Source organism: Bradyrhizobium sp. Kon37 (assembly GCF_055807535.1).
In genome coordinates, this window is the sequence record NZ_JBVVOY010000020.1 from 56,639 (window position 1) to 109,959 (window position 53,321).

A 53,321-nucleotide genomic window follows, 5' to 3' on the forward strand; every position below is an offset into this window, starting at 1 on the left:
GATTGCCGCCCAACAACCTCCCTCGGAGCCGGAGCTTGCCCCGGCGATCTCGCGGCACATTCCGGCGGAGAGGGGCCGAGGACAACTCGCGGCGCGCCGTCGCCGACGCAATGCCCGCAAGCAGGCTCGGGCGTCCTAGCGAGGAACGAGCGTCGCTCCCGAAGCTTGAGCAAGCGCCTTGTAATGGAAGACGCTCATGCAAAGTTCCGATTCCACGTTGTCGACGGCCCGTTTGTCGCGAGCGACGGACGATATCTGGGTCGTGGACGACGCGCCGATCAGCGCCGCCGGCCTGAAACTCCCGGTGCGTATGACCGTCATTCGGCTCTCGAACGGCGATCTCGTGCTGCATTCGCCGGTGAGATATTCGCCGGCTCTCCGCGGTGAGTTGGAGCGGCTAGGCGCGATAAGGTACTTGCTCGCGCCGAATATCGCGCACTGGATGTTCCTGTCCGACTGGCAGAGGGAGCTGCCGCAGGTGACGATTTTCGCGGCGCGGGGCCTTGCGGCGCGCAGGCAAGTTCGAGCAGCACGCATCCGCATCGACCGCGAGCTTGGAGAGGCGACGCCCGAGGAATGGAGGGCCGACCTCGAAGCCGTCTCGGTGAACGCTCCGATGTTCTCCGAGATCGAGCTGTTCGACAAGCGCAGCCGTACACTGATCCTGACGGATCTCGTGCAAAACCTCGATCCCAACGATCTCAGCGCGCCAAACGAGGCCGCGGCAAACCTCCTCGGCATTTCCAAGCCAAACGGCATGGCGCCGGTCTATCTGCGGCTTCTGCTGCGCCTCGGCGGCCGTTCCGTGCGATCCGCAGCCGAGCGGCTTATACGGCTGTCTCCGGAGCGGGTGATTTTCGCGCATGGCGACTGGTTTGAAGCGGAGGGAACTGAGCGCCTCCGGCGATCCCTGCACTGGCTGCTTCCGGCGGCCCGCTCCGGATCTGAGCCGCGGCAAATGACCGGCACGCGCGTCGTCATCACCGGTGCCTCGAGCGGAATCGGGCGTGCTGCGGCGCTGGCCTTCGCCGGCAAGGGCGCAAGCGTGGTTCTGGCGGCGCGCCGTGCTGAAGTCCTGACGAGCCTCGCCGCGGAATGCGAGGCGCTCGGAGGCCGCGCATTGGCGATCCCGACCGATGTCACCGATTCCGAGGCGGTGCAGCGGCTGGCCCGAGAGGCCGACGACGCGTTCGGTGGCATCGATGTCTGGATCAACAACGCCGGTACCGGCGTTTTCGGGGCCTATCAGGACGCGGATATCGCGCTTCATCGCCGAACGATCGAGGTCAATCTCCTGGGCACGATGTATGGCGCTTTCGCGGTGCTTCCGATCTTCCTGCGCCAGAACCGCGGTATCCTGATCAACAACATCTCGCTCGGCGGCTGGGCGCCGACGCCCTTTGCTGCGGCCTATACGGCCAGCAAGTTCGGCCTGCGCGGCTTCACCGCGAGCCTGCGTCAGGAGCTCAGGGCTCACCGCAACATTCATGTCTGCGGCGTCTTCCCGGCCATGGTCGACACGCCAGGCTTCGTCCACGGCGCCAACATGTCCGGCCGAACGCTCGATCCTGGTCCGCTGCTGTATCAGGCGGAGGATGTTGCCGAGACGTTCGTGAGCCTCGTTCGTGCACCCCGAGACGAGGTCGCCGTGGGCTGGCCGGCTCGTGCCGGCCAATTTGCCTACGCGATGGCTCCGCAGATCACCGAGAACATCCTGGGGACCGCCTTCCGCTTCCTGCTGTCGCGCGCGCGCCCGGCGAAGAGCAGCGAGGGCACCATGATCGAAGCTGGTCCGCAGGGCACGTCGATCGATGGCGGTTGGCTGTCACGCAAGCAACTTCCACCTGCCGGAGTGATCAGTCAGGGGCTCGCGGTGCTCGGACTAGCTGCGGGCGTGGCTATCCTGGCTTCAGCAGTTGCGCGTCGCGTCGGCAGATCGGGCCAAGGCGTCGCCAAGCACAAGCAAGTCGTGCCGACGCAGATCACGGCAGCGCGTAGGCCCGCACGTAATCGCCGAGCTTAGTTCCGAATGACCCGTGGCCGCCGTCGACCGTGACGACATATTGCTTGCCGCCGGCCTCATAGGTCATGGGCGTCGACTGGCCGCCGGCAGGAAGGCGGTCCTGCCAAAGCTGTCTGCCATCGCGAACGTCGAACGCGCGGATGTAGTCATCCATCGTTCCCGTGATGAAGATGACGCCGCCCGCGGTGACGATCGGACCGCCCAGCATGGGAACGCCGAGCTTGAATGGCAGCGGCAGCGGGGCCTGATCGCGGATCGTGCCGATGCGATGCTGCCAGACCACCTTGTGCGTCCTAAGATCGATTGCGGCGATGTTGCCCCATGGCGGGGCAAGGCAGGGGATGCCGAGCGGTGAGAGGAAAATGCCTAGGTCGACGCCATAGGGGGCGCCGTACATCGGCTGCACGCCCAGCTCGGTTCCTGGTGGATGCGCCGCATTCGGCGCGGCCGGATTGTCCGTCCCGCGCGGCACCAGGCGCGAGACGAAGGGAATCGATTGAGGGTTCGCGATCGCGATCTGGCGCTGCGGATCGACGGCAATGCCGCCCCATTCGAACATGCCGAAGTCTCCGGGAAACACCAGCGTACCTTGTTCAGACGGCGGCGTGAACGGCCCCTCGTAGCGCAGGCGCTTGAACTTGATCCGGCAGGCGAGCTGGTCGAACATCGTGCTGCCCCACATCTGCGCGTCCGTCAGTTTGCCGGAGGGGCGGAAGCTCAATTCCGAAAATGGCTGCGTTGGCGACAGCCGGTCTCCATTCGCGGCGCCCTGCGGCACCGGCTTCTCCGGTGCGGGTACCAACTGACGGCCATCGCGGCGGTCGAGCACGAAGATGTCGCCGGTCTTTGCCGGGATGTAGATCGCAGGCGTCACGCCGCCGTTAAAGCGCAAATCGACCAGACTTGGCTGCGACGGCATATCCATGTCCCAGAGATCGTGGTGCACGTTCTGGAACGACCAACGCAGTTTTCCGGTCAAGACATCGAGCGCAATCAATGCCGAATCGTAGCGCTCGTTTTCGGGCGAACGGCCGCCGCCCCAGATATCCGGAGAACTCGAGCCGAGTGGCACGTAGACGAGTCCGAGCTTCTCGTCGACCGCCGAAATGCTCCACGAATTGGGTGAGCCGGCTGTAAAATGATGCGAGGCCGAAGGCATCTCGTTCGGATCGGAATTGCCGGCATCGAATGCCCAGAGCAACCGTCCCGAATAGATATCGAAGCCGCGGATCACGCCCGACGGGACGCGATCGGAATAGTTGTCGATCACCGCTCCGCCGACGATCAGAACCTTGTTCGTGACGACGGGCGGCGAGGTGCCCTCGTAGAAGCCGAGTGTCTGGATCTCGCTGCCCTGCTTGAGATTGATCTGCCCATGCTGGCCGAAACTCTCGCAGGGCTTGCCGCTCTGCGCATCCAGCGCGAACATCCGTCCGTCATTCGTCGGTATAAAAATGCGGCCCGCACAATCGCTCGGGGCGGGCGTGCCGTCGGCAGTCACGGCGCCGGGTGCGGTCGCGTGATAGGACACGCCGCGGCAGGTCATGTGCTGGAACGCCTTGTTGTGCTGGACCTGCGGATCGAATTTCCAGCGCAGTTGTCCGGTCGCAGCTTCCAGCGCGAACACGATCTGGTGCGGGGAGCAGGTGTAGAGGAGATCACCCACCTTGAGCGGCGTTGCCTGGTTGGTGATCTCGTCGGGGTCATCAGGGCCCTTGTAGTCGCCGGTGCGGAATTCCCAGGCGAGCTTGAGGTCCTTGACGTTGTCCTTGGTGATCTGGCTCAGCGACGAGAAGCGCGTACCGAAGCCGCTGCCGCCGTAGGCCGTCCAGTTCTGGCCGGCCGTGGGCTGGTCCGGTTTGGGAGCCGCAATGGCCCCGGTTGTTTCGCCCTCAGGTATCGTGCCGGCAAGATCGTGGCGATCGCTCGTCAGGGACATGCCGACGACGATGGCTGCGGCGACCAACACAAGGCCAAGCGCCCATCGCGCTGCGCGCAAGCGGGGCGCCAGGCGGGAGGCAATGAAGGGCAGCATCAGCCACAGGCCAAGCGGCACGAGCACGTCGCCGCGCGGCGCCAGCGACCAGAAATCGAAACCGGCTTCCCAGATCGCCCACGCCATCGTTCCCGCCAGCAGCGCGGCATAAATCCAGAGCGCCTCGGCGCGACGGCGCGCGAGCAGCCAGCTCGTGACCAGTAGCATGATGCCCGCGATCAGATAATAGACCGAGCCACCGAGGGCCGCGAGCCAGGCACCGCCCGCGAGGAGGCCCAGTCCCATGATGGCGACGACCACAATGGTGATGGCCAGCAATGGCGCGTCACGGAACCAATTCGTCGAACGATGCATGGGAGGCATGATGGTCACTTCAGCGTATAGAGAAACGCCGCGATATCCCGCGCGTCCTTCTGCGGGATGCCCATTCGCGGCATGGCATTGCCCGGCAACGCCCTCTGTGGATCTTCGATCCAGTCAGCCATGTTGTCCGGCGAATTGTGGATGTAGCCGGCGATGTAGGTCCGCGTGCCGATCCGATGCAAGGGTGGGCCGACATTGCCTTCGGCGCCGGCAATACCAGGAATATCGTGACAGCCACCGCACCGGTACTGCTTGACGAGGTCGGCGCCACGACGCGCGTCTCCGGTGAAGTTGTCCGGGCCCGCAGCCTCGCAGGCGGCGGTAGCCGTAGCCAGCAGTGCAGTGACGAGCAATTTCGCGATCGGATTTACCATCGATGCTCCGCCGGGCTCATCACGGCTTCTGGCCGAAATTGAAATTCTTGGTCGCGGACCACGGATCGGTCGTGGAGACCTGCTCGCTCGGGACCTGCTCGACCTCGGGCGACGGCAGAGTCGCCGAAAAGGTGCGGCCCCATTGGTGGCTCGGCTCGTTGCTGATCTTGCCGATATAAGTGACGAGATCCCAGATCACGCTGTCAGGCAGCACGCCGCCCCAGGCCGGCATTCCGTTCGGCCGCCCCTGGTAGATCGACAGAAAGATGTTCTCGGGCTGCGAGCCGTAAGTAAAATTGTTGTTGCTGAGCGCCGGTCCCATGCCGCCACCGCCATTGGGCGCGTGGCAGCCGACGCAGTTGAAGTTGACATAGTAGGTCATCCCACGCTGCTGCGCGTTGGGATCACCTTGCACGGGATTCTTGATTTGGGGCGGGTCCGGCTGCGCGCCGGGATGGAGGTGACTGACCGGGACCTGCATGAAGACGCCGGGGCTTCCATTGCCGACGCTGCCACCGAAATTCGGGCGCGGAGACAGCGTCGGCATCTGCGCCTCCTGCGACTGTGGCAAGGTCTGCTGGGCCAGCCCCGCACCGTGCGGCAAGACCGCCAGCAGCAACGACAGGGCGCTCGCGCGCAGTACTGGAGCTGACATCACTCGTGTCCTCCCGATACCGTAACGGGCTGGTCCACCAGCGGAACGCCATAACTGCGTAGCAGCGAGGCGATCTCAGTCCCGTGCTGGTCGATGAATGCATTCAGCCGGTCGCGCAAGGCGTCGTCGCCTTTGCGCACGCCCATCGCGATGGCGAACTGGAACTGCTGAGGTGCAAAGCGTTCGTAATCCCGGATCGGCGTGACCGTCAGCGGGACGGGAGAGCGCTGGGCGAAATATCCGCCGAGCGGACCCCAGGCTGCGGCGACATCGATCTTGCCGCTTTCGACCGCTTCGATCAGGCGCGCCGGCGGATCGGGTTGGCGATAGTCGCCGTAGATGGAGTAGCCGCGGACGTTGTCGACGATGCCTTGGTCGCCGAGCGCCTGCGCGGGCGGTGGATTGTTGCCGTCGTCACCGATCAGATGCACGCCGATCACGAGATGATGCAAGCGCGGGTCGAGCAGGGACGAAAGGTCAAGGTGCTGGTCCTGCCGCGTGACGAAGACGTAGCTCGATCGATAATAGGGCTTGGTCGTCTCGACGAGCTCATAGCCGGACGGCACGCCCATGACGACGTCGCATCTGCCGGCTTTCAGTGTGTTGCGGATGAAGCCGCGGCGCTGCGCCCACCAGGTGTAGGAGACCTGCTGGCCGAAATTCTCGGCCACCATGGCCGCCAGCCTGTTCTCGAATCCTGCTTCGGCGCTGTTCGAGAACGGCAGATTGTTGGGATCGGCACAGACGCGAAGTCCGCGATCCGACGCTGCCGCCGCCGTGGTTGCAAGCCCGACCAGAAAACCAAGGGCGATGCTCGGACAACTATTTCGAAGGCGCATGGCTGGTGTCCTCACCATTTGCGCCGCCGAGCTTGAAGACCAGCAGCTCGCTCCCGCCCGCGGTGTAGAACGGCAAATCCTGGGTCGCACCGACAAAGCCGAGCGCGCCGTTGCGCACCCGCGGATCGACCTCGGCATTAGCCACCACACCCGGCCAGCCGCCGACGCCCGACAGGATCGCGACGTATTGCTGCCCGTCGGAGCCGCGATAGGAGATCGGCTGGCCGATGAAGCCCGAGCCGGCACGGAATTGCCAGAGCACGTGCCCATCCTTGGCGTCGACCACTTTGAAAAGGCGATCCATGGTGCCGTAGAATGCGACGTCGCCCGCCGTCACCAGCGCGCCGCTCCAGACCGGCAGCTTCTCGTGAATCTCCCAGACCTTCTTGCGCGCGATGGGGTCCCACGCCATGAACTCGCCGCGATAGCCGCCGGGGCCGGCATACATGTCGACGTCTGCGCCGACATAGGGGGTCCCGGCGATGTAGCCGACTTGAGAAGCCTTGAAGTTCATGCAGAGATGCTGATGGGGCACATAGAGGAGTTTTGTGCGCGGCGACCACGCGCTCGGTTGCCAATCCTTGGCACCCGGCGCTGTCGGGCAGATATTCTCGACCGTCTTGCCGACGAGTGGAGTTTTCTCCTCGTTCGGGATGATCTTGCCGGTCTTGAGGTCGACGCCATTGTAGGCGTTCACGAACTCGTAGGCGTCCGCCGAGATGACTTCACCGGTGGCGCGATCCATCACGTACATATAGCCGTTGCGGCCGGGATGGATGAGAACCTTGCGCGGTTGTCCATTCAGTTCGAGGTCGACGAGCACATTCTCATTGATCTCGTCGTGGTCGAAGAGGTCGTGCGGGTTGACCTGGTAGGCCCATTTCGCCTGGCCCGTGTCTGGGTTTCGCGCGAAGATCGATGCGCTCCAGAGATTATCACCGCTGCGCTGGTTCGCATTCCAGGGGCTTGGGTTGGCCGTGCCGTAATAGATCAGGTTCAGATCAGGATCGTAGGAGATCCAGCCCCAGACCGTGCCGCCACCGACCTGCCAGCGGTCGGCGGGCCAGGTCTTCACGCCGAGATCCTGGCCTTTGAGATTGTCGTAGAACGGCTTGAAATCGTCTCCGATCAGCACGTCCTTGTCGGGGCCCGTCGAATAGGCGCGCCAGGCGATGGCGCCGGTGGTCTCGTCGAGCGCGGTCACCCAACCGCGCACGCCCAGTTCGCCGCCACTGTTGCCGACGAGAATCTTGCCCTTGACCACCACGGGAGCCATCGTGATGGTTTCGCCCTTGTTGATCTCGCCAAGTTTCGTGTGCCAAAGTTCTTTGCCGGACTTGGCGTCTATCGCGACGGTGTGGTTATCGAGCGTATTGAGGAAGACCTTGCCATTGTCGAAGGCCAGCCCGCGGTTGACCACGTCGCAGCAGGCAACGCCCGCGGCCGCAGGCTCCGGCTTCGGCGCATAGGACCATTTCAACTCGCCAGTCGTGGCATCGAGCGCGAACACGCGGTTGGGATAGGGTCCCGCATAGGGACCGACCACATACATGGTGCCGTCCACCACGAGCGGCGCCGCTTCCTGGCCCCGGTCGGCGCCCACCGAGAAGGTCCAGGCGAGCTGGAGGCGCGAAGCATTGGACGCGTTGATCTGGTCGAGCTCGCTGTAGCGGGTGTTGGCGTAGTCGCGCGCCGCCATCGGCCACTGGCCGGGATCTTTCATGCGGCTGGCGAGATCGCTCTGTGCTGACGCGGATGACAGCATCGCGCAGCAGGCGCAAAGGATGGCCGGAATCCGGTTGAGCAGACGCGTGAGACCACGCACTAACATATGTAAAGATCTCCACGGCAGGGACGAGGCCGTGCTGCGTTGCAGGCCGGTTTGCGAACGTACAAACGTTCCGACTTCCCTTGGTTCCAAAAAGCGGCGATTGAAGCAGCGCTATCTCACCACGTTGCCGGATACGCCGGCGCCTAGGTCGACTGCGATCTGATCTTCCTTGCCGTTACACTTGGGGTGGCCAAATCCAGACGGACTTTTGCCGTCGGGGCCGATGTCGTAGATGATCGCGTCCTTCATGTTGGGGCTGACGCCGGCCGGCACGCGGTCGAGCCCAAGCTGGTGACGCACGCGCCAGGCCACGTTGTGATCGGCGCATGAGCTGTCGCCGCTGACGCCCAGCGCCCCGGCCACGCCGTTGCCGTCATAGAGCGCCAGCCCGCCTCCGAACACAATGGTGCCGCCGATCGGCTTGCCCACCATCGGATCCTGAGCCGTGCCGAAGTTGCCCGGAGATCCGGCGTACAAGGCTTCCGGGGACGGCGGGTTGCCGAGGGCCGCGCCGAACAGGAACCCGCCGGGCTGCGCACCCGCATAGAGATTGGCCGTCGCCATCGCCTTGCCCTTCAGGCTGAACGCATTCGCCGTGTTGGCCTTCTCGGCCGCGATGGCCCGGCTGCCGAGCCACTGGTCGTCGACCTTGCCGCCGCTGTAGGCAACTGCGCAGACAACACCCTGCCGATTGACGACGGCAGCCCATTCGTTGTTGTCGAGACCTCCGTTGCTGGGGCCGCCGCCCGGCTTGACACTCTTCTTGAGGACATCGGCGAGCTTGTCATGGTCGACCGGGCACGACATCCCTGGCTGGGGTTGGTCCTGCGCGCTCAAGACTGCAGGCACCAAGAATGCTGCGGTGAAGATAGCCATTAGCGCCATGACGGATCGTTTTTCCATGTGGCCTCCGTGGAGTGTCGGCGTCGGCAGGCGAACGTTCGAACAGAAGTTGCGGTTCCTACGCCGCATCGCTCAGCCCGGATGTTGAAGGGAGCGGCAGGTGGGAATGGCCGCCGTTCGCAGTCAGCCATCGGTGAGCAAAGAACAACGCCGCGCCGGTGTAGAGTAGGCCCATGGGCACCCACATCAGGATGCCGGCGAGTTGCTGGTCCTCGAGTGCCGAGAGGCCGAATTCACCGGCGAGGGCGCCTTGACCGGGGATCCATAGCCGCGGCGACACCGTCAGCAGAGCCCCGAGCACGCCCGAATGCAAAATCGTGATGAACAGGCACGCGACAGCGATGCCGTCGCGAATTCGTGTGCTACGGCCCTGACCGCGGCCATGCAGCAGCACCCACCAGAACAACAGCGCGGTCGCAAAGAAGCTGATGTGCTGGAGACGATGGATCGCCGTATTCTCGAGAGCCCACGCATATAACGGGGGTGCGTGCCAGACCCAGAGCGCTGCGCCGTGGAGGGCAGTCGCACTCATTGGGTGGCTGACAAACCGCCACGGCCACGCCAGTATCGGCAGATTGAGCATTCGGCCCGCCGCCGGGCGCAGCCGGGCCGGCAGGCTCCATAGCAGCGGGCCGTTGATCCGGGCAAACGCCATCAGCGGTGCCGCGACCACCATCAGCAGTTCGTGCTCGACCATATGCGCGGTGAACAGGCGCTCGCCGAGCCAGTGCAGCGGCGAGGTCACGGCAAGTGCGGCCACCAGCCATCCGGTCCAGAACGCGGCCACCTGGCGGAAGCTGACGCCGCGGCCGCCGCCTGCATGGTGCCAGAGCCGCTGCGTTCCGACATAGAAGGCGATACCGACGGCATAGAGCGGGGCCATGAGCCAGGGATCGTAGCTCCACAACGAGCCGGGATCGACCTCCGATAATCCGTGCGCGGCGGCCGGCGCCGCGAGCAGCGCGAGCAGCAGTGCTGCAAAGCTCAGCGCAGGCATGGGCTGATCATAAGCGAGGCGGCGAACTGGTTCGCAATCACCAGCGCAAACAGCACGCCGGAGCCGACGCCAAGCCAGGCCATGAACGTTCGTGGCCCACCGCCCTGCGCATCCGTCCATTCAGCCCCCGCGCCGCGTCGAACCGCGCGGGCGGAAATGACAGTGCCCGCGAGCGAGACGACAGCCAGAACCGCACCCATGATCGCGCCGCTGATCCTGGTCTGTTCGCAGGAGAAGTGCGCGAGCACGTAGACGCCTTGCAAATTGATGCCCCAAGCGATGGGCCCAAGCGCAACGCCGGCCCAGTAAAGCAGTCTGGAACGTCCGTCGGCTGCTGTCATAGGCGTGGCACCCAATCAAGCAAGACATAGAGCGGCAGCCAGGCGAGCACGACGAAGTTCCAATAGAACACGTTGTCGGTCACGTCGCTGAACCGGCGCGGCTTCGCATGAGGCGTGAACATCAACACCGCCAGCACGACAGTGTCGCCGAGATCGGTGGCAAGGTGAGTCGTGTGCAGCCCGAGAATGAGCCATACGATCGAGCCATAGGCTGAATTGTCCCAACGGGTGTTGAGATGCGCGAATTCGAAGCCGCGCAGCACCAGGAGCGCGATGCCGATCAATGCCATCACGATCAGGCCGATCCGCACCTTCGCGAGATCCTGTCGGTGTGCGGCGCGGTTCGTGAACTCGTTGGGAATGATGCTCAACACGTAAATCACCGTCTCGACCGTTCCCGGCCAGAGATCCGGCGGGGATGCTCCGATCGGCCAGCTCGGGTTGACCGCGTAGAGATAAAGGTAGGCGCCGATGGCAATGGCAAAGCCCATGCCTTCCAGCGCCATGAAGCCCATGGCGCCCCACCACGGGCCACTACGCGGACCATAGCCGTAAGTCGGCAGGTCCGAGACATTGCGGACGATGGTCTGTCTCACTCCTCGTCCTCCTTGCTGCCGGTCGGCCAGAACCAGCCGATCAAGGTGACGGCCATCGGCGGCGTGCCCCAGAGCACGGCCCACGGCGTGAAGATCGAGCCGATGAAGAACACGGTCGTTGCGATAGCTGTGAGCAGCGGCCAGATGCTCGGCTCAGGCGATGCCTCGCGGATCTGGGGCTCGGCTTCCGCAAGCGAGGTCAGCAGCACCTCGCGCCGCTCGGCGCTCAGACCCGCGACCACAGGCAGGCTCTCGCTATCGGCCCACAGCGGATCGCGGTGCTTGACGACCGGAATGCGGTCGAAATTCTGCGGCGGAGGCGGCGACGAGGTCGCCCATTCCAGCGTCGAGGCATCCCAGGGATTGTCGCCCGCAAGCGCGCCCTTGCGCAGGCTGTAGACCACATTGGCCAGAAGCAGCGCGAAGCTGAACGCGAAAATGAGAGCACCGCCGCTGGATATGAGGTTCAGGTGCGCCCAGTCCATGTCGGCGGTGTAGGTGTAGACCCGGCGCGGCATCCCGATCAGCCCGAGGATGTGCATCGGGAAGAACGCGACGTTGAAGCCGATGAAGGCGAGCCAGAAATTCCAGCGCCCGAGTCGCTCGCTCAGCATGCGGCCGGCGATCTTGGGAAACCAGTAGTAGACCGCGCCGACCAGTGGGAAGACAGCGCCGCCGATCAGGACATAATGGAAGTGGGCGACGACGAAATAGGTGTCGTGCACCTGGGTGTCGATCGGGACCGAGGCGACCATCACGCCGGACAGCCCGCCGAGCACGAAGATCACGATGAAGCCGATCACGAACAACAGCGGCGTCCGGTAGACCGGACGTCCGTCCCAGAGCGTTGCCAGCCAGCAGAAGATCTGCAGTCCGCTCGGCACCGCGATCAGCATGCTCGAGGCCGTGAACAGGGCCGCGCCGAGTTGGGGCAGGCCCGTGACGAACATGTGGTGGACCCAGAGGCCGAACGACAGGAAGCCGGTCGCGATCAAGGAGAGGATCACCACGGGATAGCCGATCACCGGCCGCCGTGCGAACGTCGCGAGGATCGCCGAGACCATTCCCGTGCCCGGGATGAAGATGATGTAGACCTCGGGATGGCCGAAGAACCAGAACAGATGCTGCCAGAGCAGGGGATGTCCGCCCGACGAGGAGTCGTAGAAGCGCGTATTGACGAGCCGATCAAGGATCAGTGACGTCGATGCGACCATGATCGACGGCATCGCGAACATCACAAGGAAGGCCGTCACCAGCATGGCCCAGACGAACAGGGGAATGCGGTCGAGCGTCATGCCGGGCGCGCGGAGCTTGAACACGGTGACGACGATCTCGACGGCGACCGCGAGCGCCGCGACCTCCGTAAAGGTGATCATCTGCGCCCAGACATCGGCCCGCTTGGTCGGTGTGAACTGGAGGCTGGAGAGCGGAACATAGGAAAACCAGCCGACATCGGGACCGACGTTGAACAGGAAGGAGATCCACAGGAAGCAGCCGCCGAACAGAAACATCCAATAGCTGAAGGCGTTCAGCCGCGGAAAGGCGATGTTCCGTGTGCCGACCATCAACGGCACCAGATAGACGGCGAACGCCTCCATGACAGGCACGGCGAATAGGAACATCATCGTCGAGCCGTGCATCGTGAAGACCTGATTGTACTTGTCGGCCGAGAGCAACGTCTTCTCGGGCCCGGCAAGCTGAACGCGCATCAGGATCGCAAGGATGCCGCCAAGAAGCAGGAAGGCGAAAGCGGTCAGGATGTAGCGACGTCCAACGACCTTGTGATCGACCGACATGAGCGCACCGACAAGTCCGGACGGCGTGCGCCACACCCGCTCAAGCTGCGTCGAAAGTTGCAGGCCATTCAGGACGTCGTCCCGCAATTCATTTGGTTCAGCGGCCATGCTCACTTGAGCTGCTCCAGATAATGAATGATCGCGATCAGCTCGTCAGATTGGAGCGGCATCTTCGGCATGAGATTGCCGGGCTTGATGTGCTGGGGATCGGCGATCCAGGCGCCGAGCGTGGCAGGCGTATTCGGCAGCGTTCCCGCCGCGATCGTCGTGCGACTGCCGATATGCGTGAGGTCCGGGCCGAGTTGGCCGCCGGCCAGCGTACCGCTGATGTTGTGGCATAGGGCACAGCCACGACCGCGGAACAGAGCCTCGCCCTGCTTGCCGAGCTGATCCGCTGGGCTGTTGGCGCTCTGGTTCTCATGGTCGCGCCAGCGACCGAACTCGTCGGGCGACATCGCGATCACGGCGAATGCCATGTGGGCGTGCTGGATCCCGCAGAACTCGGCGCATTGTCCGCGATAGACGCCGGCATTCTTCGCGGTGAATTGCAGCTCGTTCTTCTGTCCGGGGATCAAGTCCATCTTGCCCGTCAGGCTGGGCACCCAGAAGCTGTGGATCACGTCCGCGGATTCAAGCTCGACCTTCACCGGCTGGCCGGTCGGGATCCGGATCTCGTTGGCGGTCACGAAACTCTGGTGTGGACTGTCGGCTTCATAGCGAACCTCCCACCACCATTGATGGCCGATGATCTTGAGCGTGTGGGCTTTCTCATCCTTGGCAAAGACGGTGCGTTGACCGGCATAGCTGACCAGGGAGAGGCCGAGCACGGTGACGGTGGTCGCAATCCCAAGCGCAAGGATGACGCGCCCGGAGCGTTGTTCGAATGGCTCGTGGAGGTCCAGCGGCTGATCGGCTGCCCGCTTCAGACGCAATAGGCCTACGCCCAGAACGATGACGACAGCGGTCCAGACGATCGCCGCGACAACGAGGAAGATGAATAGCGTTTGCCGAATCTGGTCGGATTGCAGGCCTTGAGGGTCGAGCGCCGACTGCCGGCCCGCGCACGCAGCAAGCGGCCAGGTCATGCACAACACCAGAACTCTTCGCACCCAGACCTGCATTGACGTTTTGTCGCACTCCGCTCCACAGGCGGAACCGGTCAAGCCTACAAAGGTTCCTATGCGCTAATCGGGTCGGTTTGCCGAATTGGAGCCGCCCAGTTCCGGAATGTCGGCGAGCGCCGTGGCATCGGATCGGACCTGCCTGATGACGCTGAATGTACCGTCGGCCTTGAGCACGACCGCACCGACGTCTTCAACACGATCAATGCCATGCTGCCGAACGGCGGCGCGAACGTCCGCCTCTGCCACACGCTGGCTCCGCATTGCCTCGTGGACGAATCGCCCTTGATGGAGCAGCAATGTCGGCTGCGGATTCACGACCACCCGCAACTGGCTCCAATGCGCCACCGCGAAGGCGATGATGAATTGCAGCCCGATCAGGATGACGAAGCCGACCAGCGACTGCGCCACGCTGATGTCGCCGGACAATACGCTGTTCGCGAACGTGGAGCCGAGCGCAACCGTGACGATCAGGTCGAAGGCGTACCATTTGGCAAGCGTTCGGGGCCCTGCAATCCGGAGCAGGACGACCAGCGCGACATAGGTGACGGTCGTGCCGATCGCGGTTCTCAGGAGCGGGGTCCAGCCCTGGAAAAGGATATGTCCGACATCGGGCATGACAGCCGCGCGCACGGCTAGAATGGCCAGCCCTTGTCCGCGATCACGATTGCCGCATCGCCGGCGGCCATCAGCAGCAGCACGATAAGCACGGCGATCATCGCGCCGGGTTGGACGAGCACGCGCAGTTCTTCCAGCATGGGTTGGCTCCGAAAACGCGGATGTTTCGCAGCAGCAATGTCGCGATGACCTTGAGGGTTCCTGCGCATGTCCAGGGAGTTGATGCCCGCCACGCCGGAACGAAGGCTCCAGATCGCGCGTTCCTGCGACGGATTCGAGGGTTCACGTGCCGCGCTATCATTTTGATCTGGTCGATTCGAAGACCGTTGCAGACGAGGGAGGTGCTGAATTGCCCGACGACATCATGGCGCTGGATGTTGCCGAGGAGATCGCGAAGAGGCTCCTTGCGGAGCGTCCCGAACTCCGGAATCGTCATTTCTCCATCCTGGTCACGAACCAGGAGGGCGAGGAAATCGGGAAGGTACCTCTGGATGTCCTGCACTAAAGACTTGGTCTGACATGGCATTGAGGATCATGGCATTGAGGATCGGAGTGATCTCGGATACGCACGGCCTTCTCAGACCCGAGGCCGAGCGCTGTCTTGCGGGAGTGTCCCATATCCTCCACGCCGGTGATATCGGCGCGCCGGAGGTTCTGGAGCGGCTTTGCCGAATAGCGCCCGTCACCGCCATCAGGGGAAACGTCGACGTCGGCGGTTGGGCGAGGCGCTATCCCGAAACCGAAACAGTGCACCTCGGCGCTCGCTGCTTCTACCTTCTGCACGATCTCAAGACGCTCGCCCTCGACCCTGCAGCATCCGGCGTGAACGCGGTGATATCAGGACATTCGCACCGGGTGCAGGTCAACACGATCAACGGAGTGCTTTTCCTGAATCCTGGGAGCGCCGGTCCAAGGCGCTTCAAGCTGCCGATCACGCTGGCAACGCTCGATCTGGATGAGGGCGGCGACCTGCGGCCCACCATCCATGAACTAGACGCGTGAACGAGGTACGTGCCTGCCAGCTAGTGGGTATTCGATTTTTGCCACCGCTCCAGATCAATCGGGGGACGCTTTGGGTCGATCTGCTCCTTCTCGGGATTTCCCTGCCAAGGCTGGTCCGTCTGCCGGTGGGTTGGCAAATCGGTCTGCTGTCGCGGATCGTCGACCGGGGTTTCTCTCGGGTCGTTTTCAGGTTCTTTTGCCTTCGGCATAAGCTGTCCTCTTTATGATTTATCGATACGGCGGCACGCGATCAGCGTACGCCAGCGATAATTGCCGCTACGCGGCGCGAATGTTGATCGACGATGACAAGATCATTTCCGGCGATCAGGTACTGGTCGCCCCAGAACCCGTTCAGAACTTGCGTGACCTCGGGCGGCAAGTCGGCCACCTGAGTCTGGCGCGGCACTGAAGTACCGATCATCATCTCGAAATTCGGGCGATCCATCGTCGGGCCGTGCGCCGATGAGATGATGGCGCGGAGCTGTTCGCGTTGCTGATCGTTGAGGCTTGCCGGCTGGGCGGTCTGTTTCACATCCCGCGCACGGGCGCCGGTCGTATCTTCATTGCCAGCCGGGTTTTCCTTCGCCGCTTTGCTGACGGCTTCGTGCTGCGTTGGAACTCCAGTGCCGACCGTCGTGGCCGCGGTACCTTTATCTGCTCCTGTGGAGGGGCGGCCCAGATAGTCCGTTGCCCCGAACATCTGGGGGACGGCGAACCAGACGATGAAACCTACAAACAGAACCGCAGCCACTACCGATCCCGCCATCATCAGCTTCCGGGTGCCGTCCTTCTCCGTTTCACGCGATAGATCCTTGACCATGAACTGAAAGCCTTCGGTATGAACTGCGGGGTCAACACGGGCAGGAATCCTTCGTTCCTAGGGGCATGCATCAGCATCGATCAGGAACGACCGACGCCGCATCTCATTGCCAGCGCATGAGGTCGCGAGACCGAAAACAAGGAGCATGCAATGTCCAAAATGCCCCCCGTACCGCCAGAGCAGCGCAGCGACAAGGGACCCGGATCCGATCCAAAGATCGAGACGGACGAAAAGGTGCCCGGCCGCGAGAACTTCGACACCCAGGGCCGCCACGGCAACATCAAGCAGAACACGACAAACCAAGGCTACCAGCAGGACCGATGAATGCCACACAAGAACTCAGACACTGAACGCTTCGGTGGTCCGGGCTCCTCGCGGCAGGACCGCAAGCACCCCGAAAAGGGAGGCCGCGAGCATGAGCGCCCTGCGCCAGGAACGCCCACCAACGATCGCAAGTCCCACGTCTCAGGAGGCGGTGGTGAGCGCGACAAACATCACACGCACAATGATCGTGAGACGAGCTGAGCAATGCGTAAGACAACTTCGAACTTGATGCTGATCGCCTTCCTGGCGATCACCTCGATAGGGGCCGCCTCCGCGCAGAGTGGCGGGGGCGGGGGCGGCGGCGGTGGCGGTTCGGGAGGATCGGGCGGAGCAAGCGCGAGCAGCACGGGCGGCGGAACCGGCGGTGCCACAAGCGCCGGGTCAGCCGGCGCTGCCTCGAGCCTTGGGTCTGCAGGCGTTGGGTCTGCAGGTCCTGGGTCTGCAGGTCCTGGGTCTGCAGGTCCTGGGTCTGCAGGCCTCGGGTCTGCTGGCGCTACAAACCAGACAAGCGGTGCATCGCCCAGCCTGGGCAATCCAGCCGAAGCGGCCGCGGCCGCGCGCGGCACGACAGCTACCGGCACCAACACCGCTGGGACGGCCCAATCGACCGGTAGCGGCCCGCAAGGATCGACCACGGTCGGGCGGGCGGGCAATCCTGCGGGAGGAACCAGCAGCGGACGGATTGACGGAACTTCGACACCCGGTCCGTCGATGCCGGGAGACGCCGAAATACGCTCCGAGAATTCTCAAGATTCCCACGTCGATCGAAAGATCAAGAGCATCTGCAAAGGCTGCTAGGTTGGTGATCAGGACGCCGGGTTCCCCGGCGTCCAATCGAGGTCGTCCTCGCTTCGAGGTTCGAGGTCGGGCGAGCAGGGCTTGATCTCCAGGTCGTCCTCGAGCCTTGGTCGATCCCCGCCGCTTTCGACCAGACCGGCGTCTTCGGCCTTTTTCAGGGTTTCCTCTTTGGTTGAAAATGTCCGGCTCAGTTTTTCGCCGTCCTTGAACAGGGCATACGCCATATCAGCTCCTCGCGGTTTGAATCATCGGCAACTTTGACGGCGGCCATCACACGCGACCATCGCCAATGCTACGGCTGTCACTTCCGCTTGCGCTTGAGACGTTGCGCGCCGTTTCCCCTTTTTCCTTTGCCGTGTTTCACGGCGGGCCGTCTGGACCTTCTTGCCATTTGTACCTCCTTGTCGCTGGGGTGAAGCTCTAGCCGACTTCCCTGAGGTTGCTCAGGATCGCCAGGTGGCGCTGAATGATCGGCAGCGACATCTGCGCGACCTGCTGTTCGCCCGGGTTGCCGCCGGATCGCAGATACGAACTGTTGAGCGCGAGCAATTCGCGGTGTCCGCGGATCTGCCCCTGCACATACATCCGGTCGAAGGGACCCGATGGTGTGGCCTGAAGGCGCTGAAGCAGGGCGGCATGATCCGGCCGCAGCGGCGCCGATCCCGGCGCTGCTCCGAGCGCGCCCGCGACCTGGACCTGCTCGGCGATCTCCGCATTGGCGAAATTGACGATGTCGGGATTGCCGGTCCGCGTCAGGGCGAGCTGACTCGTCTGCATCGCAAACGCCCCACCCATGAGGTCGGCCGTTCGAAAATCCCGCTGTGGGACTGGTTTGGATTGCGCAGCGTAGGTCGATAGTCCGAGGCCGCCCAATGCAAGTAAAAACGATCTTCTCAGCATGATGGAATCTCCAATGTTGGATTCACAAGACGCTGCGGCCGTTTCGAACGTTCCTATCGTCGCCGTAAGCAGCCGAGCGATGCTCCACCTGATGTCATCGGCATCGTGGCATGCGCCGGCGGATTAACGCAGGTTATTGGCACGGCAAGTGCGCCATGATCATAGGAACGGCAGCACTGAGAACGGTTTGTCCATGATCCAGATGCCGACCGGCGCACGAGTCAATTCATGCAAGACAGCGATTCATCCAACTTCCCGATTTCCGCGGGTGTCCTTCTCGGGCTTGGTCTGGGCGGGTTTTTCGATGGCATCGTGTTTCATCAGCTGCTGCAATGGCATCATATGTTAAGCGGCTGGTACCCGCTCAACTCCATCGACAACGTCAAGCTCAACACGACTTGGGACGGCATCTTCCACAGCGCGGCCTATGTTCTGGTGCTGCTCGGCCTGTATGTGCTGTGGCAACGGGCGCGCAGGTCCGACATTCACTTGTCGGGCAGCAGGTGCCTCGGCGCGGTCTTGCTCGGATGGGGTATCTTCAATCTGGTTGAAGGCGTGATGGATCATGAGATCTTCAAGCTGCATCAGGTGAATGAGACCGTGCCTCACGAGCAGCGCATCTTCTGGGACATCGGCTTCCTGCTATGGGGTGCGGCCATGTTGGTCATCGGCGCCGCCATGTCACGCGCCGGCACGCAAGAGAGGGTCCATGCGGAAAGCAGTCTACAGGTTCGCTAGAGAGACCCCGCCGGCTCTTGTCTATGCCATTTTCATAGTGCTGCTGGTGCTGGCGATAGCACCGGCTTTTCGCATCGTGCTGTTTGGTGTGTCGCTGGACGATCTCCTGCAACTACGTTGCTTCAATCCCAACTGATGCGGTTATCAACGCCTCATGTCCGCCCGGAGGTACCATGGTCGAGTTCAGGCTTCCGAAACACTCCCGCGTCGAAAAGGGAAGGGTCTGGCCCAAGCCGGACAGCAAATCGTTGCGAGAATTCCAGGTCTATCGCTGGAATCCCGACGACGGACGCAATCCCCGGCTCGACACCTACTTCGTCGATATGAGCGATTGCGGGCCCATGGTGCTGGATGGTCTGATCTGGATCAAGAACAACATCGACTCCACGCTGACATTCCGGCGGTCCTGCCGCGAAGGCGTGTGCGGCTCCTGCTCAATGAATATCGCCGGCCAGAACACGCTCGCCTGCACCAAGTCCATGAGCGAGGACGGCCCGCAAGGCGAGCCGCTGCGCGTCCTGCCTTTGCCGCACCAGCCCGTAGTCAAGGATCTTGTTCCGGACCTGACGAATTTCTATGCCCAACTCGCATTGATCGAACCTTGGCTGCAAACCGTGTCACCCACGCCGCAGAAGGAATGGCGGCAGAGCCATGAGGACCGGGCGAAGCTCGACGGGCTCTACGAATGCATCCTCTGTGCCTGCTGCTCGACATCTTGTCCAAGCTACTGGTGGAATTCCGAGCGTTTCCTCGGCCCGGCGGCGCTGATCCAGGCGGCCCGCTGGGTCAATGACAGCCGCGACGAAGCGACGGGCGAGCGCCTTGACAAGCTCGAAGACCCCTTCAGGATCTATCGCTGTCACACCATCCTCAACTGCGCGAAGGCGTGTCCCAAGGGCTTGAATCCCGGCGAAGCCATTTCCGGATTGCGCCTCAAGATGGTCGAACGAAAGTTCTGATCCTCGTGCGCACACTTGTCCGCATAAAGGAACGATGGCTGCGGCGTTGGCTTATCGAACCAAACTGGAGACGCCTGATGGGCAAGAAACAATTCGCCGCGTTGCCGTTCACGCTGAAAAATTCCGAATTGCGCGTGATGCTGATCACGACCAGGCGCAAGGGCAGGTGGAGTGTCCCGAAGGGATCGCCGATGCGCAAGACGGAGCCGCATCATACGGCTGCGCTCGAGGCTTACGAGGAGGCCGGCCTTGTCGGCGTCACCGCAAAGCGCGCCCTCGGGTCCTTCAAGCATCGCAAACGGAAGGGTGATCGCAAGCGGACCATGGACGTCGCCGTCTTTCCCATGAGGGTCCACGGGCAGGAGCGCTGGTGGCCGGAAAAGGGCGAGCGCGAAGCAATCTGGGTCTCGCCGAAGACGGCGGGCCGTCTCGTGCACAAGGCGCAGCTTCGGCGTCTGATCGCCCGCTTCGCCGCGCAGACGGAGAAGACCGCCTCCGCACCACTGAGCGATCGCATGGCTCCAGGAACCCGCGTCTCGTCCAGCTATTCAAGGTAGATGAACCAGCAGCCGACTGGACTCGCATTCGAGGAGCGACCGCCTCATGAGGTCCTGGCCGCTGCGATCAAGCGGCGCTGCGCCATCCTGTTCGTCGGCGCCGGCGTCTCGATGGCTGTTGGCCTGCCGTCCTGGCAATCTCTGATCGACCATCTGCTGGATGACCTTGGTCTTGAGCGCAACGCGATCGATGGAATGCACGGCGGCTACCAGATGCTGGCGGAGTACTACCGGCTGAAGCGCGGCGGAATTGGCCCGCTCCGCAGCTGGCTCGACCGCAACTGGCGCGTCGACCCGGACAGGATCGCTGCCTCACGGCTCCACCGGCTGATCGTGGAGCTCGATTTTCCGACCATTTACACCACGAACTACGACCGCAACCTCGAGACGGCCTTCGAGGTTCTGGAAAAGCCCTATGCCAAGATCGGCAACGCAAAGGACATTGCAAGCGCCCGTTCCGGCGTCACGCACATCATCAAATTCCATGGCGACTTCGACGACGATGCCTCGCTCGTCTTGACCGAGACCGACTTCCTCAACCGGCTCGCGTTCGACTCGCCACTCGATATCCGGTTTCGCGCCGATGCTTTGGGAAGCACGTTGCTTTTCATTGGATACAGCATGTCAGACCCCAACATTCGACTCCTGCTGCACCGCATTTGGCAGAGTTGGGACGAATCCGGGCACCGCCAGGACCGGCCGAGGTCCTTCGCTTTCGTCACGCAGCGCAATCCGGTGCAAGAGGCTGTATTGGCGAACTGGGGCATCACCACCATCGCGCCGCCCGATGGCGTCAGCCCGGATGATGGTGTCAGCCGGTTTTTGCTGGACATCCAGCAGCGTATCGAGCGAGAGACCTAAAGCGGTCCCCGGCGCGCTGAAACGCTGCTAGCCTCGCCGCACCTTGCATATCCCGTCCCCGGGGGCCAAGGATGCGGCATGCTGCATGTCCAAAAAGCCCGCGCGCCAACGTTGCGCCATGGCGGCTTCCGACAGGTCGAACGATTTCTCAGGTCCGGCTTCCTCGCGGCCGGACCGGTAGCTCAGGAGATAGATCCTGTCGTTGCGATCAAGCCCCTGTAGCTCGGCGCGAAGCTGGCGGGCTTCGAGGGCGTGGCGAAGACGCTGAAAGGTCTGATTGCCGAAGGTGAGATCGCTCTTGCGCTCAGCCGCGGCCTCGAGGCCGTCAGGGACGCTGCCGTCCCGCGCATAGAGGTCGACGACGTAAAGGCGAAGCGAGGCTGCAGCTTCGAGGACCGGATCGAACGGCGCGTTGAGCGAGAACCCGCCATCGCCGAGCCATCTTCCGGCAACCTGTACCGGAGCGAATTCGGGGAGAAATCCGCAACTGGCCAGGATGTGATCCATTTCGATCCGTTCCGATGACGAGTCGAACAGAATGGCATCGCCGCTTTCGAGGTCTGTAGCGCAGATAGAGATGCGCAGCTCGCCGTTGTTCAGGCGCCCGAAATCGATCAGCCGCTGAAGGCGTTCGCGTGTTGGGCCGAGATCGTACAGACCGGTGAACGGGAACGACGGTAGAGGGAGACGGGGATGGAAAAAGCCGATGTGGCCAAGCAGGCGGGTATTGATCGAACTCAGCCAGGCAGACAGATGGCGGCTGCCGCTCGTTGTAGCGACAGGCGCGGCGGGAGCATGCCAGTAGCTGCGTAAGTTCTGGATTCGGTCGGCGGTTGGACATCCGGCGATCAATGCGGCCGTGATCGCGCCGGCGGACGAGCCGGCGACCCAGTCGATGTGCGGCGAGACAGAAGTGAGGGCTTCGAATGCGCCGCCATGATACGCGCCAAGACCGAGACCGCCCGCCAACACGACGGCCGTGAGCGTTTGCTCTGCTGCCATGGGGCCGCTCGGATCAGCGGCGGGACGGGTCAGAATGGGGCTCGATTGCCGGTCCGCAGCCTGGGCCCGTCACCGATATCCCCTATATCGCCGTGCATAGGCATAGCGAGGATTGACGCCGCAATAGGCGTTCGTGCCCGATGCAGTCGCCATGCACTGAGCGTAACTGGCGAACTGGCAGTTGCCCGGATAGCCCCAAACGCGGCCCTGAAGGCAGTAGCGATCTTGTGCGACGGCCGCCGTTGGGGAGCCGATGCCCGCCACGAGCGCGAGTGACGCGGCAGCCAGGAGCAATCGATGTTTCATGGAAATCTCCAATTTCAACAGTGAACGTCGCTGGTGAAGCGGTGTTCCAAAGTGCAACGGTCACGGCGCCTTTTCTCCGGTTCGGCGCAAATCGTTAACCTGTGTGAAGCCGTTCGATGCCGATCGCGACTAAGGTGACGGATGTCCTCAATCGGAAGCCGTAATGCCTGACCAGTCTCCCAGCCTTAGAAATTTCACCATCAACTTCGGCCCCCAGCATCCCGCCGCCCATGGCGTGCTGAGGCTCGTGCTCGAACTGGACGGCGAAGTCGTCGCACGGGTCGATCCGCACATTGGTCTTTTGCATCGGGGCACCGAAAAGCTGATCGAGGCCAAGACCTATCTGCAGGCGATCCCCTATTTCGACCGACTCGACTATGTCGCCCCCTTGACGCAGGAGCACGCGTTTTGCCTAGCGATCGAGAAACTGATCGGGCTTGAAGTTCCGCGGCGAGGGCAGCTGATCAGGGTGCTCTATCACGAGATCAGCCGCATCCTGTCTCATCTTCTGAACGTCACGACGCAGGCGATGGACGTCGGGGCCTTGACGCCACCTCTTTGGGGCTTCGAGGAACGCGAGAAGCTCATGGTGTTCTACGAGCGTGCGTCCGGCAGTCGGATGCATGCCAACTATTATCGTCCCGGCGGCGTGCACCAGGACCTTCCACCGAAACTGATCGACGATATCGAGGCCTGGTGCGATCCGTTCCTGCGCGTCGTCGACGACCTGGATCGGCTGCTCTCGCTCAACCGCATCTTCAAGGCACGAAACGTTGATATAGGCCGGGTGACACTCGATCAGGCATGGGCGTGGGGTTTCTCCGGCGTGATGGTGCGGGGATCGGGCGCGGCCTGGGACTTGCGAAAGGCACAGCCCTACGACTGCTATGCCGAGATGGACTTCGACATTCCCGTCGGACGAAACGGCGACTGCTACGACCGCTATCTCATTCGCATGGAAGAGATGCGGCAATCGGTGCGCATCATGAAGCAGTGCATCGAGAAGCTGAAGTCTGCCGACGGGCAGGGCCCGGTGCTCGTGCAGGACAACAAGGTCGCGCCGCCGCGACGTGGCGAGATGAAGCGTTCCATGGAGGCGCTGATTCACCACTTCAAGCTATACACCGAGGGCTTCCACGTTCCCGCCGGCGAGGTCTATGTCGCCGTCGAGGCTCCGAAGGGAGAGTTCGGTGTGTTCCTCATCTCGGACGGGACGAACCGTCCCTACAAGTGCAAGATCAGGTCGCCGGGCTTCGCCCATCTGCAAGCGATGGACTTTCTATGCAAAGGGCATTTGCTGGCAGACGTTTCGGCGATCCTCGGGTCGCTGGATATTGTCTTCGGCGAGGTCGATCGCTGACAGGAAAACCGCATTGGAGGATCAGGATGGATATCAGGGAAAGCTCCGCGATGACCGAAGCGTCGGGCCTTGTGGACGATCAGTTCACCGCGCAGAACGGCTCGCACGCGCCGCACGGCGATACAAGAACAGGACTTGATACGCCTTCCCAAGCGCCCTCGGCGCAATTGGCCGACGAACTGCGGAATATAACCAGAGCAGCGCCGCTGCAAGCGGTCTTTGCGGCGTTTCTGTTGGGCGTTCTGGTGGCCCGGCGTCGCTAGACGTCGGCCAGGGCCGCCCCTTTCATCGGACGACCCCGGCCGTTGCACGAGAATCAGGCCAGCGCGTTCGTCACCGGCGGCTCGTTCATTTGCTCGACCTGTGCGCCGCTATCGGGCCGGGCCGGTCCAAGCACAGGCTCCTCGCCCAAAGGCTCGAACCCGGCGCGGAAGCTGAACGACCCCTGGCCGTCGAGCGAAGGGCCTTCGCAGTAGCGCCCCGGCTGCAGCGGCGCCGCGTTGCGTTCGGTGCCCATGAACATGTAACTGAACTCGGTCGCCTCCTTGCTGCGGTCGAAGCTGTTCGGAATCGGCAGGGCGGCGTCCGCGCCCATCTCCTCGATCACCGCGAGCCATTGCTGTTGATGCATGGTATCGCGCGCAATCAGATAGCTCAGCATGTCCTGCATGCCGGGATCGCTCGTGGAGTTGAAGAGACGCACGGCAAGGGTCCGGCCGGTGGATTCGGCCGCGACGTTGCAATACATGTCGGCGGCCAGATTTCCGCTGGCATAGACATGCGAACAATCGAAGGGGACGCCGTCGCAATTGGCAGGGAAGGCAGCCATGCCGGTCGAGAGCAGATGCCGGTGCAGCATGCCCTCGATCACATGCCGCGGCCGCTCGCCGCCGTTCATCACCGCGCCGACGACCGGGTTGGCTTGCAGGCTGGTCTCCTGCATCGTTGCCGGCGCATTCTCCAGGTTCAATGCGACCGCGGTCGCGAGCATCTCGATGTGGCTGATCTCTTCGGTCGCGGTATTGAGCAGGACGTCGCGATATTTGGCCGGCCCCCGCGCGCCCCAGGCCTGGAAGAAATATTGAAGGCAGACGCGGATCTCGCCTTCGACGCCGCCGATGGCTTGCTGCAGCTGGCGGGCGAAGATCGGATCGGGCTTCTCGACCCTGACCGGATATTGCAGTCGTTTGTCGAAGTAGTACATGCGCAGCTCCTTTTGTGTTCACGCTATTGCGCAATGAGTGCTGCCGGGTTGCGTTCCTATGGAGTTTCTAGCGACTGCTTTGAAAACCTTTAAATTGCGAGGTGAACGCGATGCGGCCCCGGCGAGGAGAGGATCTCGCCGGAGCCGCTCTCATGCGCGCAACAGCAAGGAGCGCGCTTTAAGCAAATTGCGAACCGCGAGCCGTTAGCGGCGCGGCATGGTGCCGTTGGACGGTGGGGTCGTCTCGTTGCGCATGCCGGAAGGACTGGAGGCACCTTGTCCGCCCCGTTCGACATGGGTGATGCCGCCGCCACCGGAGCCGCCGGCTCCGCCTGAGCCGGCTCCCGCACCGCCAGCGCCAGCGCCAGCACCGCCGCCTGCGCCGCCGGCACCAGCGCCAGCGCCGCCGCCAGCGCCGCCTCCGGCGCCACCCGCACCACCACCGGCGCCGCCTGCGCCACCACCAGCGCCGCCGCCAGCACCTTGCGCGAACGCTGCGCCAACTGAAGCGCCTGCAAGCATCGTGGCCATGAAGATCGTCAGGATTGTCTTACGCATCTTTCTTCTCCTTGAGGTTTCGATGTCGGACCAATCATGTGAAGCATCCACCGTTCCTAGCCGTGCAGCGTGATCAAGCTCTGTCCTCGACGACTCCGCGTCGATATTGCGAAGGCACGGCAACTTCGTCGAACCGTTCGGCGAGAGCATCGAGAGCCGCGCGCATCTGCGGCCCCTGCATGGCCGCGCCGTGCCCGGTGACGACGATCTCTGGAGCGAGCGCGGCAAGTGCGCGCACTGATCTCTTAGCGCTTTCCCAATCGGGGGTGAAATACATCGGGGGCCCGTGCATCTCCGGCGTTTGCGTCACCGCGGCGTAAACGGATTCCTGCCGCGTCGTAATGAAGGCGTCGCCGGCGATCAGCACGCGATCGCGTTCGCGCCAGAGCGAGATATGCCCTGGAGTATGGCCGGGCGTATGGATCCACTGCCATTCCGGCATGAAGGGTACGCTGTGATCAAAGGGAAGATCATAGAGGCGCGATCCGACGTTCACCGGCCTGGTCGGAAATAGCGGAGAGAGCCGAGCGAGCAGCCCGCCACCGACATTGGGATCGGCCGGCGGATAGGATCGGCTTCCATCAAGATAGGGATGCTCGGCGGCATGGGCATAAACCGGCACCTCCCATTCACTTGCCAGCGTTTCGAGCACGCCGACGTGATCGAAGTGCCCATGCGTCATGATGATGCAGGCGGGCCGGCCGTTTCCTCCGAATCTGGCCTTGGCGGCCGAGCGGATGGCGCCAGCCGATCCGGGGATGCCGGCGTCCACCAGCACCCAATTGCCGTCGCCGGCGTTCTCGAACCCGACGAAGATGACGTTGACGATCGCAAGCTGACGATAGGCCACGTCAGCGACGATCTGCCGCGTGTTGTCATTGCGGTCGAGGTCGGATTGTGGGTGCTCCGCGTCGGCGGAAGAGGGAAGCGAGATCTGCGTCATGTTCATTCGAGTCCGATTTTGTCAGCTCACTAGCGCTCGATCGTGCCGATGCGCCGTATCTTCTTCTGAAGCAGCATCACGCCGTACAGCAGCGCCTCCGCGGTCGGCGGGCAGCCGGGCACGTAGATGTCGACCGGCACGACGCGATCGCAGCCGCGCACGACCGAATATGAGTAATGGTAGTAACCACCACCATTGGCACACGACCCCATCGAGATCACGTAACGCGGCTCAGGCATCTGGTCGTAGATCTTGCGAAACGCCGGGGCCATCTTGTTGGTGAGGGTGCCCGCAACGATGATCACGTCGGATTGGCGTGGCGACGCGCGCGGCGCGAAGCCGAAGCGTTCGGCGTCGTAACGTGGCATCGACATCTGCATCATCTCGACTGCGCAGCAGGCGAGCCCGAACGTCATCCACATCAGCGACCCGGTTCGTGCCCAGGTGATCAGCTCCTCCGCGGTCGCCGTGAAGAAGCCCTTGTCCGCGAGATCGTCGCGGATGCTCATGAAGAACGGATCGGAAGCGTTGTCCGGCTGTCCCTCACCCGGCCGGCCAAGTCCGGGCCTGCCAAGCGAAGCGCCTGGGTTACTGGCGTGCGTAGAACTGTTTGTCATTCTTTTCCCTGAGCGCTGCGGCCGCTTGCCGATGCGACCACGCTCGGGAAAACCGTCGGTTGTATGCGGCGTTCCTGCGGCGGTAGGGGGATTTGTGTTCTGTTATCGCAGGTTAGCTTCGGGTCCGGTGACCGGAACCGGCCCTCGCCTCCCGGATCAGCCCTAGGAACGATCAACCGAAATTGCGGTTGGCGGCAACAAGGCCCGTGAAATGGAGAACATGAGATGACGAACGCAGCCCGCGATACATTCGTGGTTGGACTACGCAATGCGCATGCGATGGAAGTGCAGGCGCGGGAATTGATGGAACGTCAGTCGGAACGACTGGACGAATATCCCGAGGTCAAGGCCAAGGTTGCCGCCCACCTTCAAGAGACCAACGCGCAGCTGGAGCGGCTGGAGAGATGCCTGGAAGCCTGCGGCGAGAGTACCTCCAGCCTCAAGGATACGACGCAGTCCATGATGGCGAACATGCAAGCCATGGCCCACTCGGTTGCCGGCGACGAGATTCTCAAGAACACGTTCGCCAACAATGCCTTCGAGAATTTCGAGATCGCTGCCTACAAGTCTCTGCTCGCCCTCTGTGGCGCCGCTGGGTTCGCGGAGGCCAAGGAGCCGCTTGAGACATCGCTGAAGGAGGAGCAGCGCATGGCCGCCTGGATCGACTCAAACGTCGAAAAGGTGACAATGGAATATCTGGCGCATCAGCGCCAGGCAGCCTGATCGTACGTCACACCACCACGGCGAGACCGGCGGCTTCGGCCGCTGGGTCCGCCTGCGCTCTCAAACCCTCTCATCCGCGTTTTGCTGTCATGGCGCACATCATCTTCAGCGACTACCGCAATCCTGCCGCTGAACAGGCCTATGAGATCGCATGGGACTTTCTCGCCCGCAGCGGGGCGATCCACGATGAGTTCGATGCGTGCGTATTTCTCGCCCAGCGCATCACCATGATGGTCGAGGAAGGCCAGGCGAACCGGATCCGGATGGCCAATCGCGCGATCTCCGAATACCAGTACCATCTCGAGAACCTCTGCAAGCCGATCCGTGGCGCGGCTGCTTCACGGGCTTGAGAGCTCGCGCGGGTTTGTGGGCTCTTACTGCCGATCGGCGATCGTCAGCTGTCCGCGCGCCCCGGTACGTCCGGCCCTGCGCGGTGCAATTGCCGGAACAAGTGCCGGCGCTTCCCCGGCCATGCGCATGGCGAAATAGGCGATGGTCGCCCGAAGACCATCCTTGAGCGCCACGCGCGGGCGCCACCCTAACGCCTTCACGGCCGTGTCAATGACGGGCTTGCGCCGCTTCGGATCGTCTTTCGGCAGCTCCTCGAACCGGAGCGGGGAGGCTGATTCCGTATACGCCAGCACGTCGCGCGCGATCGCCTCGATGGTAACCTCGTGCGGATTACCCAGATTGCAGGGTCCGGTGACCGACGATGGACTCTCCATGAGCAGCTGGAGGCCGCGCACGAGATCGTCGACGAAGCAGAAGCTCCTGGTCTGCGTACCACCTCCATAGATCGTGATCGGCTCTCCGCGAAGGGCCTGCACGATGAAGTTGGAGACCACGCGCCCGTCGTTCTCCAGCATCCGGGGTCCGTAGGTGTTGAAGATGCGCGCGACCTTGATTTCGACGCCGTACATGCGATGGTAATCGAACATCAGCGTTTCCGCGGCCCGCTTGCCCTCGTCGTAGCAGGCCCGGGGCCCGATCGGGTTGACGTTGCCGAGATAGGATTCCGGCTGGGGATGCACCTCCGGATCGCCGTAGACCTCGCTGGTCGATGCCTGCAGCACCCGGGCGCCTTTCCGCTGGGCGAGCTCCAGCATGTTGATGGTGCCGAGCACGCACGTCTTCATCGTGCCGACCGGATCCTTCTGGTAATGACGGGGCGACGCCGGGCAGGCGAGGCTGTAGATCCGGTCGATGTCGCCCTCGATCTCGACGGGATCCCGCACGTCGTGCTCGATGAAGCGAAAATTCGGATGATTGAGCAGCGGCCGGATGTTGTCGATCCTTCCCGTAAACAGGTTGTCGAGGCAGATCACGGTGTGGCCGCGCTGCAAAAGCGCGTCGCAAAGGTGGGATCCGATGAACCCGGCGCCGCCGGCCACCAGAACAGTGGGGGAGCGGCGGGACGCGTTGATGCGGGTCTGAACTGTCATTGTGCTGCCTTTCAGATTTGAGCGACCTGCATGGGACGCGAGGCGGGAAGTTGCGGGGGTTTCCGGCGACGACGGACCGATGCCTCGGCGTAGTAGGTCTCCACTTGCCGGGCCCGATGGTCGGAGGTGTGGTCGGCCAGAACGCGGCGCCGTGCGTTTTCCGCGATCGTGCGCCTTTGCTCCTCGGGCAGGTCGCGCAGGATCTCCACGACGTCGCGGGGGCTCGATGCGAGCAGGATTTCCCGGGAAGGCTCGAAGACGGTCTCGATTCCAGGCCACCGGTCCGAGATCACGGGCGTGCCGCACGCGGCCGCTTCGAACAGCCGAACGCTTGGCGAGAAGCCGAGCGCGCGCATGTCGGCGCGGGTGGCGTTCAGCGTAAAGCGTTGCCCTGCGTAAAAGCCCGGATGATGTTTGGGTGCAAGATGCTCGATCCGGGCGACATTGGCGGGCCAGACCACCTCATCGGGATATTGCGCGCCGGCGACGACGAATTGCTCGCGCGACAGAGTGCGAGCGGGGGCGAGCAGCAACTGCTCCAGAACCGGCTGCCGGTCCTCGCTGTAGGTTCCGAGATAGCCCAGTGCCCACTTCTTCTCCGCGCGTTGTGGTGCGTAGATGTCGGTGTCGGCACTGCAATACAGCACCCGAGCCAGCGGACTGCCATAGTTCTCCTCGATCATGCCGGGCACCGGGCCGCCGGCAAAGGACAAATAAAGGTCGAAGCGCGGGATCATCGCCGCGGACAGGTAGTCTAGGCCCTGCTCGAGCTTCGCAAGCGTGACGGGCGTGTCGATGTCGTAGAAGGCGGTAATCCCCCGGGCGTGGGTCGTGATCCATTCGGAGATCGCGATGCCGTCGGGCACGTAGGAGCCGATGACCACCAGATCGGCATCCCGGATCATTTTTCCGAAGCGCTGCGGGATGTCCTTCAAGGATTGGTAAAGCTCGACAGTCCAACCGGAAGGCTTGGCAAGATCACGATGCTCGCGATACCAGGGGACGTCGCGTTCCAGAAACGTGACCTGGTGACCTCGTCGTGCCAGGGCTTCGATCAGGGCGCGGTAGGTCGTTGCATGACCGTTGCCCCAGGACGAAGTAACCGAAAGACCGACGACGACGATGGTGAGGTTCATTCTGCTGCCTCGATTCGCGAACTGCTTGCGGCAAAGAGATCGTTGAACTGGCGCGCGCGCTGCCGGTAGGTGTGATGGCTCAGAATGTGCGCACGAGCCCGCGCTGCGATCGCCTGAGCCCGGTCGGGGCGCAGTGCGGCAAGATGCTCTGCGACCTCCGTCCCGCTCGCGGCCACCAGCACCTCGCGATCTGGCTCGAGAAAATGATCGATGCCGTCCCACTGGTCGGTGATCAGGCAGGCGCCGGCGCCGATGGCTTCGAACACGCGCGTTGGCGGCGAGAAGCCGTAGCGCGCCATGCTGTCGCGATTGACGTTCAGCGTGGCCAGACCGGAGCCGAAGAACGCGTTGTGGTCGCCGGTCCCGACATGCCCGACCTTGTGCAGATTGGCTGGCGTGTCCTTGGAAGCCCACCCCGATCCACCGAGCACGAACGTCTTGTCCGGCAATAGGCGCGCGACGTCGATAAAGAACCGCTCCACGCGCTGCTCGCGATCAGGGAGGCGGTTTGCCAGCAAGCTCAGATCGCTCATGAAGCGCGCATTGGGCGGCGCCGGAAAGTGCGTGGCGGGATCGAGCGCATTGTAGATCGGCACGCAGTCTCGCGCGCCGATGCCGCGATAAGCGGATACGACGGCATCGCCGCCACCATAGGTCAAAACCATGTCGTAGAACCGGATCGCATGGCGCAGATGATGGTCTGGATTGTCCGCCACCGACTCCAGCGTCGCGGGGGCGTCGACGTCCCAGTAGATGCGCATTGCATTCGACGGAATTTCGGCGACCGCGTTCTCCAGCTCCTGATCGAAGACGCCGACGCCGCTGGCCTTGACCAGCATGTCGGCCGAGCGGGCCGCTTCCTCAAGCGAGCTTCGCCAGCCGTCGGGCGTTGCGGCGTAGACCACGACCTTGGCCCAGTCCGGATCGTCGATGTCGCGATGGGCCTGGCGCTCGAAGGCATCGGGCTCGAAGAATGTGACGTCGTGGCCGAGGGCCGCAATCTCCTTCAGCATGCCGCGGTAATAGGTAGCGGCACCGTTCCAGTAGGATGAGACGAGGCTGGATCCGAAGAAGCAGATCTTCATGCGGAGGCTCCGATGTATCGCTGGGGCTGTGTGGAGTGGCCTGTGGCCCGGAGGTCCTGCACGATGCCGACAAGCTGCTCCGCCCGGTGACGGCAGGTGTGACGCTCCTTGATCGTGCGGAGCCCGGTCTCCACCGTGGCGGACCACAACTCTCGGTCATCGAGCAGCGCACGAAGCGCCCGCTTCATTTCGGTGCCGTCGGAAGCGCTGAGATAGGCACCTTCCGGGAACAGGCCTTCCGCATCTGACCAGGGGGCCGAGACCAGTGGAATGCCGCACGCCATCGCTTCGAAGACGCGAATGGTTGGAATGCCCGGAAGCAAGCGGACATAGGGGCCGCGGGGAACGTGGACAGTCGCGCGTGCGCCGGCGAAAGCGATGGGAGCCCAGTGTGCGGGCAGCCAGCCGCCATACCGAATGCCTGCCGCCTGAATGGTGGCGAGGGCTGGGTCCGAATAGCGGACGCCATAGACCCCCGCGCGAAGCTTCAGCGCGGCCACGGGTTCGACCAGAAATTCGTTAAGCTCGGCGCTGCGTTCGCCGTCGCCCCAATTGCCGATCCAGACGACGTCGTCTGTGCGCTCGACATGCGGCAGCGGATGGTACAGGGCGATATCGGCCGCCTCGTGCCAGGTGAAGGCCCGGTCGGCCCAGCCGAGCTTCAGATAGATTTGGCGAAGCACCTCGCCGAAGGCGAGCACACCGTCGAAGCCGTCGAGGTCGAACTGCGCAAGCTCGTCCGGCGCGCTGACGGCGCGATGATGGGTGTCGTGGAACAGCAGCGTGAAGGGAGCGCCATGAGCCCGTCTCGATCCGATGTCTGCGATCAGATCAGGCGAATTCCATTCGTGGACGACGACGAGATCGGCACCGTGCAAGGCTTCATCGAGATCAAGGGAGGCGTCGTAGCGGCGGATACCGATGCCGGGAAACAGCGTTGGAATATCCTCCATCGTCTGACTGCCACCCTCGCGGATCGCATTCAATCGGCTCCAGCCGTCGATCGGCTCGAACACGACGACCTCATGACCGAGCGCGTGAAGTTCGCGGGCATAACCGCGCAGGAAATGGGCATTGCCGTTGTTCCAGCAGGAGGTGAACGCGTGGTAGAACAGAACGCATTTCATGCGCGGACCTCCATGGGGGCGGGCGCGTGATGGACGGCAAGCAGTTCCTCGTACAGGCTGAGATAGGCGCTCGTAGTTCGGGTCAGCGAGTACGTCAGGGAATGCTCAAAGGCGGCACGTTGCAGCCGTACCCGCTCGCCGTCGTCGGTGCACAGACCGGCGAGTGCTTGATGCAGCGCCTTGCTGTCGAAGGCATCGACGAACAGCGCGGCCCCACTCCATAATTCCTTGAAGGTCGGAATGTCGGACAGGACGAGGGCGCATCCCGCGGCCGCGGCTTCCAGAACGGAGAGGCCGAACGGCTCATAAAGCGCGGGGCTCGCAAAGATGGCGGCGTGCTGCAAGTGCGCGCGCATGGCGCCGTGAGGCAAATGCCCGAGCCAGGTGACGGAAGCCGAAGGGCACTCGTTCGCCGGCCCGGCAACCTGAACGGGCCAGTCCAGCCCAGGCGCCGCGGCTGCCAGGACCTCGATGTTCTTGGCGCGGTCCCAGAGCCGGCCCGCCGCAAAGATCATGTCTTGCTTCCGTCCTGCAAAACCGTGAGAGCCAATTCCATTCCAGATCACGATGCCGCGCGAGCGAGGCCGATAGATTTCCGCAATGTCATCGTGGAAGGACTGGCTGGGACAAACCCAGACCTGCGCGGTGTCGAAAGCGGCCGTCACCCGTTCGGTGTAGCGGCGCCATTTCGGTTCGCCGAGCCAGCTCGTATCGCGGCAGGCGAGCCCCCAGGAGTTGACGCAGGAATGCGCGACGACCACCACCGGAGCGCGCCAGGCGAAGGTCGCCTCGCGAAAACTATTGAGGTGAACGACGTCAGGCCCGATTCTGGCTTCGAGCTTCGCAAGGACGCGCCTGGCCTGGGACAGATCTTGTCCTTCCGGATCCTGCCATTCGAGTGCAAGGTCCGTTTCGATCAGGTGGACCCGCGAGCCACGCAGCATCTCAAGCTGGCCAGACTGCGCGCGGGGGCCCATCGTCACCAGGGTGACGTTGGCGCCCTTCGCAGCAAGGGACGAAGCGAGAGATGACGAATAGGTCCAGACACCTCCGACGGTATCGGTCGTCATCAGGATCCTGAGCTGCGAGCTGCGGCTCATGATGCCACCTGCAGTTCGAGAGTCTCGAGCGGGACCGGGCGATCGTTCTGCACGTCGCTGAACTGGTCGAACATTGCCAGATAGTGCCGGTGTGCGCGCTCCCAGGCGAAATCGTCGGGCTCGCCCCACAGCTTTCGATAATCCGGCGAACCGGGATAAGGATAGAGCGGGACCGGATCGTTGGCCCAGATGCCGGCATCCTGCATGGTGCGGCGCCAGCGCTGCACGATGGGGTCGTCGTCCTCGGGGACTTCGATCAAATTGGCCTGCACGAAAGGAACGTGACGCCGCGCTTCGACCAGCCGTTCGGCAAGCTGGTCGGTCGTCATCTTGCAGTTCTTGGCGAGCGCCGCGCGGCCCTCGACCGTGAGGCTTTCGATGCCGGCTTCAATCGAGACGCAGCCGGCGCGGCCGAGCAGAGCCAGCATGTCCGGCTTCCAGAGGTCGATGCGGGTCTGCACTCCGAACTTCAGCCCGCGCGTGGTCAGCCCTTGCAGCAGCTCCGCGTTCGGAAGGAAAATCTCGTCGATGAAATAGACATATTCGATGCCCTGATGGCGCAGGCCGTCGATCTCCTCGAGAACGATGGAGGCAGGCCGCTTGCGGTAGGCGTTGCGGAAGTTCTCCTTGGCGCAGAAGGTGCAGTTGTACGGACATCCCCTGGACGACTCGACCTCGGCGCCAGGCGCCTGCGGCTCGGCTTCGAAGCGATGATGGTGATGGTGATGCCGGCGGATCATCTCCTCCGGCCAGTCGAGCGGCGGCTGATCCTTGAATGCGACCGCCTGCGGGCCGCCATTGACGCGGAGCGATGCGCCGTCGGCGAAGCACAGGCCCGGAAAGTCCCGTTCGCCATTGGCAAGACGCAGCAAGGATGCCTCGCACTCGCCCATCACGACGATATCGGTGCCGAGCTTTCGAAGCGCCGCTTTTGGTACGGTCGAGCCATGCGGGCCCACCGCGACGAGGATCGGAGCCAAGTCGCGCACCACCCTCGCAAGCTCCTGCGGAACGCGGAGCTCGGGAGGGGCACAGCGCCAGAACAGATAGGTCGGTGCCGTCGTGATGACGATCTGGTCGGGGCCGAACGCGCGCAGCTCGGCCTCGATGTCGGCGAGAGAAAGGTCGAACATGTGGGCATCGAGCAGCAGCGTCTTGTGCCCAGCCGCCTTCAAATAATGCTCGGAGATCCCGAGTTCGAGCGGAAGGTGAGGGGATCGGCAGCCAAAATAGATGCTGCCGCCAAAATCCCAGTTTGGATTGATGAGGGCAACACGCGTCATGCCAGCGCCTCGCGGTTGCCTTGTGACGATCCGAACCGGCCGTCCAGCCAGGTGTGAAGAGATCGGAGGCCTTCTGCGAACGAAACCTGAGGCGCCCAGCCGAGCGCACTGGAGAGCGCGCGCGTGTCGGTCACGTACCAGGGCTGATCGCCGGGCCTCCAATCGGCAAAGCGATAGGCCACCTTACGGCCGGTCAGATCGGTGATGCGGTCGATCAATTCCAGCAGACTGATTGCGTTGGCCGGACCGCCGCCGAGATTGAAGACGCGTCCACGGGCGAGCGCGATGCCATCGAGCACGGCGAGCCAGGCCGAGGCCGCGTCGGAGACGTGAAGCGCATCACGGACCTGATGGCCGTCGCCATAGATCGTCAGCTCTTTGCTGCGGATGGCGCTCAGCAGGAAATGCGCGATCCAGCCTTGATCCTCCGTGCCGAATTGACGGGGCCCATAGATGCAGCTCATCCGCATCACCACGGTCTGGAGGCCGTAGACCCGCGCATAGTCGTGAACGTATTGATCCGCCGTTCCCTTGGAGCATCCATAGGGGCTGTAGAAGTCGAGCGGCGCATTTTCCGAGATGCCGGCGGCGAGCAGGCCGCTTGTCGGCGTGTAGCGGCGGCCGGTGAGCGCGATGTCGCCATCGTCGATCAGGCGTCCGTAGACCTTGTTGGTCGAGGCGAACACGATCGGCGCGGCGTTGTTGTGGAGGCGCACGGCTTCGAGTACGTTCAATGTGCCCCGCGCGTTGATCTCGAAATCGGCGGCCGGATCGCTCACGCTATCAGTGACGGCGACCTGGGCTGCCAAGTGCAGCACGGCGCGGGCTTCGCGTACGGCGTCGATTACCGGGATCGGCTCACGAATGTCGGCCACGGTGATTGTGACCCGGTCGCCATGCCGCGACTTCAGCCACTGCGCATTCTCCCGCACGCCGGCGCGGGCGAGGTTATCCAGGATCAGCACCGGCTCGCCGCGCTCCGCCAGGCGGTCGGCAAGGTTGCAGCCGATAAACCCGCAGCCGCCGGTGATCAGGACGGGTCTGTTGTCTCGTTCACTCATCACGCGACCAATCCTCGTTGCTGCAGCTCCTTGGTGGCCCGCTCCGCCTGATCGTCAGCGATCTGGTCGGCGAGATATTCCGCCAGCTCTTCGAGCCCATCCCTGAATGCGACGCGAGGCTCGAAGCCGAGCACGTCGCGGGATTTTCCCATGTCGGCGAAGCAGTGCCGGATATCCCCGGCGCGATATTTCCGCGTCAGCTCGGGCGCAATGTCGCGGCGCCCCATGACTTCGGCCAGATCCTCCGCGACCGACAGAATGGTACGACTCTGGCCGGAGCCGACGTTGAAGACGTCCTGCGCGTGCTCCGCCTCCAGTGCCATCCGGCAGGCGCGGGCGACGTCATGCACATGGACGAAATCGCGGCGTTGCCGGCCGTCCTCGAAGACGAGGGGAGGGCGGCCGTTGAGCAGCCGGGCGGCAAAGATGGCCAGCACGCCGGTGTACGGATTGGACAGGGCCTGACGCGGTCCGAACGCATTGAAGAAGCGTAGCGCCACCGTCGGGATGCCATAAGCCTTGCCCGTGATCAGGCACATGCGCTCTTGCGCATATTTGTTGAGCGCGTAGATCGAGCTCAGCGAAGGCTGCTTTGTCTCCGGCGTGGGAACGGGATCGAGCGGGTTGCCGGCTGCATCGTGCAGCTCCCAATCGCCGCGGCGAAGCTGCTCGACCGCGCGCTCCTCGCAGGCGACCACACTTTGATCGGCGCTCCGGTAAAGGCCCTCGCCGTAAATGCTCATGGACGAGGCCACCACGAGCCGCGCGACCGGGCGCTTGGATAGTGCCTGCAACAGCACGGCGGTACCGAGCTCGTTGGTTCTGACATAGGGTTCGATGTCGTACATGCTCTGGCCGACGCCGACTGCTGATGCGAGATGCAGCACCATGTCGGTGCCGCGCAACGCATGATCGACCGCGAGGGCGTCGGTGACGTCACCGACGATGAGCTCCGCGTCTTTGGCAAGGTAAGCGGGGCGCTGGCGGTTGCCTCCGTGGACTTGCGGCGAGAGATTGTCGAGCAGGCGGACTTCATAGCCGGCCGCCAGCAGCGCGTCGGCTGTATGCGACCCGATGAATCCCGCACCTCCAGTGATCAATACTCGCGTCATTCACCGCTCCGTGCCGCCGTGAGATCGATCCTGCGGGATCAATCCGTGATGAGAATGAAAGCGCGCTGCTATTCTGGTCGGGCGACCGGCGCGCCAGTCACATTTGGAATTAGAAGCGATGCAAGGAATGTTCGTTCCTGCGAAACCTACAAACGAATATTTCTCTAACCTGGATCAATAACCCAGGTGAATCTGCCGGGTGCAGCGGGGCTAAAAACGCACGCCGTGAACCGGCGCCTGCAGTTCGAGATGGCTCGCAACCGTCGCGCCGATGTCCGCAAATCCGGCGCGCTTGCCGATCGGAGAAGTTGACCGCGCGCTCCACGTCAGAATCGGCACTTGTTCCCGCGTGTGGTCGGTACCGCTCCAGGTGGGGTCACAACCATGATCGGACGTGATGATCAGGAAATCATCATCGCGCAGGCGGTTCAGCAGATCCGGAACGCGCGCATCGAATGTTTCGAGCGCCGCTGCATAGCCCGCGACATCTCGCCGATGGCCGTACAACGTGTCGAAATCGATGAAATTGGCGAACAACATCCCGCCCTCCGCGAGAGAGGCCAACCCATCGAGCGTGGCGTCGAACAGCGCCTGGTTGCCGTCGCCGCGCAGGTTCCTCCCGGTCGCGCGATGGGCGAAGATGTCGTCGATCTTGCCGATCGTGACGATGTCACGGCCTGCGCTTTCGGCAAGATCGAGGATCGTCCGCTCGGGAGGGGGGACGGAAAAGTCCTTTCTGTGCGCTGTCCGCTTGAAGTCACCTGCCGACGTGCCGATGAAGGGACGTGCGATGACGCGCCCGATGTTGAGGGGATCGATCAGTCGGCGGGCAATGCGGCAGACCTCATAGAGGCGTTCGAGTCCGAACGTCTGCTCGTGCGCTGCGACCTGAAACACGCTGTCGCCCGATGTATAGCAGATCGGTTCGCCCGTCCTGATGTGACGCTCGCCGAATTCGGCGATGATCTCGGTGCCGGAGGCGTGACAGTTCCCGAGGATGCCAGGCAATCGAGCCTGTTCGCACAGGTGCTCCATCAGGTCGCGCGGGAAGCACGGCTTGGTTCTTGGAAAATAGCCCCAGTCGAACGGCACCGGCACGCCGGCGATCTCCCAATGGCCGGATGGCGTGTCCTTGCCTTTGGAGATCTCGCTCGCGCAGCCAAATCGCGCATGCTCAGGACGGCCATCGAGCCCCGGCGGTACGCGCCCGGTGGCGAGACGGCAAGCCTGGCCAAGGCCGAGCGCAACCAGATTGGGAAGCCGAAGCGGCCCCTCCCGGCCTGGTCCGTCGGCAGTGCCGGCCATGCACATCTCAGCAATGTGGCCGACGGTATCGGCACCCTCGTCGCCGTAATTGATGGCATCGGGCGCGGCGCCGATCCCGACGGAGTCCATCACCAGGATCAGGGCACGCATGTCGGCTCCGAGATGGCTGGGCGGGAAGACGCTGCGGAGGGCGCGAGTCCGGTTTTCGCGCAATAGCGTTCGACCATCTGTGCGCAGAAATCCGCGAACTCGTTGACGTCGAGGGGCGGGCTGGTGTGGTGAGGTTCGATACCTCGATGTTCCGGGGTGAAGCAGAAGGTCACGGTGACCTGAAACTCGGCCAGCGCGTCCATCTGCCGATCGAACCAGGCGAGCGCATTGGGACGGAAGCTGTCGGCCCAGGACAGGCCGGTCCTGAGATGCTGCACGCCGAGCCGGCGCATCCAGCGCACGGCGTCGTCGAGGCGGTGGTCCTCGAAGTGAAACCACTGGCACAGGCCCATCGCTGGTGCATATTGGGCGAACAGGTCCGCCGAGGCTTTCGGCGTTCCGTCCTCGCGCAGCAGCCCCATGTGGAAGTGCCGATAGTACGACGAGCCTTCAGCTTCCTTGTGCCGCGTGGTCGCCTCCCAGCTGGAAGGAAGATCGTAGAGGCTGTACCAGTGAATTCGCGGCGCCCGGCCGATCAACAACTCCGCCGTTCGGGTCAGTCCCCAGGCCTGCACCTCCTCGGCACCGAAGGACGAGACTCCCACCTCGGTGACCCAGACCGGCAACGAGGTGACCGCCTTGATCTCGTCGATCTTGACCGGCCATTCCGCGATCTGCCATAGGTTCCAGTCCAGCGGAAAGCCGTGCACGGCCACGGCATCGACATGATCGAGCACGCCGCGCGCCTGCATGTTGCGGATGAAGGACGGATCGATCGGCGATATACCGCCAAGCACGCGCGGGAGCGTGGGATGCGCGCTGCGGATCGCCTTTCCCGCAGCGAGCGCCAGGCTCGCGAACATGGTCCAATCCGGATCGATCAGGATGTCCCAGTGCGACTTGTTGTTGGGCTCGTTCCAGATCTTGGCGGCTTCGATCATCGGCCGGTCTCCCGCGACGGATAGACCGGACCTTCCGCCTGCGGCCTTGTCACCCGCTTGCAGAGATAGACTTCCTCTTCCGGATGCGCCGCGATCGCAAATCCGGCGCTGCGCAGCATGGCTTCGGCGCAGGCGCGGTTCGGTACCCACCAATTGGTGGGGTCGTCGGCATATTTGTTCTCGATGAAGTGCAGCTTTGGATAGCCCGGGGAATCGAACTGATCGGTGGTCCAGAAGTCGTAGTTCTTGTCGAGGGAATCCACGCGGCTGTCGCCGCGCTGCATCGATTGAAACAGCAGGAGATCGCCAGCCACGTGCTCGTGGATCAGGTCGAGTGCCAGCAGAGGGTGTCGCAGGTGATAGAGCACGCCCATGAAGATCACGAGATCGAACTTTTCGCGCAGCTGTCCGACATCGTAGGCTGACATCTTGCGGAATTCGATCCTGAGCCCGTTCACCTCAGCCGCGAAGCGCGCTTGTGCGAGATATTCGTCGTCAGTGTCCAGGCCGAGGACGCGCTCGGCGCCGCGTCGCTTCATCTCCATGGCGTAGAAACCGGCATTGCAGCCGATATCGAGCACGGTCTTGCCTTCGAGGCGGTCCGGGATGATCCCGGAGAATCGGCGCCATTTCACGTTGGGATAGTCGCCGAGAAAGTGTGAAGGCGCGGTCGGCACGCCGTTCAGGTCCAGATTGTGAAACCATGGCCCGAGCGCATCGACGCGCTGGCGGATTTCCTCGCGGGAGAGGGCGCCACTGCTCATGCGGTCACTCCATTGTTCATTGCCTGGGCTGGGCGGGCTGCCTCCGGCGAACCGCCGGCCAGTAGTCGAGAGCGTCCGTTCCCGGGAGAGCTTTCCGCGAGCAACGCCATTGCCGTCCGGTAGCCGTCGATGGTGCCGACATCGACATAGGATTCGCCAGCCTTGATGCCGAGACCCTGGCCGCCGGCCGCGAGGTAGGCATTGACGAGCGTCCCGAAATATTCATCCCGGCGCTCGCGCTTCGTCCACAGCGACTGGAGCTCGCGAAATCCGTTGCCGGACATCTTGAAGGCGCCCCATATCCATTTCGACGCCGCATCCGGCTGCTTGACCTGGATTTCCGTGACGCGATCGCCGTCGAGCACGACCGCATCGAAGAACTCGGGGTGTTCAACCGGAAACAGCAGAAATGACAGGTCAGCGGCCGGCAACGCCTGCAGGGCCGCCTTTGGGAACCACACGGTATCCGGAAGTCCGACCAGGATGTCTTCGTCGTGGCCAACCACCGTGCCCGCCCTGAACACGGCATCGCACAGCCCCGACGCATCGGGCTGCACGACATAGGCGAGCTGGGCGCTGCCGTAATGATCGCCGAAATATTCGAGGATGTCCGATTTGCCGGGGGAGATCACGAAGCAGATCTTGTCGGCACCCCCAAGGATCAGCCGCTCCAGCAGATATTCGGAGACGGCGCACGGACGGTCGACGCCGTCGTCCCGTTGGCTTCCGACCGGAAGCAACTCCTTGGAGAAGGCGAGCGGCTGGATGCGGCTGCCGCGGCCCGCGGCCGGAACGATACCCCACATGATCAGGCCTCCTCGGGTTGCTGTCGGCGCGCCCCGAAGGATGCCGTCCGCTCGAGCAGCGAAATCAGTTCGGCTGCGCGCTTGTCGGATGTGTGCTGATCCATGGTCCGTTCATAGGCGCGCCCGGCGATGTGCTGAAGCTCGGCGTCGGCCATAGTCAACGCAGCAAGCGTGTCCTTCGCATCGCGTGCGATCAGGATCTCCTGCCCGGGTACAAAGAATTCATCGAGTCCTGGCCAGTCGTCGCTGAGCAGCGGGGCCTTGCAAGCAGCAGCTTCGAACAGGCGGCCGGAGGGGCACCAGCCCATCTCCGCCATGGCGCGGCGCGTGACGTTGAGTGTCAGCCGGGACGACGCAAAGAACGACGCGTGCTCCGACGGCGGCAAGTGTTGCACGAAGTAGATGTTTGGCGACCAGGGAAAATCTTCCGGGTACTGTGCACCCCCGATCAGGAAGCGCCGATCCTGCCTGCTGCGTGCGGGTTCGACGAACAGAGCCTCGAGCGCGCGCTGGCGATCCTGCGAATATGTGCCGAGATAGGACAGATCCGCCCGGTAATGCGGCTGCGGCGGCACCGGTCGATGGGTGTCCGTATCGACATGGCCGTAGAGCGGGCGGACATTGCAGGCGCCGAGCCTGTCGCGAAATTCGTTGCAGATGCGTGGACCGCCGGTGAAGCTCAGGACCAGGGCGAAATCCCGCAGGCCGCGCGGCCCAATATAGGGAACGGCCTCGCCGTCCATGAGCTTCGCCAGCGTGACCGGCGTGTCGAGGTCGTAGAACACGGGCACCGCACGGCCCTCGGACAGGACAAGCTCCGTGGCGGCGATCGCGTCGGGACAATAGGAGGTCACGATCGCGACGTCGGCATCACGAATGTCGCTGCGCGCCAAAGGAAGCACATCGTCCCAGTTCGAGAACAGTCGCAATTGGCCGCCGGGCAGCTCGTGCAAATCCCGCGCGCCGGCGTAATAGGGCACGTCGCGCTCGAAAAAGACGACGCTGTGGCCGGCTCGCGCGAGATGCTTGCAAAGCCCTCGCCACAAGGTGGCGTGACCGTTGCCCCAGGACGAGGAAATTGTCAGGCCGAAAATCACGATCTTCACGCTGGCACCCGCTGATTGATCCCGGTGATCTTGAGTCCGCGATTGTCCGCGCTGAGGGTGCTGACGCTGCCGGGGTCGATCTCGATCGAGAGGAAATCGTCGAGCTCTTTCCGGGAATAATGCAGCAGCGCCGCGCGGATCGGTTCGGCATGGCTGACGGCGACGACGACGGTGCCGCTGCCATGATCATTGCGCAACTGCTCCAGATGGGCGACGACGCGCCTCTGGAGCGACCGCATGCTTTCGCCGCCCGGCGGGCGGTTCGTTCCGCGTTGTTCGTTCCAGCGCGACCATCGGGGGTCCCGGGCGAGCGCCTCGAACGACAGTCCGGTCCATTCGCCGTAGTCGAGTTCGTCGAGTGCCGGCACGATTTCGACCGGCAGACCGAAGCGCGCCGCCAGGATGCTGGCCGACTGCATGCAGCGCCGCTGCGGGCTCGACTGGACCATGCTCGGCGGCGGCGTGAAGGTATCGGCGCATCGCGCGATTTCCTCGCAGCCGAGATCATCGAGTTCTACGCCCTTCATCCGGCCACAGAGCGTGCGGCCGAGCAGGGCATGATGCCCATGGCGGATCAGATGAATGATCTTCGCCATCAGGTGTACGCCTTGTCGTCGATGAAGGCGCGCGTTCGCCGTCCGGCTTCCTCGTCGGTGAACTGCTGAGGCGGCGACTTCATGAAATAGCTCGAGGGGCCCGTCAGCGCGCCGGCCTGCCCGCGGTCCATGGCAAGCTTGGCGCAGCGGACCGCGTCGATCACGACGCCTGCCGAGTTCGGGGAGTCCCAGACCTCGAGCTTGACTTCGGCGCTCAAGGGAACACCGCCGAACGTCGTGCCCTCCAGGCGGATAAAGGCCAGCTTGCGGTCGGTCAGCCACGGCACATGGTCGCTCGGGCCGACATGGATATTGTCGGCATCCATGGGCACGTCGAACTGGCTGGTCACGGCCTGGGTTTTGGAGATCTTCTTTGACGTCAGCCGCTCGCGCTCGAGCATGTTCTTGAAATCGGTGTTGCCGCCCACATTGAGCTGGTAGGTTCTGTCCAGCCGCACGCCGCGTTCGCGGAAAAGATTGGCGAGCACACGGTGCAGAATGGTGGCGCCGACCTGGCTCTTGATGTCGTCGCCGACGATCGGCAGGCCTGCATCCTCGAATCGCCGCCGCCAGTCGGGATTGGAGGCAATGAAGACCGGGATGCAATTGACGTAGCCGCAGCCGGCCTCGATCGCGCGCGCGGCGTAAAATTCGCTCGCGCGCTGCGAACCGACGGGAAGATAGGACACAAGCACGTCCGTGCGCGACGTCGCGAGCACTTCTGAGACGTCGGCTTCCGGGACATCCGCGATCGGGACGTCGTCCTTGAGATAGTGGCCGACGCCGTCCATGACCGGGCCGCGTTGGACCATGACGCCGGTGGGTGCGACTTCGGAGAAGCGGTGCGTATTGTTCGGCGCTGCGAAGATCGCCTCGGCCACGTCGCGTCCGACCTTGCCGGCATGGACGTCGAAGGCCGACGCGACCTGAATGTCGCTGATGTGGTAGCCGCCGAGATCGGCGTTCATCAGCCCAGGCACCGGCTCATTCGATTTGGCGTCCCGGTAGTAGGAGAGCCCCTGAACGAAGGAGCTCGCACAATTGCCGACACCGACGATGCCGACGCGCACGCGCCGCCTGTCCTGAAGACGAGAATGCATGGATCGAGGCCCTCCGGAAGACGTGCAGCGTTGAGGCATGCAGTGTTGAAGACTTGCAGTGTTGACGTAAGTACGTCGGCGAACGTGAGGAACGTATGTTCGTTCCTGAAGTCACGACACTATGTCCACCTCACGTCGGATTTCGGCCGAAAAAATTACGCGCGCTTAACCTGGGATAGAATCCCGGGCAGGTTGGCGGGAACGAAACGCTGCCATGATGAAGATGAAGAAGATGATGCTTTGAGAGAGTCCGGCCTACAAAAGAACAAATCCTCGCGTCCGGCGTTCACGGCGAAACAGTCTGACGCGACGACCTAACCGTCGCTTGCTCTTTGTCAGAAATCGAGGTGTTACATGTCATCCAAATCACAAACCAGCGAAGCCCAGCAGACCACCAGCCATGACGTCATCCGGAAATGGGCGGAGGAGCGCGGCGGAAAGCCCGCGACGGTCAAGGCCACGGAGGAGGACGGACACGCCGGTATCCTGCGCATCGATTTCGATCCGCCCGACGACGGGCTCGACCGGATCAGCTGGGACGAATTCTTCGCCAAGTTCGACGAGACCGGCATTGCCTTCCTCCACCAGGACCGCACCAAGGACGGAAAGCCGAGCCGCTTTCACAAATTCGTGCGACGCTAGTTGGATCACCACGTGTCGGGCAGCTGGACGGAGGCGATGCGGGCAGGCGAGTTCGAACGCGCCTGGGCGATCAGCGACCGCGATCTGGCAATGCTTGCGTATCCACCCAAGCATACCGGGCCTCGTCACCTCCAGCGCATCTGGCGCGGCGAGGAGCTGAGGGGCAAGGATGTACTGGTCCGCTGTTACCACGGGCTCGGCGACACCATCCAGTTCCTGCGCTTCATGCGGCCGCTTCGTGGCGTCGCGCGCCGCGTCACGGTCTGGTGCCAGAGCGAGCTTCGGCCGCTGGTTGAGCGAGCGGCCGGCGTCGATCGGGCCTTTGCGCTCCACGACGGTGCACCTGACGTCGACTTCGAGGTCGATATCGAGATTATGGAGGTGCCGCATGCCATAAGGGCGAGGCGGGAGCACGTCGAAATGCGCGCACCTTACTTATCGCTGCCGCCGGCGCTCGAGCTACCACTGCCACAAGGTCTTGCCGTCGGCCTGGTTTGGGAAGTCGGCAACTGGGACAAGCGAAGGACCATCCCGCCGTCCCTGCTAGGGGAACTTGCCGTTCCCGGCGTGACGCTCTGCTCGCTGCAACGCGGGGCCCGAACGCGCGAACTGGCCGAGATTGGGGCTCGGGACATCAGTACGCCTGACATTACGGTTCTCGGTCATCTCCTCCAGCGGCTCGATCTGCTCATTTGCGTCGACACCATGGTGGCTCATCTCGCGGGAGCACTCGGCTGTGACGCGTGGGTCTTGTTGCATGCGGATTGCGATTGGCGCTGGCCGTCATCCGAGTCCCATTCCCTTTGGTATCCGAGCCTGCGGCTGTTTCATCAGAGGACATCAGGCAATTGGGATAGCGTCCTTGGAGAGGTGCGGGAGGCCCTGATTGCACGCTCCGCAATCCGCCAAGGTGTTGTCCGAAACGGGCTCAAGCGAGCGCAAGGTCCGCCGTAAGTGGCCGGAGACGCGAGGACGACGCATCGTCGCGGCTGGACGGAATGCCCAGGTAAGTCGGATCGAATCTTGCGAGCCGTACGAGGCCCGGCCAGTCCGTGATCGTTACCGTCTTACCTTGCCATTGCAGGAGATTGCATCGTCGCAGTTCCTGAATCGTGCGGTTGGCGTGGACCGGGGAGATGCTGCATGCTGCCGCAAGGTCCGATTGGGTAAAGGGTGACGGCAGCCTGAGATCTCTCGCCAAGCCGACGCTTTGCAGGCGGGTAGTGATCTCGCACAGCAGATGCGCCACGCGTGTCAATGCATCACGGCTACCCAGGTTCACTGTCCAGTTGCGCTGAATGGCGTGGCTGGTGAGCAGCATCAGCAGCAGTGCGCGAGCCATCGCGGGCGAACGCGCCGACAAATCGTGGAAGAAACGGTGTGGCACGAGAGCGACGATGGCGGGGCCAAGTGCGATCAGGTTGCCGTCAACGCGAGGACGATAAAGCGTGTGTAGATCGGCGATGTCACCGGGAACATGGATTGACGTGATCTGTCCGTCCGTACTCTCTGCATCCTGCCAGGAGAGATATCCCTGAAGGAGCAGGCAGCACTGGGTGGCATCATCGCCATGCCGCAAAACGGCCTGACGCGAACCGAGATGCGCGATTGTGCTTGCCATGTCCGCGAGCAGGTGGAGATCGTCGGCCGTTACGGGAGTGAGGCTCGCCAACCGGTCGGCGAGCTTGGAGAACGCAAATCCTGCCTGCATTGGTCGCCTAACAACTCAGAACCCGTCCCCAATCTGATCGATGAGAACGATAGAGCGCATTAAACTTTGATAGTTTCACTCCATGCAGGTCATGTTTGTCTGCCCAGCATGCGCCCAGAAGTGGGAGGGACCATCGGTCAAACGGTTCCGGAACAGTAGACGGGCTCATGCGATCGTCCTCAAGGATCGGACGATTCGGGAACCGAAAGCGCGAGGCGCGCTCAGGCGAAGAATCTGTGTTCTCGCGGAGGGATCCGGGCGGAGATCGTGCTAGTCATGCTCATACTGTTCCGAGAGAAACTGATTGATCGCGTCGAACGCCTGCAATCGGTTCTTCTCCAATAGAACCATGTGCGTGCCTTCGCCGATCTCGACCCATCGCCGATATCGCGCTTGTTTCAGCGAGAGGAAGAAGTCCAGTGCCGAGCTGATGGGCACGTCCCGGTCCCATTCGGCGTGGACCAGAAGCACCGGCACGCGAATGTTGCTGGCGTCGTAAAGGGCCTTGCCGGCGGCCCAGTATTCGCGGATGTCCAGGATCGGGCCGTTCACGGCACGCATGAGCGGACGAGCTCCTGCGCTGGCCTGCGGGTCTGTCGCGAGCGAGATGTTCGCCCAGAGTTCGAAGCCGCCTGCCGGAATTAGACTTGATTGCGCTGCTTCCGGCGCTGCCGAAAGCCAGCGCTCCCTGAAGTCCAGAACAGGGACGTTGCGATAGGCCCCGAGGCGGCCGCCCGCATCGATCGGAGCCGGGCCTTTCAGCAACCACAGTGGCGCGACCAGCGCGAGCTTTACGATCTTGTCGTTATTGCCCGCCGTGTAAGCGCCGGCCACAGAGCCGCCCCAGGACATCGCGACCAGATTGAGCTGCGTGATGTTGCGCTGCTTCAGGATATATTGAACTGCGCTGGCGAGATCGCGCACGCCCACCTCGGTGCGAACAAGCGGCTCTGAGTCCTCGGGCGCCACGTCCATTTGGGGCGGACGCGTCGATCCGCCATAGCCGCGCACGTCGAGTGCAAAGACGTCGTAGCCATGCCCGGCGAGATAATCCATGAAGGAGATGCCGCCGAGCGGCGCGTCGAACAGACTTTCCGACGAATAGGTCGCGCCATGCATCATCAGGATGGTTCGCTCGGCGGAAAACGTCGTGAGCGCCGCGTGTCGCTTGTTGCGCAAGTGAAGCGAGATGCCGGCCGTGTCGCTCGGGATCATGAGATCCTCGACCACGATGTCGGCCCCGTCTGCCTGCGCGTAAGTTTGCTGGTCCATGATCGGTCTCCTTGATCAGAGGAATTGCCAGGCGAAGCGATCGCCGCGACGGTCGATGCGTCCGACGGACGATTGTGCGAAATGGGTGGTGAAGACGGTTGCGCCACGCTCGGCTGCGTCCTCCAGGACGCTGGCGCGCGAGCGCAAGGCGGCCTCGGGGAATTCGCAGAAGCAGGAATTGAGCGAAGGCTCATACACCTGCAGCGGATGGTGCATCACGTCGCCGGCAAACAGCGCCTGCTGGCCGCGGGATACGAGACGGATCGACGCGTGATCGATACTGTGGCCGGGCGTCGGAATGAAGGAGACGCCGTCCAGGACCTCCTCGCCATTCACGGAGATGAGCTGGGCAAGCCCGGCCTCGATCACCGGCCGCACACTGTCGTCATAGACGCGGTCGGCCGGCTTGCGCGCCGCCGGGCCGAGCGCCGGGTCCGGGCGGGCTGCCCCTGTGGGGTCGGTGCCCGCCGCGAGGCTCTCGCCGTAGGCTTGCTCGATCCCGGAGAAGACATAGGTCGCATTCGGGAACGTCGGAATCCAGCGGCCGTCGGCCAGGCGCGTGTTCCAGCCGACGTGGTCAGCATGGACATGCGTGAGCAGGACGTAGTCCACCTGTTCCGGAGTGACGCCCGCCGCCGCCAGCCGCGCCAGGAAGGGCTCGTTCAGACGATGGAGCGGCGGGATGTCGGGCCGGTTCTTGTCGTTGCCGGTCGCCGTGTCGATCAGGATCGTGTGGTGCGGGGTTTTGACCAGCCAGCTGTGGATGCTCTGAATAAAGGTGCCGGTCGCGGGATCGAACGAGCCCGCCTCCAGCCGGTCGCGATGGCGCTCCAGCGCATCCGGCTCGGCGTCAGGATAGAGGGCGTCGAGCTTGAATGCGGCAAGCCGCAACTCATCGATCCGCGTAACGGCTGCATCGCCGACGCGATAGGTTTTGGTTGCTTGCGTCATCAAGGTCCTCCACTCCAGGTCGTGGCTGGGCCGGCCTGATTGCCGGCGCCGCCGTGACCTTGAAGTACGAAGCGCACTACGCCGCCGGGAGGGCGGTGGGCTCGATATGTCCCATCGACCCCGTCGATATCGAAAGGCTGTCAGCCCCCGCTTTTCAGACCGCCACTTTGGCTTTACTTCTCTCGCTGCGGCTCGTCCGGCCGCGATCATGTGCCTTGAACGGAGGAGGACCGATGCCGGATGCGGAACACGGTCCAGGTCGGCCGGCCGACGACACCGATCTCGCCGAGATCGACCTTGGCCTATTGCTCGCCCTGGAGGCTTTGCTGCGCGAGCAGAACGTCACGCGCGCGGCGTCGCGCCTGAACATCGGCCAGCCGGCGCTCTCGGCTCGGTTGAACCGGCTGCGACAGGTCTTTGCTGATCCGTTGTTCGTGCCTGCGGCGGCGGGCCGCGGCGTGGTGCCGACGACGAGAGCGGTGGAGCTGCAGGCGGAGCTGGCGGACGTGCTCGGCAAGCTCCGTCGCATGGTCGAAGGGCCGGCCGTATTCGACCCGGTCCGCAGCCAGCGCACCTTTGTCGTTGCCATCCATGAGAATCCAGCCGTGACGCTGGCGCCCGGATTCGTCGCGCGGTTGACCGCCACGGCCGCACGGGCGCGGCTGGCCTTCGTTCATCCCACGCGCGACGTCGTCGATCGGCTTGAACGGGGCGAGATCGACATTCTGGTGACGGGGGCTGACGGGGCACATGGCGATCTGATGCAGCGCCCGCTTTTCGAAGACAGCTTCCTGTCCGCCCAGCGCAAGGGGCATCCCCGCGGCGACGGCGCGCTCGATCTCGATCGCTTTTGTGCGCTCGATCATCTGCTGATCTCTGCCGACGGCGGCGGCTTCTCAGGCCTCGTCGACGATGCGCTGGCTGCGCTCGGACGTTCCCGACGCGTCGCCGTCTCGATTCAAACCTATGCGCTGGCGCCGGTCATCCTTGCCCACAGCGACTGTATCTGCACCCTGCCGCGACGCTTTCTGATGCGATTTTCCCACGAGCTCGATCTCACGCCGCCGCCGCTCGATCTACCGCCAGCGCGCATCGTCGCGCTGTGGCATCCGCGCAATCAGGAGGACGGCGCTCATGCCTGGCTACGCGAGTGCCTGTACCAAGCGGCCGCCTCTGATTCGACTTGCCTCAACCGCACCAGTTCACGCATCTAAACTTGATGATCCTCGAGCGGCGATGGCCGTGATCTCGAGTTTGACACCGGGACCGAGATCGGCCACGCCGATTGCGGCGCGCGCCGGCAGATGAGCCTCTGCAAAATGCGCCTTCCAGGCCGCGTTGAAGTCTGCCTTCTCCTTGAGGCTCGTCATGTAGATGGTCACCTGCAAGACGTTGCTCAGATCGGATCCGAGGCTCTTGAGCAGCTGCGCCAACTGCCCGAGGACGTCGTTTGCCTGGCCGGACATATCGAGGCTCGCGTCCTCGGGGACGATGCCACCGATGTAAAGCACGCCATTGTGCTCGACCACTTCGTGGAGCAGACCTTCGTAGGGCAAGACGCGCTTGATCATGATGGGACCGATGTTGCTGTGTGACGAGCCGGCATATCGCACATTTCAATGTCAGTGTCGTCGCAAGAGATCTCGCGCCAAGTCTTGCCGGAAGACGGACCGCACGGCTCTGAATGCAGACCGCTAAGACGTTGAAAATAAAAGCACAAATTGGTCGAAAAATCGCCGCCTGTCGTCCCCGCGAACGTTCGCCAAGCTGTCCTTGCACGAGCGCCCGGCATTTTCGCCGGCCGTGACCCGACGACATCGAACAGCGGATCGCTATACTGCTACCCGGATGACATCGGTGCGGCCGGGACAGTGCCGCGACCGGAACAAGGATTGCGACGATGGACGATACGATTGGCTTCCCTGACCCCGGCCTCGACCTGTCCGACGGCTTCAAGCCGCACACCTCGCATTGGGGCGTGTTCTCGGCACGTCAAGGCGAGGCCGGGCTCGAGGTCAGGGCGTATGCGGGCGATCCCGATCCGAACGGCATCATCGGCAATTTTCCCGGCGCGCTGCGCCATCAGGCGCGCATCACCCAACCTGCGATCCGCCGCGGCTGGCTCGAACGCGGTCCCGGTCCGGACGATCGCCGCGGCCGCGACGAATTCGTCTCCGTCAGCTGGGAGAAGGCGCTCGATCTGCTCGGCGATGAGCTGGCACGCATCCGTGACACGCGCGGCCCCGGCGCGGTGTTCGGCGGCTCCTATGGCTGGTCGAGCGCGGGCCGCTTCCACCACGCCCAAAGCCAGGTGCATCGCTTCCTCAACATCGCCTTGGGCGGCTATGTGCGCTCGGTGAACTCCTATTCCTCCGGTGCGTCCTCGGTGCTGCTGCCGCAGATCCTCTGCGGCTACGAGGACATCACGAAGCGCAACGTTACATGGGAGCAGATTGCGGCTGACACCGACATCGTGCTGGCGTTCGGCGGCATGGCGCTGAAGAACTCGATGGTCGCCGGCGGCTCGATCAGCAAGCATGTCGAGCGCGGCGCGATGGAAGCTGCGCGCCGCCGCGGCTGCGAGTTCATCCTTATCAGCCCACTGCGCGAAGACCTGCCCGTCGAGGCCGGCGCGGAGTGGATGACCTGCGTGCCCGGCACCGACACCGCGCTGATGCTCGGCATCGTTCATACGCTGATCGCGGAAAACCTGCACGACCAGGCCTTCCTTGATCGCTACACTGAGGGATGGCCCGTCTTCCTGCGCTATCTCACCGGTGACAGCGACGGCCAACCCAAGAACGCCGAATGGGCCGCCGCGATCTGCGGCGTCGATGCGGACACGATCCGCAAGCTGGCGCGCCGGCTCGCCGGCAAGCGCGCGCTCATCACCGTCTCTCATTCGCTCCAGCGCGCCGAGCATGGCGAGCAGCCGGTGTGGATGGGCATGGTGCTGGCGGCAGCGCTCGGCCAGATCGGCCTCTCCGGCGGCGGCTACGCCTATTCATTGGGGGCGATCGGCTATTACGGCCGCCGCGTCAACGACGTGCCGGGACCGACATTGGGTCAGGGCCGCAACGCTGTCCGCGATTTCATTCCGGTGGCGCGCATTGCCGACATGCTGCTCAATCCCGGCAGTACCTATCGCTACAACGGCGAGACGCGCACCTATCCGGATATCCGCCTCGTCTACTGGGCCGGCGGCAATCCCTTCCATCACCACCAGGACATCAACCGCCTGCGCAAGGCGTTTGCGAAAGTCGACACGCTGGTCGTGCACGAGCTCGCATGGACTGCCACGGCCCGGCATGCCGACATCGTGCTGCCCTCGACGATGACGCTCGAACGCGAAGACATCGGCTATTCCAGCAACGATCCCCTGATGGTTGCGATGCACCGGATCGCCGAGCCGTTCGGCCTTGCGCGCGACGATTACGAGATCTTTGCCGATCTCGCCGACCGTCTCGGCGCGCGCGAGCCCTTCACCGAGGGGCGGACGTCACGTCAGTGGCTGGAACATCTTTATGAGCCGACCCGCGCCTCGCTCGAAGCGCGCGGTTTGGAGGCGCCGAGCTTCGAAGAGTTCTGGCGGCGCGGCAGCCTGGTGGTGCCGCAACAGCCCGACGACGGCGGTCGGCTGCGCCGCTTCCGCGACGATCCCGTCAATCACGCTTTGCCGACGCCGAGCGGTCGCATCGAAATATTCTCTGCCAAGATCGCGGCTCATGGCGATGCAGATTGCCCGGGCCATCCGGTCTGGCTGGAGAAGTCCGACATGCCCAAGCCGGAGACGCCGTGCTTCCTGGTCGCCAACCAGCCGGTGACGCGTCTGCATAGCCAGCTCGATTTCGGTGGTCATTCGCTTCAAAGCAAACATCGCGGCCGCGAGGTCGCGCGCATGAACCCGCAGGACGCAGACGCACGCGGCATCAAGCACGGCGATATCATCCGGCTGTTCAACGCGCGCGGCGCCTGTCTCGCCGCGGTCCACGTCACCGACGGTATCGCGCCCGGCGTGGTTCAGCTCCCGACCGGCGCCTGGTACGACCCGATGGACCCCGAAGACGACGCGCCGCTCTGCGTGCACGGCAACCCGAACGTGCTCACACGCGACGTCGGCACCTCGTCCTTCGCGCAGGGCTGCACCGGCCAGCTCACGACCGTCGAGGTCGAGAAGTTCACCGGCAATCTGCCGCCGATCCGGGCTTTCGATCCGGTGTAGAAAAAAGGGGCCGCCCTGTGTGGGTGCAGGGACGGCCCCGAGTGGCTCGCAGGCCCGGGAGGATGAGGGCGCGAGCGATGTTCACGCGGCTGCGCTGATCCAGTCTCTCTCCGCAGAAGGACGACGCGGCGGGAATGCTTGCATCTCTCGCCGTTCGCCCTTGCTGGCGAGGCGCCAGCGTGCCGGGGATTGATCGCTGATGCGCTTGAACACGGTCGAAAAATGCGCCTGCGTGCTGAAGCCGACCGCAAGCGCGATCTCCGCCAACGGCCGGTCGGTGGTTGCCAGCAGCATCTTGGCATGCTCGATCCGGTGATTGAGAA

The 53,321-nt window shown here is 63.4% G+C and carries 61 protein-coding genes (2 of these 61 running past the window's edge); 18 read left to right on the forward strand and 43 right to left on the reverse strand.

Going from position 1 to position 53,321, the window contains the following annotated elements:
• Positions 1-139 carry the final stretch of a hypothetical protein gene (locus tag AC0L3J_RS28605; protein ID WP_473349205.1) on the forward strand. It extends 314 nt beyond the left edge of the window, so the window shows 139 of its 453 coding nt (coding positions 315-453); its start codon lies beyond the left edge, outside the window; its stop codon occupies positions 137-139.
• A gap of 57 nt (positions 140-196) precedes the next feature.
• The gene (locus tag AC0L3J_RS28610; protein WP_473349206.1) at positions 197-2,023 is read left to right on the forward strand and encodes an SDR family oxidoreductase; all 1,827 of its coding nucleotides are present in this window, start codon (positions 197-199) and stop codon (positions 2,021-2,023) included.
• On the opposite strand, the gene AC0L3J_RS28615 is transcribed toward AC0L3J_RS28610, so the two are convergent.
• The 13 genes from AC0L3J_RS28615 to AC0L3J_RS28675 form a co-directional block, all read right to left on the reverse strand.
• On the reverse strand, positions 1,983-4,382 hold the full coding sequence (locus AC0L3J_RS28615) for a glucose/quinate/shikimate family membrane-bound PQQ-dependent dehydrogenase (RefSeq protein WP_473349207.1): 2,400 nt from the start codon (positions 4,380-4,382) through the stop codon (positions 1,983-1,985). The genes AC0L3J_RS28610 and AC0L3J_RS28615 overlap by 41 nt on opposite strands.
• Before the next feature lie 5 nt (positions 4,383-4,387).
• A complete protein-coding gene (locus tag AC0L3J_RS28620; protein ID WP_456768700.1) occupies positions 4,388-4,756 on the reverse strand; it encodes a c-type cytochrome in 369 nt (122 codons plus the stop codon).
• A 19-nt stretch (positions 4,757-4,775) separates the two neighbouring features.
• A complete protein-coding gene (locus tag AC0L3J_RS28625; protein WP_473349208.1) occupies positions 4,776-5,411 on the reverse strand; it encodes a c-type cytochrome in 636 nt (211 codons plus the stop codon).
• On the reverse strand, positions 5,411-6,250 hold the full coding sequence (locus AC0L3J_RS28630; RefSeq protein ID WP_473349209.1) for a substrate-binding domain-containing protein: 840 nt from the start codon (positions 6,248-6,250) through the stop codon (positions 5,411-5,413). Before AC0L3J_RS28630 ends, AC0L3J_RS28625 begins: the two co-directional genes overlap by 1 nt.
• Positions 6,234-8,081: a methanol/ethanol family PQQ-dependent dehydrogenase gene (locus AC0L3J_RS28635; RefSeq protein ID WP_473349210.1), complete on the reverse strand. Its 1,848-nt coding sequence runs from the start codon at positions 8,079-8,081 to the stop codon at positions 6,234-6,236. The genes AC0L3J_RS28630 and AC0L3J_RS28635 overlap by 17 nt, the downstream gene beginning before the upstream one ends.
• 111 nt (positions 8,082-8,192) lie before the next feature.
• Complete coding sequence (locus tag AC0L3J_RS28640; protein ID WP_473349211.1) at positions 8,193-8,984, reverse strand: GlcG/HbpS family heme-binding protein; 792 nt, start codon at positions 8,982-8,984, stop codon at positions 8,193-8,195.
• A 58-nt stretch (positions 8,985-9,042) separates the two neighbouring features.
• Entirely contained in the window at positions 9,043-9,981 is a 939-nt protein-coding gene (locus tag AC0L3J_RS28645; protein ID WP_473349212.1) for a cytochrome c oxidase assembly protein, read from the reverse strand.
• Positions 9,969-10,322, reverse strand: a complete 354-nt coding sequence (locus AC0L3J_RS28650) for a hypothetical protein (RefSeq protein ID WP_473349213.1) — start codon at positions 10,320-10,322, stop codon at positions 9,969-9,971. The genes AC0L3J_RS28645 and AC0L3J_RS28650 overlap by 13 nt, the downstream gene beginning before the upstream one ends.
• Complete coding sequence (locus AC0L3J_RS28655) at positions 10,319-10,918, reverse strand: cytochrome c oxidase subunit 3 (protein ID WP_473349214.1); 600 nt, start codon at positions 10,916-10,918, stop codon at positions 10,319-10,321. The genes AC0L3J_RS28650 and AC0L3J_RS28655 overlap by 4 nt, the downstream gene beginning before the upstream one ends.
• Positions 10,915-12,822 carry a cytochrome c oxidase subunit I gene (ctaD, locus tag AC0L3J_RS28660; protein ID WP_473349271.1) on the reverse strand — a complete coding sequence of 636 codons (1,908 nt, stop codon included), beginning with the start codon at positions 12,820-12,822 and terminating at the stop codon, positions 10,915-10,917. Before ctaD ends, AC0L3J_RS28655 begins: the two co-directional genes overlap by 4 nt.
• 2 nt (positions 12,823-12,824) lie before the next feature.
• Complete coding sequence (gene coxB / locus AC0L3J_RS28665) at positions 12,825-13,799, reverse strand: cytochrome c oxidase subunit II (protein WP_473349215.1); 975 nt, start codon at positions 13,797-13,799, stop codon at positions 12,825-12,827.
• 99 nt (positions 13,800-13,898) lie between these two features.
• Complete coding sequence (locus tag AC0L3J_RS28670; RefSeq protein WP_473349216.1) at positions 13,899-14,453, reverse strand: DUF421 domain-containing protein; 555 nt, start codon at positions 14,451-14,453, stop codon at positions 13,899-13,901.
• A 17-nt stretch (positions 14,454-14,470) separates the two neighbouring features.
• Positions 14,471-14,593, reverse strand: coding sequence for a hypothetical protein (locus AC0L3J_RS28675; protein WP_473349217.1), 123 nt, complete (start codon positions 14,591-14,593; stop codon positions 14,471-14,473).
• Between the two features lie 146 nt (positions 14,594-14,739).
• Between AC0L3J_RS28675 and AC0L3J_RS28680 the strand changes: the two genes are divergently transcribed.
• The gene (locus AC0L3J_RS28680; RefSeq protein WP_247289215.1) at positions 14,740-14,958 is read left to right on the forward strand and encodes a DUF6894 family protein; all 219 of its coding nucleotides are present in this window, start codon (positions 14,740-14,742) and stop codon (positions 14,956-14,958) included.
• Between the two features lie 29 nt (positions 14,959-14,987).
• Positions 14,988-15,455 (forward strand): metallophosphoesterase family protein, encoded by a 468-nt coding sequence (locus AC0L3J_RS28685; protein ID WP_473349218.1) that lies wholly within the window; start codon positions 14,988-14,990, stop codon positions 15,453-15,455.
• Positions 15,456-15,475: 20 nt separating this feature from the next.
• On the opposite strand, the gene AC0L3J_RS28690 is transcribed toward AC0L3J_RS28685, so the two are convergent.
• Entirely contained in the window at positions 15,476-15,664 is a 189-nt protein-coding gene (locus AC0L3J_RS28690) for a hypothetical protein (protein WP_007596149.1), read from the reverse strand.
• Between the two features lie 41 nt (positions 15,665-15,705).
• The gene (locus AC0L3J_RS28695) at positions 15,706-16,275 is read right to left on the reverse strand and encodes a DUF1236 domain-containing protein (RefSeq protein WP_473349219.1); all 570 of its coding nucleotides are present in this window, start codon (positions 16,273-16,275) and stop codon (positions 15,706-15,708) included.
• Between the two features lie 150 nt (positions 16,276-16,425).
• Between AC0L3J_RS28695 and AC0L3J_RS28700 the strand changes: the two genes are divergently transcribed.
• Complete coding sequence (locus AC0L3J_RS28700) at positions 16,426-16,599, forward strand: hypothetical protein (protein ID WP_247818773.1); 174 nt, start codon at positions 16,426-16,428, stop codon at positions 16,597-16,599.
• 806 nt (positions 16,600-17,405) lie between these two features.
• Here AC0L3J_RS28700 and AC0L3J_RS28705 read toward each other — a convergent pair.
• Positions 17,406-17,621 (reverse strand): hypothetical protein, encoded by a 216-nt coding sequence (locus AC0L3J_RS28705; RefSeq protein WP_473349220.1) that lies wholly within the window; start codon positions 17,619-17,621, stop codon positions 17,406-17,408.
• Positions 17,622-17,817: 196 nt separating this feature from the next.
• Positions 17,818-18,297, reverse strand: a complete 480-nt coding sequence (locus AC0L3J_RS28710; RefSeq protein WP_473293729.1) for a DUF4142 domain-containing protein — start codon at positions 18,295-18,297, stop codon at positions 17,818-17,820.
• A 228-nt stretch (positions 18,298-18,525) separates the two neighbouring features.
• Here AC0L3J_RS28710 and AC0L3J_RS28715 point away from each other — a divergent pair, with 228 nt between their 5' ends.
• The 5 genes from AC0L3J_RS28715 to AC0L3J_RS28735 all read left to right on the forward strand — a co-directional run bounded on the left by AC0L3J_RS28715 (position 18,526) and on the right by AC0L3J_RS28735 (position 21,412).
• Positions 18,526-19,035, forward strand: a complete 510-nt coding sequence (locus AC0L3J_RS28715; RefSeq protein ID WP_473349221.1) for a DUF2243 domain-containing protein — start codon at positions 18,526-18,528, stop codon at positions 19,033-19,035.
• Entirely contained in the window at positions 19,007-19,171 is a 165-nt protein-coding gene (locus tag AC0L3J_RS28720; protein WP_473349222.1) for a hypothetical protein, read from the forward strand. The genes AC0L3J_RS28715 and AC0L3J_RS28720 overlap by 29 nt, the downstream gene beginning before the upstream one ends.
• A gap of 37 nt (positions 19,172-19,208) precedes the next feature.
• Positions 19,209-19,994: a succinate dehydrogenase iron-sulfur subunit gene (locus tag AC0L3J_RS28725; RefSeq protein ID WP_473349223.1), complete on the forward strand. Its 786-nt coding sequence runs from the start codon at positions 19,209-19,211 to the stop codon at positions 19,992-19,994.
• A 77-nt stretch (positions 19,995-20,071) separates the two neighbouring features.
• Entirely contained in the window at positions 20,072-20,551 is a 480-nt protein-coding gene (locus AC0L3J_RS28730) for an NUDIX hydrolase (RefSeq protein WP_473349224.1), read from the forward strand.
• Positions 20,552-21,412 (forward strand): SIR2 family NAD-dependent protein deacylase, encoded by an 861-nt coding sequence (locus tag AC0L3J_RS28735; protein WP_473349225.1) that lies wholly within the window; start codon positions 20,552-20,554, stop codon positions 21,410-21,412.
• Positions 21,413-21,439: 27 nt separating this feature from the next.
• Here AC0L3J_RS28735 and AC0L3J_RS28740 read toward each other — a convergent pair whose 3' ends face one another.
• Together AC0L3J_RS28740 and AC0L3J_RS28745 are read right to left on the reverse strand one after the other, a co-directional pair.
• A complete protein-coding gene (locus AC0L3J_RS28740; RefSeq protein ID WP_473349226.1) occupies positions 21,440-22,414 on the reverse strand; it encodes a patatin-like phospholipase family protein in 975 nt (324 codons plus the stop codon).
• 69 nt (positions 22,415-22,483) lie between these two features.
• Complete coding sequence (locus AC0L3J_RS28745; RefSeq protein ID WP_247402501.1) at positions 22,484-22,720, reverse strand: DUF3551 domain-containing protein; 237 nt, start codon at positions 22,718-22,720, stop codon at positions 22,484-22,486.
• Positions 22,721-22,883: 163 nt separating this feature from the next.
• On the opposite strand from AC0L3J_RS28745, the gene AC0L3J_RS28750 reads away from it, so the two are divergent.
• Together AC0L3J_RS28750 and AC0L3J_RS28755 are read left to right on the forward strand one after the other, a co-directional pair.
• Positions 22,884-24,080, forward strand: a complete 1,197-nt coding sequence (locus AC0L3J_RS28750; protein ID WP_473349227.1) for an NADH-quinone oxidoreductase subunit D — start codon at positions 22,884-22,886, stop codon at positions 24,078-24,080.
• A 26-nt stretch (positions 24,081-24,106) separates the two neighbouring features.
• Positions 24,107-24,343 (forward strand): hypothetical protein, encoded by a 237-nt coding sequence (locus AC0L3J_RS28755; RefSeq protein ID WP_473349228.1) that lies wholly within the window; start codon positions 24,107-24,109, stop codon positions 24,341-24,343.
• 53 nt (positions 24,344-24,396) lie between these two features.
• Here AC0L3J_RS28755 and AC0L3J_RS28760 read toward each other — a convergent pair whose 3' ends face one another.
• The 4 genes from AC0L3J_RS28760 to AC0L3J_RS28775 form a co-directional block, all read right to left on the reverse strand.
• Positions 24,397-25,284 (reverse strand): manganese catalase family protein, encoded by an 888-nt coding sequence (locus AC0L3J_RS28760; RefSeq protein ID WP_027566451.1) that lies wholly within the window; start codon positions 25,282-25,284, stop codon positions 24,397-24,399.
• 204 nt (positions 25,285-25,488) lie between these two features.
• Positions 25,489-25,842, reverse strand: a complete 354-nt coding sequence (locus tag AC0L3J_RS28765; protein ID WP_456768726.1) for a hypothetical protein — start codon at positions 25,840-25,842, stop codon at positions 25,489-25,491.
• Between the two features lie 73 nt (positions 25,843-25,915).
• Positions 25,916-26,785, reverse strand: coding sequence for an MBL fold metallo-hydrolase (locus tag AC0L3J_RS28770; RefSeq protein WP_473349229.1), 870 nt, complete (start codon positions 26,783-26,785; stop codon positions 25,916-25,918).
• A gap of 29 nt (positions 26,786-26,814) precedes the next feature.
• Entirely contained in the window at positions 26,815-27,402 is a 588-nt protein-coding gene (locus AC0L3J_RS28775) for a NuoB/complex I 20 kDa subunit family protein (protein WP_473349230.1), read from the reverse strand.
• 225 nt (positions 27,403-27,627) lie between these two features.
• Between AC0L3J_RS28775 and AC0L3J_RS28780 the strand changes: the two genes are divergently transcribed.
• Together AC0L3J_RS28780 and AC0L3J_RS28785 are read left to right on the forward strand one after the other, a co-directional pair.
• On the forward strand, positions 27,628-28,125 hold the full coding sequence (locus tag AC0L3J_RS28780) for a ferritin-like domain-containing protein (RefSeq protein WP_473349231.1): 498 nt from the start codon (positions 27,628-27,630) through the stop codon (positions 28,123-28,125).
• Between the two features lie 89 nt (positions 28,126-28,214).
• The gene (locus tag AC0L3J_RS28785) at positions 28,215-28,475 is read left to right on the forward strand and encodes a hypothetical protein (protein WP_473349232.1); all 261 of its coding nucleotides are present in this window, start codon (positions 28,215-28,217) and stop codon (positions 28,473-28,475) included.
• A 24-nt stretch (positions 28,476-28,499) separates the two neighbouring features.
• Here AC0L3J_RS28785 and AC0L3J_RS28790 read toward each other — a convergent pair whose 3' ends face one another.
• The 15 genes from AC0L3J_RS28790 to AC0L3J_RS28860 form a co-directional block, all read right to left on the reverse strand.
• Positions 28,500-29,567 (reverse strand): UDP-glucuronic acid decarboxylase family protein, encoded by a 1,068-nt coding sequence (locus tag AC0L3J_RS28790; protein ID WP_473349233.1) that lies wholly within the window; start codon positions 29,565-29,567, stop codon positions 28,500-28,502.
• Between the two features lie 11 nt (positions 29,568-29,578).
• Complete coding sequence (locus tag AC0L3J_RS28795) at positions 29,579-30,703, reverse strand: CgeB family protein (RefSeq protein ID WP_473349234.1); 1,125 nt, start codon at positions 30,701-30,703, stop codon at positions 29,579-29,581.
• Complete coding sequence (locus tag AC0L3J_RS28800) at positions 30,700-31,788, reverse strand: CgeB family protein (protein WP_473349235.1); 1,089 nt, start codon at positions 31,786-31,788, stop codon at positions 30,700-30,702. The genes AC0L3J_RS28795 and AC0L3J_RS28800 overlap by 4 nt, the downstream gene beginning before the upstream one ends.
• On the reverse strand, positions 31,785-32,915 hold the full coding sequence (locus tag AC0L3J_RS28805; protein WP_473349236.1) for a CgeB family protein: 1,131 nt from the start codon (positions 32,913-32,915) through the stop codon (positions 31,785-31,787). The genes AC0L3J_RS28800 and AC0L3J_RS28805 overlap by 4 nt, the downstream gene beginning before the upstream one ends.
• Positions 32,912-34,015: a glycosyltransferase family 4 protein gene (locus AC0L3J_RS28810; RefSeq protein WP_473349237.1), complete on the reverse strand. Its 1,104-nt coding sequence runs from the start codon at positions 34,013-34,015 to the stop codon at positions 32,912-32,914. Before AC0L3J_RS28810 ends, AC0L3J_RS28805 begins: the two co-directional genes overlap by 4 nt.
• Positions 34,012-35,298 carry a TIGR04295 family B12-binding domain-containing radical SAM protein gene (locus AC0L3J_RS28815; RefSeq protein ID WP_473349238.1) on the reverse strand — a complete coding sequence of 429 codons (1,287 nt, stop codon included), beginning with the start codon at positions 35,296-35,298 and terminating at the stop codon, positions 34,012-34,014. Before AC0L3J_RS28815 ends, AC0L3J_RS28810 begins: the two co-directional genes overlap by 4 nt.
• Positions 35,295-36,359: a GDP-mannose 4,6-dehydratase gene (locus tag AC0L3J_RS28820; protein ID WP_473349239.1), complete on the reverse strand. Its 1,065-nt coding sequence runs from the start codon at positions 36,357-36,359 to the stop codon at positions 35,295-35,297. Before AC0L3J_RS28820 ends, AC0L3J_RS28815 begins: the two co-directional genes overlap by 4 nt.
• Positions 36,359-37,471, reverse strand: a complete 1,113-nt coding sequence (locus AC0L3J_RS28825) for an NAD-dependent epimerase/dehydratase family protein (protein ID WP_456768738.1) — start codon at positions 37,469-37,471, stop codon at positions 36,359-36,361. The genes AC0L3J_RS28820 and AC0L3J_RS28825 overlap by 1 nt, the downstream gene beginning before the upstream one ends.
• Before the next feature lie 210 nt (positions 37,472-37,681).
• Positions 37,682-38,887, reverse strand: a complete 1,206-nt coding sequence (locus AC0L3J_RS28830) for a phosphopentomutase (RefSeq protein WP_473349240.1) — start codon at positions 38,885-38,887, stop codon at positions 37,682-37,684.
• Positions 38,875-39,828 carry a glycoside hydrolase 5 family protein gene (locus AC0L3J_RS28835; RefSeq protein WP_473349241.1) on the reverse strand — a complete coding sequence of 318 codons (954 nt, stop codon included), beginning with the start codon at positions 39,826-39,828 and terminating at the stop codon, positions 38,875-38,877. The genes AC0L3J_RS28830 and AC0L3J_RS28835 overlap by 13 nt, the downstream gene beginning before the upstream one ends.
• Positions 39,825-40,592 (reverse strand): TIGR04290 family methyltransferase, encoded by a 768-nt coding sequence (locus AC0L3J_RS28840; RefSeq protein WP_007596136.1) that lies wholly within the window; start codon positions 40,590-40,592, stop codon positions 39,825-39,827. Before AC0L3J_RS28840 ends, AC0L3J_RS28835 begins: the two co-directional genes overlap by 4 nt.
• Positions 40,589-41,398, reverse strand: a complete 810-nt coding sequence (locus tag AC0L3J_RS28845; RefSeq protein ID WP_473349242.1) for a nucleotidyltransferase family protein — start codon at positions 41,396-41,398, stop codon at positions 40,589-40,591. The genes AC0L3J_RS28840 and AC0L3J_RS28845 overlap by 4 nt, the downstream gene beginning before the upstream one ends.
• Before the next feature lie 2 nt (positions 41,399-41,400).
• Entirely contained in the window at positions 41,401-42,504 is a 1,104-nt protein-coding gene (locus AC0L3J_RS28850) for a CgeB family protein (protein WP_473349243.1), read from the reverse strand.
• Positions 42,501-43,100 carry a histidine phosphatase family protein gene (locus AC0L3J_RS28855; RefSeq protein WP_473349244.1) on the reverse strand — a complete coding sequence of 200 codons (600 nt, stop codon included), beginning with the start codon at positions 43,098-43,100 and terminating at the stop codon, positions 42,501-42,503. The genes AC0L3J_RS28850 and AC0L3J_RS28855 overlap by 4 nt, the downstream gene beginning before the upstream one ends.
• The gene (locus tag AC0L3J_RS28860) at positions 43,100-44,200 is read right to left on the reverse strand and encodes an inositol-3-phosphate synthase (RefSeq protein WP_473349245.1); all 1,101 of its coding nucleotides are present in this window, start codon (positions 44,198-44,200) and stop codon (positions 43,100-43,102) included. The genes AC0L3J_RS28855 and AC0L3J_RS28860 overlap by 1 nt, the downstream gene beginning before the upstream one ends.
• A gap of 354 nt (positions 44,201-44,554) precedes the next feature.
• Here AC0L3J_RS28860 and AC0L3J_RS28865 point away from each other — a divergent pair, with 354 nt between their 5' ends.
• Together AC0L3J_RS28865 and AC0L3J_RS28870 are read left to right on the forward strand one after the other, a co-directional pair.
• Entirely contained in the window at positions 44,555-44,842 is a 288-nt protein-coding gene (locus tag AC0L3J_RS28865; protein WP_473349246.1) for a hypothetical protein, read from the forward strand.
• Between the two features lie 12 nt (positions 44,843-44,854).
• Positions 44,855-45,796 (forward strand): glycosyltransferase family protein, encoded by a 942-nt coding sequence (locus AC0L3J_RS28870; RefSeq protein WP_473349247.1) that lies wholly within the window; start codon positions 44,855-44,857, stop codon positions 45,794-45,796.
• On the opposite strand, the gene AC0L3J_RS28875 is transcribed toward AC0L3J_RS28870, so the two are convergent.
• From AC0L3J_RS28875 to AC0L3J_RS28885, 3 genes are all read right to left on the reverse strand, one after another.
• Positions 45,771-46,553 (reverse strand): Crp/Fnr family transcriptional regulator, encoded by a 783-nt coding sequence (locus AC0L3J_RS28875; protein WP_473349248.1) that lies wholly within the window; start codon positions 46,551-46,553, stop codon positions 45,771-45,773. The two genes, AC0L3J_RS28870 and AC0L3J_RS28875, sit on opposite strands and share 26 nt — an antisense overlap.
• Positions 46,554-46,823: 270 nt before the next feature.
• Positions 46,824-47,825, reverse strand: coding sequence for an alpha/beta hydrolase (locus AC0L3J_RS28880; protein ID WP_473349249.1), 1,002 nt, complete (start codon positions 47,823-47,825; stop codon positions 46,824-46,826).
• Positions 47,826-47,840: 15 nt separating this feature from the next.
• Positions 47,841-48,776, reverse strand: a complete 936-nt coding sequence (locus AC0L3J_RS28885) for an MBL fold metallo-hydrolase (RefSeq protein WP_473349250.1) — start codon at positions 48,774-48,776, stop codon at positions 47,841-47,843.
• A gap of 53 nt (positions 48,777-48,829) precedes the next feature.
• Here AC0L3J_RS28885 and AC0L3J_RS28890 point away from each other — a divergent pair, with 53 nt between their 5' ends.
• A complete protein-coding gene (locus AC0L3J_RS28890; RefSeq protein ID WP_473349251.1) occupies positions 48,830-49,990 on the forward strand; it encodes a LysR family transcriptional regulator in 1,161 nt (386 codons plus the stop codon).
• Here AC0L3J_RS28890 and AC0L3J_RS28895 read toward each other — a convergent pair.
• Entirely contained in the window at positions 49,979-50,347 is a 369-nt protein-coding gene (locus AC0L3J_RS28895) for a RidA family protein (RefSeq protein WP_473293764.1), read from the reverse strand. The genes AC0L3J_RS28890 and AC0L3J_RS28895 overlap by 12 nt on opposite strands.
• A gap of 329 nt (positions 50,348-50,676) precedes the next feature.
• Between AC0L3J_RS28895 and AC0L3J_RS28900 the strand changes: the two genes are divergently transcribed.
• Entirely contained in the window at positions 50,677-52,998 is a 2,322-nt protein-coding gene (locus AC0L3J_RS28900; RefSeq protein WP_473349252.1) for a molybdopterin guanine dinucleotide-containing S/N-oxide reductase, read from the forward strand.
• A gap of 81 nt (positions 52,999-53,079) precedes the next feature.
• On the opposite strand, the gene AC0L3J_RS28905 is transcribed toward AC0L3J_RS28900, so the two are convergent.
• Positions 53,080-53,321 carry the end of a helix-turn-helix domain-containing protein gene (locus AC0L3J_RS28905; protein WP_473349253.1) on the reverse strand. 742 nt of this gene lie beyond the right edge of the window, so the window shows 242 of its 984 coding nt (coding positions 743-984); the start codon falls outside the window, past its right edge — the gene reads right to left on this strand; the stop codon is at positions 53,080-53,082.

What these genes read in the sequence shown, in the direction of transcription:
- AC0L3J_RS28610 (WP_473349206.1), top strand. Translation starts at nt 197, where the DNA reads ATGCAAAGTTCCGATTCCACGTTGTCGACGGCCCGTTTGTCGCGAGCG.
- AC0L3J_RS28615 (WP_473349207.1), bottom strand. Translation starts at nt 4,382, where the DNA reads ATGCCTCCCATGCATCGTTCGACGAATTGGTTCCGTGACGCGCCATTG.
- AC0L3J_RS28620 (WP_456768700.1), bottom strand. Translation starts at nt 4,756, where the DNA reads ATGGTAAATCCGATCGCGAAATTGCTCGTCACTGCACTGCTGGCTACG.
- AC0L3J_RS28625 (WP_473349208.1), bottom strand. Translation starts at nt 5,411, where the DNA reads ATGTCAGCTCCAGTACTGCGCGCGAGCGCCCTGTCGTTGCTGCTGGCG.
- AC0L3J_RS28630 (WP_473349209.1), bottom strand. Translation starts at nt 6,250, where the DNA reads ATGCGCCTTCGAAATAGTTGTCCGAGCATCGCCCTTGGTTTTCTGGTC.
- AC0L3J_RS28635 (WP_473349210.1), bottom strand. Translation starts at nt 8,081, where the DNA reads ATGTTAGTGCGTGGTCTCACGCGTCTGCTCAACCGGATTCCGGCCATC.
- AC0L3J_RS28640 (WP_473349211.1), bottom strand. Translation starts at nt 8,984, where the DNA reads ATGGAAAAACGATCCGTCATGGCGCTAATGGCTATCTTCACCGCAGCA.
- AC0L3J_RS28645 (WP_473349212.1), bottom strand. Translation starts at nt 9,981, where the DNA reads ATGCCTGCGCTGAGCTTTGCAGCACTGCTGCTCGCGCTGCTCGCGGCG.
- AC0L3J_RS28650 (WP_473349213.1), bottom strand. Translation starts at nt 10,322, where the DNA reads ATGACAGCAGCCGACGGACGTTCCAGACTGCTTTACTGGGCCGGCGTT.
- ctaD (WP_473349271.1), bottom strand. Translation starts at nt 12,822, where the DNA reads ATGGCCGCTGAACCAAATGAATTGCGGGACGACGTCCTGAATGGCCTG.
- coxB (WP_473349215.1), bottom strand. Translation starts at nt 13,799, where the DNA reads ATGACCTGGCCGCTTGCTGCGTGCGCGGGCCGGCAGTCGGCGCTCGAC.
- AC0L3J_RS28670 (WP_473349216.1), bottom strand. Translation starts at nt 14,453, where the DNA reads ATGCCCGATGTCGGACATATCCTTTTCCAGGGCTGGACCCCGCTCCTG.
- AC0L3J_RS28675 (WP_473349217.1), bottom strand. Translation starts at nt 14,593, where the DNA reads ATGCTGGAAGAACTGCGCGTGCTCGTCCAACCCGGCGCGATGATCGCC.
- AC0L3J_RS28685 (WP_473349218.1), top strand. Translation starts at nt 14,988, where the DNA reads ATGGCATTGAGGATCGGAGTGATCTCGGATACGCACGGCCTTCTCAGA.
- AC0L3J_RS28690 (WP_007596149.1), bottom strand. Translation starts at nt 15,664, where the DNA reads ATGCCGAAGGCAAAAGAACCTGAAAACGACCCGAGAGAAACCCCGGTC.
- AC0L3J_RS28695 (WP_473349219.1), bottom strand. Translation starts at nt 16,275, where the DNA reads ATGGTCAAGGATCTATCGCGTGAAACGGAGAAGGACGGCACCCGGAAG.
- AC0L3J_RS28700 (WP_247818773.1), top strand. Translation starts at nt 16,426, where the DNA reads ATGTCCAAAATGCCCCCCGTACCGCCAGAGCAGCGCAGCGACAAGGGA.
- AC0L3J_RS28705 (WP_473349220.1), bottom strand. Translation starts at nt 17,621, where the DNA reads ATGGCGTATGCCCTGTTCAAGGACGGCGAAAAACTGAGCCGGACATTT.
- AC0L3J_RS28710 (WP_473293729.1), bottom strand. Translation starts at nt 18,297, where the DNA reads ATGCTGAGAAGATCGTTTTTACTTGCATTGGGCGGCCTCGGACTATCG.
- AC0L3J_RS28715 (WP_473349221.1), top strand. Translation starts at nt 18,526, where the DNA reads ATGCAAGACAGCGATTCATCCAACTTCCCGATTTCCGCGGGTGTCCTT.
- AC0L3J_RS28720 (WP_473349222.1), top strand. Translation starts at nt 19,007, where the DNA reads ATGCGGAAAGCAGTCTACAGGTTCGCTAGAGAGACCCCGCCGGCTCTT.
- AC0L3J_RS28725 (WP_473349223.1), top strand. Translation starts at nt 19,209, where the DNA reads ATGGTCGAGTTCAGGCTTCCGAAACACTCCCGCGTCGAAAAGGGAAGG.
- AC0L3J_RS28730 (WP_473349224.1), top strand. Translation starts at nt 20,072, where the DNA reads ATGGGCAAGAAACAATTCGCCGCGTTGCCGTTCACGCTGAAAAATTCC.
- AC0L3J_RS28735 (WP_473349225.1), top strand. Translation starts at nt 20,552, where the DNA reads ATGAACCAGCAGCCGACTGGACTCGCATTCGAGGAGCGACCGCCTCAT.
- AC0L3J_RS28740 (WP_473349226.1), bottom strand. Translation starts at nt 22,414, where the DNA reads ATGGCAGCAGAGCAAACGCTCACGGCCGTCGTGTTGGCGGGCGGTCTC.
- AC0L3J_RS28745 (WP_247402501.1), bottom strand. Translation starts at nt 22,720, where the DNA reads ATGAAACATCGATTGCTCCTGGCTGCCGCGTCACTCGCGCTCGTGGCG.
- AC0L3J_RS28750 (WP_473349227.1), top strand. Translation starts at nt 22,884, where the DNA reads ATGCCTGACCAGTCTCCCAGCCTTAGAAATTTCACCATCAACTTCGGC.
- AC0L3J_RS28755 (WP_473349228.1), top strand. Translation starts at nt 24,107, where the DNA reads ATGGATATCAGGGAAAGCTCCGCGATGACCGAAGCGTCGGGCCTTGTG.
- AC0L3J_RS28760 (WP_027566451.1), bottom strand. Translation starts at nt 25,284, where the DNA reads ATGTACTACTTCGACAAACGACTGCAATATCCGGTCAGGGTCGAGAAG.
- AC0L3J_RS28765 (WP_456768726.1), bottom strand. Translation starts at nt 25,842, where the DNA reads ATGCGTAAGACAATCCTGACGATCTTCATGGCCACGATGCTTGCAGGC.
- AC0L3J_RS28770 (WP_473349229.1), bottom strand. Translation starts at nt 26,785, where the DNA reads ATGACGCAGATCTCGCTTCCCTCTTCCGCCGACGCGGAGCACCCACAA.
- AC0L3J_RS28775 (WP_473349230.1), bottom strand. Translation starts at nt 27,402, where the DNA reads ATGACAAACAGTTCTACGCACGCCAGTAACCCAGGCGCTTCGCTTGGC.
- AC0L3J_RS28780 (WP_473349231.1), top strand. Translation starts at nt 27,628, where the DNA reads ATGACGAACGCAGCCCGCGATACATTCGTGGTTGGACTACGCAATGCG.
- AC0L3J_RS28785 (WP_473349232.1), top strand. Translation starts at nt 28,215, where the DNA reads ATGGCGCACATCATCTTCAGCGACTACCGCAATCCTGCCGCTGAACAG.
- AC0L3J_RS28790 (WP_473349233.1), bottom strand. Translation starts at nt 29,567, where the DNA reads ATGACAGTTCAGACCCGCATCAACGCGTCCCGCCGCTCCCCCACTGTT.
- AC0L3J_RS28795 (WP_473349234.1), bottom strand. Translation starts at nt 30,703, where the DNA reads ATGAACCTCACCATCGTCGTCGTCGGTCTTTCGGTTACTTCGTCCTGG.
- AC0L3J_RS28800 (WP_473349235.1), bottom strand. Translation starts at nt 31,788, where the DNA reads ATGAAGATCTGCTTCTTCGGATCCAGCCTCGTCTCATCCTACTGGAAC.
- AC0L3J_RS28805 (WP_473349236.1), bottom strand. Translation starts at nt 32,915, where the DNA reads ATGAAATGCGTTCTGTTCTACCACGCGTTCACCTCCTGCTGGAACAAC.
- AC0L3J_RS28810 (WP_473349237.1), bottom strand. Translation starts at nt 34,015, where the DNA reads ATGAGCCGCAGCTCGCAGCTCAGGATCCTGATGACGACCGATACCGTC.
- AC0L3J_RS28815 (WP_473349238.1), bottom strand. Translation starts at nt 35,298, where the DNA reads ATGACGCGTGTTGCCCTCATCAATCCAAACTGGGATTTTGGCGGCAGC.
- AC0L3J_RS28820 (WP_473349239.1), bottom strand. Translation starts at nt 36,359, where the DNA reads ATGAGTGAACGAGACAACAGACCCGTCCTGATCACCGGCGGCTGCGGG.
- AC0L3J_RS28825 (WP_456768738.1), bottom strand. Translation starts at nt 37,471, where the DNA reads ATGACGCGAGTATTGATCACTGGAGGTGCGGGATTCATCGGGTCGCAT.
- AC0L3J_RS28830 (WP_473349240.1), bottom strand. Translation starts at nt 38,887, where the DNA reads ATGCGTGCCCTGATCCTGGTGATGGACTCCGTCGGGATCGGCGCCGCG.
- AC0L3J_RS28835 (WP_473349241.1), bottom strand. Translation starts at nt 39,828, where the DNA reads ATGATCGAAGCCGCCAAGATCTGGAACGAGCCCAACAACAAGTCGCAC.
- AC0L3J_RS28840 (WP_007596136.1), bottom strand. Translation starts at nt 40,592, where the DNA reads ATGAGCAGTGGCGCCCTCTCCCGCGAGGAAATCCGCCAGCGCGTCGAT.
- AC0L3J_RS28845 (WP_473349242.1), bottom strand. Translation starts at nt 41,398, where the DNA reads ATGTGGGGTATCGTTCCGGCCGCGGGCCGCGGCAGCCGCATCCAGCCG.
- AC0L3J_RS28855 (WP_473349244.1), bottom strand. Translation starts at nt 43,100, where the DNA reads ATGGCGAAGATCATTCATCTGATCCGCCATGGGCATCATGCCCTGCTC.
- AC0L3J_RS28860 (WP_473349245.1), bottom strand. Translation starts at nt 44,200, where the DNA reads ATGCATTCTCGTCTTCAGGACAGGCGGCGCGTGCGCGTCGGCATCGTC.
- AC0L3J_RS28865 (WP_473349246.1), top strand. Translation starts at nt 44,555, where the DNA reads ATGTCATCCAAATCACAAACCAGCGAAGCCCAGCAGACCACCAGCCAT.
- AC0L3J_RS28875 (WP_473349248.1), bottom strand. Translation starts at nt 46,553, where the DNA reads ATGCAGGCAGGATTTGCGTTCTCCAAGCTCGCCGACCGGTTGGCGAGC.
- AC0L3J_RS28880 (WP_473349249.1), bottom strand. Translation starts at nt 47,825, where the DNA reads ATGGACCAGCAAACTTACGCGCAGGCAGACGGGGCCGACATCGTGGTC.
- AC0L3J_RS28885 (WP_473349250.1), bottom strand. Translation starts at nt 48,776, where the DNA reads ATGACGCAAGCAACCAAAACCTATCGCGTCGGCGATGCAGCCGTTACG.
- AC0L3J_RS28895 (WP_473293764.1), bottom strand. Translation starts at nt 50,347, where the DNA reads ATGATCAAGCGCGTCTTGCCCTACGAAGGTCTGCTCCACGAAGTGGTC.
- AC0L3J_RS28900 (WP_473349252.1), top strand. Translation starts at nt 50,677, where the DNA reads ATGGACGATACGATTGGCTTCCCTGACCCCGGCCTCGACCTGTCCGAC.